This is a genomic window from Stenotrophomonas sp. 2619 (genome assembly GCF_040548725.1).
GTDB classification, from domain to species: domain Bacteria; phylum Pseudomonadota; class Gammaproteobacteria; order Xanthomonadales; family Xanthomonadaceae; genus Stenotrophomonas; species Stenotrophomonas maltophilia_AP.
Genome location: NZ_JBEPSF010000022.1, coordinates 1 through 56720, shown reverse-complemented (window position 1 = coordinate 56720; position 56720 = coordinate 1). Strand labels below are relative to the sequence as shown.

At 66.9% G+C, this 56720-nt stretch carries 52 protein-coding genes (1 of these 52 running past the window's edge); 21 read left to right on the top strand and 31 right to left on the bottom strand.

Features of this window, described 5'->3' with window-relative positions; genetic code table 11:
- A protein-coding gene (locus tag ABIA71_RS18930) for a cation diffusion facilitator family transporter (protein ID WP_354287301.1) crosses the window boundary here: on the bottom strand, positions 1-446 show its beginning. 586 nt of this gene lie to the left of the window's left edge; the window shows 446 of its 1032 coding nt (coding positions 1-446); it begins with the start codon at positions 444-446; its stop codon lies off the left edge, out of view.
- Positions 447-594: 148 nt separating this feature from the next.
- On the opposite strand from ABIA71_RS18930, the gene ABIA71_RS18925 reads away from it, so the two are divergent.
- The 5 genes from ABIA71_RS18925 (at position 595) to ABIA71_RS18905 (ending at position 7512) form a co-directional block, all read left to right on the top strand.
- Positions 595-2019 carry a GGDEF domain-containing protein gene (locus tag ABIA71_RS18925; RefSeq protein ID WP_354287299.1) on the top strand — a complete coding sequence of 475 codons (1425 nt, stop codon included), beginning with the start codon at positions 595-597 and terminating at the stop codon, positions 2017-2019.
- Positions 2020-2142: 123 nt separating this feature from the next.
- Positions 2143-3273 (top strand): metallophosphoesterase, encoded by a 1131-nt coding sequence (locus ABIA71_RS18920; protein ID WP_502961282.1) that lies wholly within the window; start codon positions 2143-2145, stop codon positions 3271-3273.
- Between the two features lie 66 nt (positions 3274-3339).
- Positions 3340-3732 (top strand): BlaI/MecI/CopY family transcriptional regulator, encoded by a 393-nt coding sequence (locus ABIA71_RS18915; RefSeq protein WP_128095897.1) that lies wholly within the window; start codon positions 3340-3342, stop codon positions 3730-3732.
- Complete coding sequence (locus tag ABIA71_RS18910) at positions 3729-5222, top strand: peptidoglycan DD-metalloendopeptidase family protein (RefSeq protein WP_354287297.1); 1494 nt, start codon at positions 3729-3731, stop codon at positions 5220-5222. Before ABIA71_RS18915 ends, ABIA71_RS18910 begins: the two co-directional genes overlap by 4 nt.
- 112 nt (positions 5223-5334) lie before the next feature.
- Positions 5335-7512 (top strand): TonB-dependent receptor plug domain-containing protein, encoded by a 2178-nt coding sequence (locus tag ABIA71_RS18905; protein WP_354287295.1) that lies wholly within the window; start codon positions 5335-5337, stop codon positions 7510-7512.
- Positions 7513-7533: 21 nt separating this feature from the next.
- Here the strand turns inward: ABIA71_RS18905 and ABIA71_RS18900 are convergent, their stop codons facing one another.
- On the bottom strand, positions 7534-8667 hold the full coding sequence (locus ABIA71_RS18900) for a fatty acid desaturase family protein (protein ID WP_354287293.1): 1134 nt from the start codon (positions 8665-8667) through the stop codon (positions 7534-7536).
- Between the two features lie 2 nt (positions 8668-8669).
- The gene (locus ABIA71_RS18895; protein WP_354287291.1) at positions 8670-9746 is read right to left on the bottom strand and encodes a ferredoxin reductase; all 1077 of its coding nucleotides are present in this window, start codon (positions 9744-9746) and stop codon (positions 8670-8672) included.
- A 92-nt stretch (positions 9747-9838) separates the two neighbouring features.
- Between ABIA71_RS18895 and fabR the strand changes: the two genes are divergently transcribed.
- The gene (fabR, locus tag ABIA71_RS18890; RefSeq protein ID WP_159499238.1) at positions 9839-10504 is read left to right on the top strand and encodes an HTH-type transcriptional repressor FabR; all 666 of its coding nucleotides are present in this window, start codon (positions 9839-9841) and stop codon (positions 10502-10504) included.
- Between the two features lie 32 nt (positions 10505-10536).
- On the opposite strand, the gene ABIA71_RS18885 is transcribed toward fabR, so the two are convergent.
- Entirely contained in the window at positions 10537-12519 is a 1983-nt protein-coding gene (locus tag ABIA71_RS18885; RefSeq protein WP_354287289.1) for an oleate hydratase, read from the bottom strand.
- Positions 12520-12831: 312 nt separating this feature from the next.
- Here ABIA71_RS18885 and ABIA71_RS18880 point away from each other — a divergent pair, with 312 nt between their 5' ends.
- From ABIA71_RS18880 to ABIA71_RS18865, 4 genes are read left to right on the top strand one after another with little or no spacing between them, the layout of a single operon-like run.
- Positions 12832-14160 carry a TolC family protein gene (locus ABIA71_RS18880; protein WP_354287287.1) on the top strand — a complete coding sequence of 443 codons (1329 nt, stop codon included), beginning with the start codon at positions 12832-12834 and terminating at the stop codon, positions 14158-14160.
- Positions 14153-15169, top strand: coding sequence for an HlyD family secretion protein (locus ABIA71_RS18875; RefSeq protein WP_354287285.1), 1017 nt, complete (start codon positions 14153-14155; stop codon positions 15167-15169). Before ABIA71_RS18880 ends, ABIA71_RS18875 begins: the two co-directional genes overlap by 8 nt.
- Entirely contained in the window at positions 15166-16350 is a 1185-nt protein-coding gene (locus ABIA71_RS18870; protein WP_354287283.1) for an ABC transporter permease, read from the top strand. The genes ABIA71_RS18875 and ABIA71_RS18870 overlap by 4 nt, the downstream gene beginning before the upstream one ends.
- Positions 16347-17462, top strand: a complete 1116-nt coding sequence (locus ABIA71_RS18865) for an ABC transporter permease (RefSeq protein WP_354287281.1) — start codon at positions 16347-16349, stop codon at positions 17460-17462. The genes ABIA71_RS18870 and ABIA71_RS18865 overlap by 4 nt, the downstream gene beginning before the upstream one ends.
- Before the next feature lie 5 nt (positions 17463-17467).
- Here ABIA71_RS18865 and ABIA71_RS18860 read toward each other — a convergent pair whose 3' ends face one another.
- Both ABIA71_RS18860 and ABIA71_RS18855 read right to left on the bottom strand, forming a co-directional pair.
- On the bottom strand, positions 17468-18844 hold the full coding sequence (locus ABIA71_RS18860) for a hypothetical protein (protein ID WP_354287279.1): 1377 nt from the start codon (positions 18842-18844) through the stop codon (positions 17468-17470).
- 123 nt (positions 18845-18967) lie between these two features.
- Positions 18968-19330 (bottom strand): glycine zipper 2TM domain-containing protein, encoded by a 363-nt coding sequence (locus tag ABIA71_RS18855; RefSeq protein ID WP_038689601.1) that lies wholly within the window; start codon positions 19328-19330, stop codon positions 18968-18970.
- Positions 19331-19615: 285 nt separating this feature from the next.
- Here ABIA71_RS18855 and ABIA71_RS18850 point away from each other — a divergent pair, with 285 nt between their 5' ends.
- The 5 genes from ABIA71_RS18850 (at position 19616) to katG (ending at position 26983) form a co-directional block, all read left to right on the top strand.
- On the top strand, positions 19616-20290 hold the full coding sequence (locus tag ABIA71_RS18850; RefSeq protein WP_354287277.1) for a carboxypeptidase-like regulatory domain-containing protein: 675 nt from the start codon (positions 19616-19618) through the stop codon (positions 20288-20290).
- Positions 20291-20378: 88 nt separating this feature from the next.
- Entirely contained in the window at positions 20379-20774 is a 396-nt protein-coding gene (locus tag ABIA71_RS18845; protein ID WP_354287338.1) for a barstar family protein, read from the top strand.
- 171 nt (positions 20775-20945) lie between these two features.
- Positions 20946-23501, top strand: coding sequence for a DNA mismatch repair protein MutS (gene mutS / locus ABIA71_RS18840; RefSeq protein WP_354287336.1), 2556 nt, complete (start codon positions 20946-20948; stop codon positions 23499-23501).
- Positions 23502-23794: 293 nt separating this feature from the next.
- Positions 23795-24436, top strand: coding sequence for a DUF937 domain-containing protein (locus ABIA71_RS18835; RefSeq protein WP_354287275.1), 642 nt, complete (start codon positions 23795-23797; stop codon positions 24434-24436).
- 321 nt (positions 24437-24757) lie between these two features.
- Positions 24758-26983, top strand: coding sequence for a catalase/peroxidase HPI (gene katG / locus ABIA71_RS18830; RefSeq protein ID WP_354287273.1), 2226 nt, complete (start codon positions 24758-24760; stop codon positions 26981-26983).
- 84 nt (positions 26984-27067) lie between these two features.
- Here katG and ABIA71_RS18825 read toward each other — a convergent pair whose 3' ends face one another.
- The 3 genes from ABIA71_RS18825 to ABIA71_RS18815 form a co-directional block, all read right to left on the bottom strand.
- The gene (locus tag ABIA71_RS18825; protein ID WP_354287271.1) at positions 27068-28264 is read right to left on the bottom strand and encodes a glycoside hydrolase family 5 protein; all 1197 of its coding nucleotides are present in this window, start codon (positions 28262-28264) and stop codon (positions 27068-27070) included.
- 112 nt (positions 28265-28376) lie between these two features.
- Complete coding sequence (locus tag ABIA71_RS18820) at positions 28377-28781, bottom strand: RNA-binding S4 domain-containing protein (protein WP_128096305.1); 405 nt, start codon at positions 28779-28781, stop codon at positions 28377-28379.
- 9 nt (positions 28782-28790) lie between these two features.
- A complete protein-coding gene (locus tag ABIA71_RS18815; RefSeq protein ID WP_354287269.1) occupies positions 28791-29078 on the bottom strand; it encodes a hypothetical protein in 288 nt (95 codons plus the stop codon).
- 64 nt (positions 29079-29142) lie between these two features.
- On the opposite strand from ABIA71_RS18815, the gene ABIA71_RS18810 reads away from it, so the two are divergent.
- The gene (locus ABIA71_RS18810) at positions 29143-30633 is read left to right on the top strand and encodes an MATE family efflux transporter (protein ID WP_354287267.1); all 1491 of its coding nucleotides are present in this window, start codon (positions 29143-29145) and stop codon (positions 30631-30633) included.
- Here ABIA71_RS18810 and ABIA71_RS18805 read toward each other — a convergent pair.
- The 9 genes from ABIA71_RS18805 to ffh all read right to left on the bottom strand — a co-directional run bounded on the left by ABIA71_RS18805 (position 30630) and on the right by ffh (position 37346).
- Complete coding sequence (locus ABIA71_RS18805; RefSeq protein WP_354287266.1) at positions 30630-30998, bottom strand: DUF6404 family protein; 369 nt, start codon at positions 30996-30998, stop codon at positions 30630-30632. The two genes, ABIA71_RS18810 and ABIA71_RS18805, sit on opposite strands and share 4 nt — an antisense overlap.
- A gap of 170 nt (positions 30999-31168) precedes the next feature.
- Positions 31169-31579, bottom strand: coding sequence for a 50S ribosomal protein L19 (gene rplS, locus ABIA71_RS18800; protein WP_038689625.1), 411 nt, complete (start codon positions 31577-31579; stop codon positions 31169-31171).
- A gap of 154 nt (positions 31580-31733) precedes the next feature.
- Positions 31734-32492 carry a tRNA (guanosine(37)-N1)-methyltransferase TrmD gene (gene trmD, locus ABIA71_RS18795; RefSeq protein WP_038689627.1) on the bottom strand — a complete coding sequence of 253 codons (759 nt, stop codon included), beginning with the start codon at positions 32490-32492 and terminating at the stop codon, positions 31734-31736.
- 4 nt (positions 32493-32496) lie between these two features.
- The gene (gene rimM, locus ABIA71_RS18790; RefSeq protein WP_128096302.1) at positions 32497-33009 is read right to left on the bottom strand and encodes a ribosome maturation factor RimM; all 513 of its coding nucleotides are present in this window, start codon (positions 33007-33009) and stop codon (positions 32497-32499) included.
- A 43-nt stretch (positions 33010-33052) separates the two neighbouring features.
- Positions 33053-33313: a 30S ribosomal protein S16 gene (rpsP, locus tag ABIA71_RS18785; protein WP_017356068.1), complete on the bottom strand. Its 261-nt coding sequence runs from the start codon at positions 33311-33313 to the stop codon at positions 33053-33055.
- Between the two features lie 112 nt (positions 33314-33425).
- On the bottom strand, positions 33426-34232 hold the full coding sequence (locus ABIA71_RS18780; RefSeq protein ID WP_354287263.1) for an aminotransferase class IV family protein: 807 nt from the start codon (positions 34230-34232) through the stop codon (positions 33426-33428).
- A complete protein-coding gene (locus ABIA71_RS18775; protein WP_354287261.1) occupies positions 34229-35305 on the bottom strand; it encodes an NAD(P)H-dependent flavin oxidoreductase in 1077 nt (358 codons plus the stop codon). The genes ABIA71_RS18780 and ABIA71_RS18775 overlap by 4 nt, the downstream gene beginning before the upstream one ends.
- 75 nt (positions 35306-35380) lie before the next feature.
- Positions 35381-35815: a hypothetical protein gene (locus ABIA71_RS18770; RefSeq protein WP_141057214.1), complete on the bottom strand. Its 435-nt coding sequence runs from the start codon at positions 35813-35815 to the stop codon at positions 35381-35383.
- 151 nt (positions 35816-35966) lie between these two features.
- Positions 35967-37346, bottom strand: coding sequence for a signal recognition particle protein (gene ffh, locus ABIA71_RS18765; RefSeq protein WP_038689636.1), 1380 nt, complete (start codon positions 37344-37346; stop codon positions 35967-35969).
- A gap of 131 nt (positions 37347-37477) precedes the next feature.
- Between ffh and ABIA71_RS18760 the strand changes: the two genes are divergently transcribed.
- Positions 37478-38272 carry a cytochrome C assembly family protein gene (locus ABIA71_RS18760; RefSeq protein WP_141057215.1) on the top strand — a complete coding sequence of 265 codons (795 nt, stop codon included), beginning with the start codon at positions 37478-37480 and terminating at the stop codon, positions 38270-38272.
- Between the two features lie 181 nt (positions 38273-38453).
- Here the strand turns inward: ABIA71_RS18760 and ABIA71_RS18755 are convergent, their stop codons facing one another.
- Both ABIA71_RS18755 and radA read right to left on the bottom strand, forming a co-directional pair.
- Entirely contained in the window at positions 38454-38915 is a 462-nt protein-coding gene (locus ABIA71_RS18755; RefSeq protein WP_354287257.1) for a YqhG/Tai3 family protein, read from the bottom strand.
- A gap of 43 nt (positions 38916-38958) precedes the next feature.
- Positions 38959-40341: a DNA repair protein RadA gene (gene radA, locus ABIA71_RS18750; protein ID WP_354287255.1), complete on the bottom strand. Its 1383-nt coding sequence runs from the start codon at positions 40339-40341 to the stop codon at positions 38959-38961.
- Positions 40342-40491: 150 nt separating this feature from the next.
- On the opposite strand from radA, the gene ABIA71_RS18745 reads away from it, so the two are divergent.
- Positions 40492-42555 carry a putative bifunctional diguanylate cyclase/phosphodiesterase gene (locus ABIA71_RS18745; protein WP_354287253.1) on the top strand — a complete coding sequence of 688 codons (2064 nt, stop codon included), beginning with the start codon at positions 40492-40494 and terminating at the stop codon, positions 42553-42555.
- Positions 42556-43058: 503 nt separating this feature from the next.
- Here ABIA71_RS18745 and cyoD read toward each other — a convergent pair.
- The 6 genes from cyoD to ABIA71_RS18715 form a co-directional block, all read right to left on the bottom strand.
- Positions 43059-43403 (bottom strand): cytochrome o ubiquinol oxidase subunit IV, encoded by a 345-nt coding sequence (gene cyoD / locus ABIA71_RS18740; RefSeq protein ID WP_128096296.1) that lies wholly within the window; start codon positions 43401-43403, stop codon positions 43059-43061.
- Positions 43403-44044, bottom strand: coding sequence for a cytochrome o ubiquinol oxidase subunit III (cyoC, locus tag ABIA71_RS18735; protein ID WP_038689650.1), 642 nt, complete (start codon positions 44042-44044; stop codon positions 43403-43405). The genes cyoD and cyoC overlap by 1 nt, the downstream gene beginning before the upstream one ends.
- On the bottom strand, positions 44041-46038 hold the full coding sequence (gene cyoB / locus ABIA71_RS18730; RefSeq protein WP_038692409.1) for a cytochrome o ubiquinol oxidase subunit I: 1998 nt from the start codon (positions 46036-46038) through the stop codon (positions 44041-44043). The genes cyoC and cyoB overlap by 4 nt, the downstream gene beginning before the upstream one ends.
- Before the next feature lie 8 nt (positions 46039-46046).
- Entirely contained in the window at positions 46047-47135 is a 1089-nt protein-coding gene (gene cyoA, locus ABIA71_RS18725; protein ID WP_354287251.1) for a ubiquinol oxidase subunit II, read from the bottom strand.
- A gap of 265 nt (positions 47136-47400) precedes the next feature.
- Positions 47401-49023 (bottom strand): lactate permease LctP family transporter, encoded by a 1623-nt coding sequence (locus tag ABIA71_RS18720; protein WP_354287249.1) that lies wholly within the window; start codon positions 49021-49023, stop codon positions 47401-47403.
- A 48-nt stretch (positions 49024-49071) separates the two neighbouring features.
- Entirely contained in the window at positions 49072-50076 is a 1005-nt protein-coding gene (locus ABIA71_RS18715; protein WP_354287247.1) for a 2-hydroxyacid dehydrogenase, read from the bottom strand.
- 145 nt (positions 50077-50221) lie between these two features.
- Here ABIA71_RS18715 and ABIA71_RS18710 point away from each other — a divergent pair, with 145 nt between their 5' ends.
- Positions 50222-51022, top strand: a complete 801-nt coding sequence (locus tag ABIA71_RS18710; RefSeq protein WP_354287246.1) for an alpha/beta fold hydrolase — start codon at positions 50222-50224, stop codon at positions 51020-51022.
- Positions 51019-52329 (top strand): GGDEF domain-containing protein, encoded by a 1311-nt coding sequence (locus ABIA71_RS18705; protein WP_354287244.1) that lies wholly within the window; start codon positions 51019-51021, stop codon positions 52327-52329. Before ABIA71_RS18710 ends, ABIA71_RS18705 begins: the two co-directional genes overlap by 4 nt.
- 42 nt (positions 52330-52371) lie before the next feature.
- On the opposite strand, the gene ABIA71_RS18700 is transcribed toward ABIA71_RS18705, so the two are convergent.
- On the bottom strand, positions 52372-52668 hold the full coding sequence (locus ABIA71_RS18700) for a hypothetical protein (protein ID WP_354287242.1): 297 nt from the start codon (positions 52666-52668) through the stop codon (positions 52372-52374).
- A 758-nt stretch (positions 52669-53426) separates the two neighbouring features.
- Here ABIA71_RS18700 and ABIA71_RS18695 point away from each other — a divergent pair.
- Complete coding sequence (locus ABIA71_RS18695) at positions 53427-53879, top strand: DUF695 domain-containing protein (RefSeq protein ID WP_354287240.1); 453 nt, start codon at positions 53427-53429, stop codon at positions 53877-53879.
- A gap of 203 nt (positions 53880-54082) precedes the next feature.
- Here ABIA71_RS18695 and ABIA71_RS18690 read toward each other — a convergent pair whose 3' ends face one another.
- The 4 genes from ABIA71_RS18690 to ABIA71_RS18675 form a co-directional block, all read right to left on the bottom strand.
- Entirely contained in the window at positions 54083-54340 is a 258-nt protein-coding gene (locus tag ABIA71_RS18690) for a hypothetical protein (protein ID WP_354287238.1), read from the bottom strand.
- Between the two features lie 280 nt (positions 54341-54620).
- A complete protein-coding gene (locus tag ABIA71_RS18685) occupies positions 54621-54884 on the bottom strand; it encodes a hypothetical protein (RefSeq protein WP_354287236.1) in 264 nt (87 codons plus the stop codon).
- Between the two features lie 252 nt (positions 54885-55136).
- Complete coding sequence (locus tag ABIA71_RS18680; RefSeq protein WP_354287234.1) at positions 55137-55469, bottom strand: hypothetical protein; 333 nt, start codon at positions 55467-55469, stop codon at positions 55137-55139.
- Between the two features lie 519 nt (positions 55470-55988).
- Positions 55989-56420 (bottom strand): hypothetical protein, encoded by a 432-nt coding sequence (locus ABIA71_RS18675; protein ID WP_354287232.1) that lies wholly within the window; start codon positions 56418-56420, stop codon positions 55989-55991.
- Between the last annotated feature and the right edge of the window lie 300 nt (positions 56421-56720).

Below are 56720 nucleotides of genomic sequence, written 5' to 3'. Positions count from 1 at the left end.
ACGTTGAGGCTTTCGCCGCTGCCGGCGCGCAGCAGGCGCATCGAGATCAGGTTGATGCCCAGGCCGACGGCTGCGATCACCAGCATGCCGGTGGAGGCGATCTCCTGCGGCTGGCGGAACCGCTCGATGGCTTCCCAGAGAATGTAGCCGGCCACCACGAACAGCATGCCGCCGTTGACCATCGCGCCGAGCGCTTCCAGACGTGCGTAGCCGTAGGTGCGCTTGGCATCCGGCGGGCGGCGGCTGAGCCGCACCGCCACCAGCGCGATCATCAATGCGAGGGTATCGGTGGCCATGTGCGCCGCGTCGGACAGCAGCGCCAGGCTGTTGGTCCAGAACGCGCCCGCCACTTCCACCAGCAGGAAGGTCGTGGTCAGGCCCAGCGCCCACCACAAGGGTTTTTCGTGGCGGATTTCGCTGGGCAGGTGATCGTGGTCGTGACCCATGAAGGTATCTCCGTTGCAATGCGCGCAGAGTAAGCAGGCGATGCGCCGGAGACTATTACACTTGGGCTCGCGTTCATTCTGTAACTTCATTACAGCCACGCGCGGCCGTTAACCTTCGACGGCCTGTGTGGCGGGAAGAGCAACCATCGTGGATATCGTTCCAAACCTGGATGAGGCCAGCCGGCCACTGGCCGATGCATGGCAGCAGACCCTGCAGGCCACCAGCCCCGACGCGGCCGCGCTGCTGGCCGACCTGGCAGCCCGGTCGCCGCCCGACCTGGCCCATCACTTCTATGACGTGCTGCTGGAGGACCCGCGTGCCAGCCGCTTCCTGTCCCACGACCAGGTGCGCCTGCGCTTGAAGCCGGCCATGCAGCGCTGGCTGACCCAGCTGCTGACGGCCACGCCCGACAGCATCGCCGCACTGGTGGCGGCGCAGCGGGTGATCGGCGACGTGCATGCGCGCGTGGGCATCCCGGTGGATCTGGTCACGCGCGGCACGCGCGTGCTCAAGCAGCGCCTGTTCGCGCAGATTGTCGCCGACGCGCCGAACAGCCACGTGGCCTTCGAGGCCATCAGCTGCCTGAGTGCGTCGGTGGACATCGCCCTGGAGGGCATGACCCTGGCCTACACGCATGCACGCGAGCGCTCCTCGCGCACCGATGCGGCGTACCGGCTGTTTTCGCTGGTGCAGAACGTGAGCACCGAACGCGAACGCCAGCGCGCGTTGCTGCTGGATTGGGAAAACGCGCTGTTGTACGCCATTGCCAGCCAGGCCACCGACGCCGACACCGTCGACCTGGCGCATTCCGACTTCGGCCTGTGGTTCACCCACAAGGGCATTCCCAGTTTTGGCGAAAGCAGCGAAACCGCACAGGTGGGCGCGCTGGTGGCGCAGGTGGACGCACAACTGCACGCCGCCCTGGCCCATGCCGATGTTGGCGCGCGCTTCGGCGCACTGCAGGGCATCCGCGAGCAGCTGGCGCGCATCCGCACGCTGATGGGCATGCTGTTCGAGCGGATCGGCGAACTCGACGCAGGCAGTGATGCCCTGACCAACCTGCTCAACCGGCGCTTCCTGCCCACCGTGCTGCGCCGTGAGATCGAACTGGCCACCTCGGCCAGTACGCCGTTCTCGATCCTGCTTCTGGACCTGGATCATTTCAAGGCGATCAACGATGCGCACGGCCACGACGGCGGCGACCGCGCCCTGCAGCACGTGGCAGCCCTGCTCGGCCAACTGACGCGCGGCAGCGACTACCTGTTCCGCTATGGCGGCGAGGAGTTCGTGGTGGTGCTGGTGGCGGCCACTGCGGCGCAGGCCGAGGTGATTGCCGAGAACCTGCGCCGGCAGATCGCACAGACCCCGGCGCAGCTGGCCGATGGCACCGCGTTGGCGTTGACCGCCAGCATCGGCGTGGCAGCGCACGATGGCCACCCGGACTATGAGCGGTTGATGGCGCGTGCCGATGCGGCGATGTACCAGGCCAAAAAGCGCGGCCGCAATCGTGTGGTGCTGGCCGACGATGCGATGCCGGAGGCGCCCGGCCGCCAGGCCCTGCAGCGCGGCTGAGTGACCCGCCAACCGCCTGTTCCTGCACATCCATCGGTACCAACGGCGCATGCCCGACGCATGCGCCGCGGCGTAGGATCATCCCGTGCGCCTGCGCACGCCTTCTTTACCCGGACGCCGCCGATGCCTGCCTGTCGTACCCTGCGCGCGATGCACGCGCTGTTTCCCTGCCTGCTGTTGCTGGCCGCTTTCACCACCAGCGCGCGCGAGGTGGCCGCACCGGCCGAGCACGTCGATGCGGATGGTCCGTACGTGTTCGTTACCGCCAAGGGCCACGAGGCCACGTGGATCTGCAACGACCACATTGTGCACCGTACGCTGCCGGCCCGCGGCGATACCACGCAGGTGGTGCCCGAGTGCGGCTACCCGCACCCTGTGACCGTGCTGCCGCCGCGCACCGCCGAGGTGGCGCAGTATCCGGCCACGCCGCGCATCGTCGCGGTGTCGGACATCCACGGCCAGTACGACCTGCTGGTCCGGCTACTGCGCGCCCACCATGTGATCGATGCGCGCGACCAGTGGTCGCTCGGCGATGCCACCCTGGTGGTGGCCGGGGACGTGTTCGACCGCGGCCCGCAGGTGACCGAAGCGTTCTGGCTGCTGTACGGCCTGCAGCAGCAGGCCCGCGCGGCCGGCGGCGCGGTGCACTTCGTGCTGGGCAACCACGAAACGATGGTGCTCTACGACGACCTGCGCTACGTGAATCCAAAATACCTCAGGAGCGCGCAGCTGCTGGGCCGCAGCTACCCCGCGCTGTACGGGCCGGATTCGGTGATCGGACAATGGCTGCGCACCCGCCCGGTCATGCTGAAGATCGGCGACACGCTGTTCCTGCACGGTGGCATCGCACCGGAGAACCTGGACCTGGTGCGCGGCATGGACGCCACCAACACCATGTACCAGGCAGCCGTGGGGCTGCCGCGCGATCAGGTCAAGGCAGCGCCGGACACGGCGCGCCTGTTCGACGGCAAGACCAGCCCGATCTGGTACCGCGGCTACTTCGACGGGCAGCTGGACACCGCCCAGGTCGATGCGCTGCTCACCCAGCTGGAGCTCAAGCGCATCGTGGTGGGGCATACCTCGATGCCGCACGTGAGCACGTTCCACGGCGACCGCATCATCGCCATCGACAGCAGCATCAAGAACGGCGAGAACGGCGAACTGCTGTTCATCGAGGACGGGGTGCTCAGCCGCGGCCTGCTTGACGGCAGCCGGGTGCCGCTGGCCGAGGGGAAGATGGGACTCGAGGACTGACCCTCTTGCGGGGCATGCGACACTTGTCGCACACTTGCGACACCACTCCTTGATGCTGGTGTCGCCATGGCGCGTGTGCCCACCCCTTCGAACGCCGAGCTGGAACTGCTCAAATGCCTCTGGCGCAACAGCGCCTGCAGTGCGCGCGAGTTGCACAACGGCGTTGCCGCCACGCTGGATTGGTCGTACTCGTCCACGCGCAAGACCTTGGAGCGCATGGTCGACAAGGGGCTGGTCGATGAGAGCGCCGAGCACGGTCTGAACGTGTACCGGGCCAAGGTGGGCAAGGTGGCCACCCTGGCCGCCCTGAGCGCGGACTTCGCCCGCCGCGTGCTGGAAATCGACGGTGGCCTGCCGATGCAGGCCTTCGCCGACAGCCGCCTGTTGAGCGAGACCGAACTGCAGCAACTGGACGCCCTGCTCCGTGATCCCGACCCCGACCAGGAGCCGCAGCCATGAGCCTGCCGTTGCCGGATCCGGCGCTGGTGCACCTGCTGGGCAGCCTGCTCTGCGCTGGCCTGGCATGGGGCGTAGGCAACGCGTTGCACCGATGGCTGCAGCTTTCCGCGGCCGCCACGCGCTACTGGCTGTGTCTCTGGCTGCTGGCCGTGCTGCCCCCGTTGCTGGCGATGGCGCTGGCGGTGGCGGCACCGTCGCAGGTCGCCGCGCTGCCCTCGCCGTTGGCGCTCCCCATCGCACTGGATCTGGACGCCGGCGGCCCGGCCATTACGACAGGCATCACCGCGGCCCCCCGGCTGGGCTGGCCAACGCTCGCGCAGGTGCTGTGGGCGGCCTATCTGACCGGTGCCGGCATCGCGCTGCTAAGCCTGCTGCGCGGCACCCTGGCGGTGGCGCGGATCGCACGCGCCGCGCCGTCTGTGCCGCCGGCTGCGTGGCGTGGCGCAGCCAGCCGCGACTACGCCGGCCAGCTTGCCCGGCAGGGCATCCGCATACGCCTCACCCAACACGCCGTGAGCCCGTTCGCCGTGCGCTGGCCACGCCCGACCATCGTGCTGCCTGCCACCGCGCTGCAGGTGTTCAGCGATCGCCAACTGCGGTTGGTACTGGGCCATGAAGCGGCCCACCTTGCCCGTCGCGATCCGCAGCGGGCCGGCGCGATGGCGGTGGTGGACGCAGTGCTGTGGTTCAACCCGTTCGTGCGCCGCATCACCGCGCGCGTGCAGATGGCCGTCGAACTGCGGTGCGACGCGCTGGCGCTGGGGAGCGACGACACCGCGCGGCGTGACTTTGCCGCCGCCTACCTGCAGGCGTTGCGCATGGCCGGCCATGGCGCAACGCCGGCATCGCCCAGCGCATTGACCCATCGCGACGCCGCCGGCCACCGGCTGCGCATCCAGCACATGCTCGGCGGCGATGCCGGACGCACGCTGCCACTGGCTGCGCGCACCCTGCTCGGCGCCGGTGCACTGGGGATTGGCGCGATGCTGGTGCTGGTCCAGGCAGGTACCGCCGCCACGCCGCTTCCATTGGGCATCGTGGCCATCGCCGCTTCGCCTGCGCGTGCAACCCCTGAAGCGTCGCTGCTGGCCGCGGCCACCATGCGTTTTGCCGCCCCGCTGGCGCAATCGCGTATCACCGGGCACTACGGCGATGCAGGCGGCATCCGCCAGCGCGCGCACCGCGGCACCGATTTCGGCGCACGCGTCGGTACGCCGGTACTGGCCCCGGCCGACGCCACCGTGGTGGCCGCCACGCCGGATTATCCGGGCGGCGCGCAGTACGGCACCGTGGTGGTGCTGGACCACGGCAATGGCTGGCAGACCCTGTTCGCCCACCTGGACGGCACCGATGTGCAGGTGGGCCAGCAGGTGCGTAGCGGGGATCCGATCGCCCGCACCGGCCGCAGCGGCCGGGTGACCGGCCCGCACCTGCACATGGAGATGCTGTTCAACGGCGAACGCATCGACCCGCAGCGTCGCCTGCCATGAGCCGCTGACCCGCTCCACCGCGTTGCTTCCCGTTGCATCTGGTCTTCCTGGTCGCAGGAGGGACAGCTGTTGCCTGACCCACGGCCGCCACGGCCCCTCCTGGATCGCCCGCATGCCCCTGCCCGCCACCTGCCGTCCGTTCCTGCTGCTGCCGCTGTGCATCGCCCCGGCTGCCTGGGCCCAATCGACCGCCCACGACGACGGCACCGCGCCCCCCACCGAACTGGACACCGTGCAGGTACAGGCGGCGCACTACCAGGCGCGTCGCGATGACACCGCCACGCGGATCGTGATCGATGCCACGCAGTTGCGTCAGTACGGCGATCCGGCCCTGCTGGATGCGCTCAAACGGCTGCCGGGAATCAGCGTCGGCCAGGGCGCGCCTGGCCGCAGCGGCACACTGTCGCTGCGCGGACTGGGCGCCGGCTATACGCAGATCCTGATCAACGGGCAGAAGGCACCGCTGGGGTTCGACCTGGACGCACTGAGCCCGGAGATGGTCGAACGGGTCGAAATCCTGCGCGCGCCCACCGCCGACCAGCGCACCGAAGCAATCGCCGGCACGCTCAACATCGTGCTGGTCGCCGGTGCACGCAAGGAGGCCGAATCGTTGGCGCTGGCGTGGGGGCTGTCCAACGCGCGCAGCGCACCGTCGCTGACCTGGCAGCGCAGCCGTCGCCAGGCACACCGCAGCCAGTCGGTGGCTGTCAGCGCGTCGCGCCGCGCGTTCCTGGTGGAGCAGCAGGCCCTGGAAACAGCGTATGGCCCTGACGGGCAGCCGGACGTGCTGCGCAGCAGCCGGTTGCGGGCGACGGGATCTCGCCAGGCGGTGTCGCTTGCGCCCAGCGTGGAGCTCAGCCTCGACAATGGCGACACCCTGACGTTGCAGGCGCTGGCCGACGCCAGCCGCTTCCAGCGCAGCACCGACATCGCCTGGGACACCTGGCTGGGGCCGCCGCTGGCGCAGGTCCGCTACCGGCAACGCACGCGCATCGCGGTGGGACAACTCAGCGGCAGCGCAGGCTGGACCCATCCCTTCGCTGTCGGCGGCAGCTTCACCACGCGGCTTGCCGCAGGCGGCAACCGTGAAGACTACCGCTACCGCGAGCAAGGCGTCGGTACCGATGGCCAGCAGAACCTGGACGACCATACCGACGCGCGCCTGCGCGTGCACAACGTCAACAGCACCGGGAAATACGCGCTGCCCACGCACGGCCGACATACGCTGGAAGTTGGCTGGGAAGGCAGCCTCGACGGTCGCGATGAAGCCCGCCTGCAGCAGTTGCGGCCCATCGCGGGCGATGCCGGCAGCATCAGCGATCTCGCCTTCGATGCGCGCATCCGGCGCATGGCCGTGTATGGGCAGGACGACCTGCAGCTCGGCCCACGCTGGTCGATGTACCTGGGGCTGCGCTGGGAAACCATCGACATCCGCAGCGCCGGTAGTGGCTTTGCCGCCATCCGGCAGCGCGACAGCGTGCTGTCGCCGGTGCTGCAGTCCCTGTGGAAGCTGCCGGGTACCCGCGACGACCAGCTGCGCGTGGCGCTGAGCCGCACGTACAAGTCCCCGACGCTGGCCTCGCTGATCCCGCGCCCGTACACCTCGACCAACAACCGGCCGCTGAACCCTGACGAGCAGGGCAACCCGGCATTGCGCCCGGAGCTGGCCACCGGCGTGGATATCGCCTACGAAACCCACGGCAAGGACGGCACCGAACTCAGCCTGGGGGCCTACGCACGGCGCATCCAGGACGTGGTGCGCACCGAAACCACCGCGCAGGACGGGCGCTGGGTCGCAACACCGCGCAACGCAGGCGATGCTACCAGCTGGGGAGTGGAAATGGACGCGCGAGTGGCATTGGCGCGGTTCCTGGCCAACGCACCGGACGTGTCGTTCCGCCTCAATGCCACGCGCAACTGGTCGCGCGTGGCGGATGTGCCCGGACCCGACAACCGCCTGGACGGGCAGCTGCGTTTCACCGGTTCGCTGGGCGCCGACTACCGGATCAACCCGCGTTGGACGACGGGGCTGAACTACAGCTACCGCAGTGGCGGTCCGGTGCGTATCAGCAGCGGACAGATCGACATCGATGCCTACCAGCGCGAGCTGGACCTGTATGCGTTGTGGACGCTGGGGCCGCGCACCAAGCTCCGGCTCAGCGCCAACAATCTGCTGCGGCAGGACCTGGTGTCCGGCCAGGTCCTGTGGGATGCGCAGGGGCGGCAGCAACTGCAGCAGCGCAGATCGGGCGCGCCGCTGTGGCGGCTGCAGTGGGAGCAGCAGCTCTGACCGGTGCCCCGGCCTTCCGGCTCAGCCCTGCTGCGGCAGTGGCTGAGCGTTGACGGCAACGGCCTTGGTGCGCACCGGGCGGCTCGGGAAGGCATGCCGCACGATGCGCCACATTACCTGGCCAAACTGCTTCGGCAACGAGCCGGTGTTGTAGTGCTGGCCGTAGCGTGCGCAGATCGCTTTCACTTCCACCGCGATGGCAGCGTAGCGGTTGGCCGGGATGTCCGGGAAGAAATGGTGTTCGATCTGGTGGCTGAGGTTGCCCGACATGACGTTCATCAGCTTGCCGCCGGTCAGGTTGGACGAGCCGCGCAGCTGGCGCAGGTACCAGTGGCCCCGGCTTTCGTCGCGCACGCATTCCTTGGGGAAGGTCTCGGCGTCGGCGGTGAAGTGGCCGCAGAAGATGATCACGTAGGTCCACACGTTGCGGATCAGGTTGGCCACCACGTTGCCCAGCAGCACCGGCAGGAAGAACGGGCCGGCCAGCGCCGGGAACAGCAGGTAGTCCTTGAACATCTGCTTGCCCATCTTGCGGCCCACCGGGCGCGCCTGCGCCAGCAGCTGGCGGAAGGTGATCTTGCCGGCGAACCAGCGGCCCAGGCGCAGGTCCTGGATGGCGATGCCCCATTCGAACAGCAACGCGAACACCACCGCCACCACCGGCTGGGTGAGGTAGAACGGGCGCCAGCGCTGTTCCGGGAAAATGCGCAGCAGGCCGTAGCCGATGTCGTCGTCCAGCCCGCGCACGTTGGTGTAGGTGTGGTGGCGGAAATTGTGGGTCTTGCGCCAGTTGTCGGCGGTGCCGACGATGTCCCACTCGTAGGTGCTGCCCTGCAGCTGCGGGTCGCCCATCCAGTCGTACTGGCCGTGGATGACGTTGTGCGCCAGCTCCATGTTTTCCAGGATCTTGGACAACGCCAGCAGCACCACGCCGGCGATCCACGCCGGAATCAGCACGCTGTGCACGAAAGCACCCAGGAACAGCAGCGCGCGGCCGGCCACGCCGGTCCAGCGCACGCCGGCCACCACGCGGCGGATGTAACGCGCGTCGGCCGCCCCCAGCGTGGCCAGCTGGCGCGCACGCACTGCATCGAGTTCATTGCCGAACGCATCCAGTTCGGTAGGCGACAACGCGCGGTTATGCACGGAAGACATGCTTAGAGCTCCAGGATCAGGTCGGTGCTGGCGCTGTTGACGCACAGCTTCACTTGCGTGGCCGGTTCATCGGCGTAGTCGCCGGTCAGGGTGTGCCGGGTGACACCGGACGCCTTGCCGCACACGCAGGTATTGCAGATGCCCATGCGGCAGCCGCTGGCCGGGCGCAGCCCTTCGGCTTCCAGCGCCTGCAGCAGCGAGGTGCCGCGCGGCAGGGTCAGGGTGCGGCCGGTGCGGCGCAGTTCAACCTGCACCGTGCCGGTTTCCGCGTCGGGCAGCAGCGGCGGGGTGAAGGCTTCGAACTGCAGACCGGCCACGGCGCCCTGCAGGCGTTCACGGGCGGCATCGACGAAGCCGCCTGGGCCGCACACCAGCACCTGGGCCGCACGGATATCGCCCAGTGCGTCAAACGCGTAGGCATCCACGCGCGGCGACGCAGCGTGCGGGTCGCGGGTCAGGGCCAGGTGCACGCGCAGGTTCGGATGGCGCGCGGCCAGGGCCGCCAGCTCATCGGCAAAGCACAGTTCCTCGCGGCGGCGGGCCCAGTACACCAGGTCCACCGTGCCGGGCATGCCGGCGGCATCGAGCTGGCGCAGCAGTGCGCGCATCGGGGTGATCCCGCTGCCGGCGGCCAACAGCAGCAGGCGCTGGACCTGGTGGGGGTCGACGGTCATCGCACCGAAGGCCTGGCCCAGCTCGAACGCCTCGCCGATCACGGCGTGGTGGGCCAGGTGCTGGCTGACCTTGCCGCCCTCGATCGCCTTGACGGTGATCGCCAGGCTGCCATCGGCCAGCCGCGTGGGGCTGTAGCTGCGCGACAGGCGACGGCCGTCCACGTCCACGCCGAGGGTGACGTGCTGGCCCGGCTGCAGCCCGCGGAAATGCCGGTTCGGGCGCAGCACCAGGGTCACCGCATCGGCGCTGGCCTGCTCGCGCGCTACCAGCCGCGCCCGCGCCCGGCGCAGGGTCCACAGCGGGTGCAGGCGCCCGGCCCAGAAGTCGAACAGCTCCTCGGACACCCAGTGACGGGGCGAGATCGGGTTGCGGCGGCGGATCGGGGGGCGGGGATGAGCGCTCATGGAACCACTATACGCACGCGCATACAGCCGTGTATACACTTGTATATTGAATGGACGGGCTATGATTCAGGGACTTGACCGCCCTGCCCCCGATGACCTCCCCAGACCTGCCCCTGTCCGCTGCCGATGATGCCCATCCGGCGCGCAAAGCCTCGATCTCGCGCGACGACCTGCTGGCCGCCGCGCTGGCCCTGATCGGCCCGCACCGCAGCGTCTCCACGCTGAGCCTGCGCGAGGTGGCCCGCGAGGCCGGGATCGCGCCGAATTCGTTCTATCGCCAGTTCCGCGACATGGACGAGTTGACCGTGGCGCTGATCGACCTGGCCGGCCGTTCGCTGCGCACGATCATCGGCGAGGCCCGCCAGCGCGCGGCGTCGTCCGAACGCAGCGTGATCCGGCTGTCGGTGGAGACCTTCTTCGAACAGCTGCGCGCCGACCACAAGCTGCTACACGTGCTGCTGCGCGAAGGCAGCGCCGGCTCGGACGCATTCAAGCAGGCGGTGGACCGTGAGCTGGGCTACTTCGAAGACGAACTGCGGGTCGACCTGATCCGGCTGGCCGCCGCCGATGGCGGCGCGGTGCTGCACGAACCGGCGCTGGCGTCCAAGGCGATCACCCGGCTGGTGTTCGCCATGGGCGCCACCGCCGTGGACCAGCCGCAGGAAAAGGACGCCGAGCTGATCGAGCAGCTGTCGCAGATGCTGCGCATGATCATCACCGGCGCGCGCACCATCGCCGGCAACCCGCCGACGCGTTGATCGGCGAGAGACGTACCACCGACGGTCGTTACCTACCGCTTGCCGAGCTTGTCGCCGAGGCGGTCCAGGCGGGCCGAGACTTCCTTCAATGCCAGGCTGCCCTTGCTGGACAGCCACGACAGTTCGTCCTCCATGAAACCGCGCTTGTCCTGCGCCTTCTCCGCATCCGGTAGCGGCGGCAGGATGTGCGCGAAGTAGCTCTTGCCGAGCAACCGGTGCAGCACGCGCTCACCGGGGAACGGTTCGCCGTTGTTCAATGCACGCGCCGCCTTGAGCAGGTTGCGCACGTCGTACTGCACCGGGCTGATATCGGGCACCTGCTTGGGCAGCCCCAGCAGCGTGTATACCGCCACCCGCGCGGTGCGGATCGAACTTTCCATGGTGAAGATCACATCGTTGCGGGTTTCCACGAACTGGCCGAGCAGGCCCAGGTTGGTGCAGCCGGCCGGTACCACGTGCGGGCGATCGCCGGCGGCACGCGGCATGAACTGCGCGGTGATGTACGGCATCAGCGCCAGCCTGACCTTGGTGGCGGCCGCCACCACATCCAGCTGGTCGCCGATGCCCAGGTGATGGCACAGTTCGGCCAGGATCTCGCGGCCGGTACAGGCCGGCATCGGCTTCTTGATGTGGTTGCCGTCCTGGTCCATCAGCAGCGCATACACCCAGACCACCAGCACATCGCGTGGCTGGTCGACGAAATGCGGCTGGCGGTTCACGGTGAAGCTGATCACCCAGTTCGAGTCGGTGATGGTGATCACCCCGCCGGTAACGGTACGGCCCGAATACGGGTCGTTGACCGACAGTGAGGCGATCTTGTCCACCAACGGCGACGGACGGCAGGTGAGCGTGGCCGATTCCCACATCGAGCGGTCGATGTCACCGTAGAACTTCTCCGGCTTGCCGAAGATCGGCGACTGCCGCGCCAGGTTGCGCCACAGCGCCCAGTCACTGTCCTCGCCCGGTTCGTGGCGATCGCGCTGCAGCACCGGCGCGGTATCCATGTCGCCGTAGGCGGTGCCTTCGGTCATCGAGCCGGTCAGCGCGAACACCAGGTCGCCCTCACCCACTGCGATGCGGTCCTCGCGCCCGCCCACCTTGCAGCGGATCGCGGTGACGGTGCGCGCGTCACCGGCGACGGCCATTTCCAGGTCATGCGCACGTGTGTCGAACTGGATCTGCACGCCCTGCGCGCGCAGCATGCGTGCCAGCGGCACCACGAAACTCTCGTACTGGTTGTACTTGGGGAACACCAGCGCGGACATGTCGTTCAGGCCGTCGATCGCGTCCAGGAAGCGGTGCATGTACAGCTTCATCTCCAGCAGGCTCTGCCAGTTCTCGAAGGCGAACATCGACCGCCAGAAGAACCAGAAGTTGCTTTGCAGGAAGCCTTCGCTGAAATAGTCCTCGATGGTCACATCGTCCAGCTCTTCCTTGCGCTTGAGCAGCAGCTTGACCAGTTCCCACTGCTGGGCACGGCTCAACCCGAACGTGGAAAAATCCTTGACCCTGCCCTGCTGGTGCAGCAGCCGCGCCTTGGACCAGTTCGGGTCGTGGTCGTTCACCGCGCGGTATTCGTCCAGCACGCTGAAGCCCTCGGGCAGCTCCAGCGCGGGCACGTCCTGGAACAGGTCCCAGAAGTTGTCGTAGTTCCAGTTCATCTCGCGCCCGCCGCGCACCAGGTAACCCTGCTCCGGGTTGCCGGCGCCATCGAGCGAGCCGCCTTCGATGTCCAGGCTGTCGATCAGGGTGATGTTGGCCGCCGGCATGCCACCATCGCGGATCAGGTAGAACGCCGCGGCGAGCCCGGCAATGCCGGTGCCGATGATGTACGCGTGGCGCTGCGCGATGCCTTCCGGCGGCAGCGGCCGATTGCGCATGTAGGCGCCCATCGTGTCCGGCGGCGGCAGCGTGTTGAGCGGCTGGTTGGACCAGTAGGTGCCGCTGCCATCGGGCTCGTGCTCGAACGAGGGCGAAGTGGCGGGCGTGGCGGACTGCGCCGGCAGCTGGGTCATTGCACCTATCCTTATGGTCTTCAGGGGTATCGCAGGGCCGCTCGCGGCCGTGCGGCGACGGTAGCACCACCGTCCTTTCCATCAGGTTACGCCGCCGATCCCGGCGCGCCTTGATCGACATCAATCGGCGCGGTACGCAGCGCGCCCTCATCGCACTGCACCCGCGTGAAGACCCCGGCTTCACGTCACCCGCACCATACTTTGCCGAATGCTTTACATACGGAACGCCCATTCGTGAGCCGGCACACGGCGCTTGCGCGCGCAAAGAAAGGACTTCACTGCACCGCCCTGCTCCTGTGCAGTGGCGCGGCCATGGCTCAATCGCCCAGCGGCAACGCAGCCGTTCCGGCGCTGGACTGGCAGCAGTCGCAGCAGCGCCTGGAACAGGTGTCCGACGCGCTGGCCGCCGCCGATGCCTCGGTGCGCAACAAACAGGACCTGCAGGACGCCACCCGGCTGCTGCGCCTGCCGGAGATCACCGGTGAAGTGCGCCGCCTGCAGTTCCAGAAAACGCTCACCCTGCCCTTGGGCTCGCTGGCCCCGGTGGCCGAGGCGTTCGGCATCGACTCGCCGTTGCAGTTCACCGAGCGCGACTGGCGCACCCGCCCGGTCGTCACCGCGGTGCTGCCGCTGTACACCGGTGGCCTGATCCCGGCCGCGCAGCAGGCGGCCGCCGGCGCCACCGCGCAGGCCAGCGCCGAACGCGAATCGCAGCGCCAGTCGTTGAGTGTGCAGCTGGCCCAGGCCTACTTCGGGCAGCGCCTGGCCGAACAGGCCGTCGACGTGCGCCGTGACGTGCGCGACGGACTGCAGCGCCACCTCGACGACGCGTTGAAGCTGGAACGCGAAGGCTTCGCCACCCGCGCCCAGCGCCTGCAGGCCAACGTGGCCCGCGACAAGGCCGAGCGCGACTATCAGAAGTCACTCAATGACCTGCAGACCCTGAAGGCCGCGCTGGCCACCCTGCTGCGCAGCGGAGGCGAAGTGCGCCCGCTGTCGCCGTTGTTCGTGCACCGCACGCCGATTGGCGCACTGCCCACCTTCGAACGCGACGCGCAGGCCCGGCAGCCGCAGATCGCACGGCTGCGCGCCCTGGTGGCGCAGGCCGAACAAGGCGTGCGCGTGCAGCAGGCCAAGCTCAAGCCCACCGTGTACCTGTTTGGCCAGTACGACTTCCTGCGCCGCGATGAAATGCTGACCGACCCGGACTGGGCGTTCGGCATCGGCCTGAAGTACACCTTCCTTTCCCCGAGTTCACGTCCGGCGCAGATCAGCGCCGCGCGTGCGCAGCAGGAACAAGCCGAAGCCGGCCTGCGCGAAGCCGAAAATCAGGTCACCCTGGGCGTACGCAAGGCGTGGTACGAACTCGATACCGCGCGCCAGCAGTTCCTCCTGCTGGACAGCAGCATCGAGCAGAACCGCGAAAACCTGCGCCTGCAGGAGCTGGCGTTCCGCGAAGGCCAGGCCACCTCGCTGGACGTGATCGATGCGCGGCTGGGGCTGGGCGGTGCGCAGGTGGAACGCGCACAGGCGGCCTACCAGTACGACGTGGCGTTGGCACAGTTGCTGGAGATCAGTGGACAGATGGACCGTTATGAAGAATTCCGCCGCCAGGCCGACGAGGTGATCGCGCATGAATGACACACTGCAGGCGCCGGCCGACGCGCCGCCGCCGAACAAGCGCAAGCTCGGTATTGCCCTCGCGCTGGTGCTGGCGATCGTGGTGGTGGTCGGCCTGTGGCTGGCCTGGCGCAGCCCGGCCGAACAGCTGCAGGGCATGGCCGACGCCGACACCGTCAACGTGGCTGCCAAGATCACTGCACGCCTGTCCACGCTGAAGGTGCGCGAAGGCGACCGGGTCCAGGCCGGCCAGGTGCTGTTCGTGCTGGACAGCCCGGAAGTGGCCGCCAAGGAAGAACAGGCGCAGGGCGCGCTGGAGGCGGCCAGCGCCGTGGCCGACAAGGCCGACGAAGGCGCACGCAGTGAAGACATCCGCGCCGCGCAGGCCAACTGGAAACGCGCCGAAGCCGGCGCCACGCTGGCCGACGCCACCTACCAGCGCGTGCAGAACCTGTTCAACGAAGGGGTGATGACCCGGCAGAAGCGCGATGAGGCGCTGGCCCAGGCACGCAGCTCGCGCGAGCTGTCCAACGCCGCCCGCGCACAGTACGACCAGGCACTGGCCGGTGCGCGCGAGCAGGACAAGCGCGCCGCACAGGGCCAGGTCCGCCAGGCGCGTGGCGCGGTGGCCGAAGTGGATGCCGCGCGCGAGGAAGTCAACGGCCGCGCGCCGCTGGCCGGCGAGATCAACAAGCGCATGGCCGATGTCGGCGAACTGGTCCCGGCGGGCTACCCGGTGTTCACCCTGGTCGACATCGACCGCATGTGGGTGTCGGTCAACCTGCGCGAATCGCAGATGCGCGGCCTGAAGATCGGCAACCGGCTGCGCGGTCAGGTACCCGCGCTGGATCGCGAGGTCGAGTTCGAGGTGTACTTCATCAACCCGGCCGGCGATTACGCCACCTGGCGTGCCACCCGCCAGTCGTCCGGCTATGACGTGCGCAGCTTCGAGATCCGGCTGCGCCCAGTGGCGCGCGTGGAGGGCTTCCGCCCCGGCATGAGCGTGCTGTTCGCGTGGCCGCAGGGATGAACCGGTCGCGGTGGGCGGGCTTTGGCGCCGCCTTCCAGCGCGAGCTGCAGCACCTGCGCACCGACCGCGCCGACCTGCTGCTGGTGACGCTGTTGCCGCTGCTGATGCTGGCGGTGCTGGCCTGGTTGTTCGCCGCATCGGTGATGCGCGACATTCCCATTGCCATTGTCGACCTGGACCACAGTGCCGAAAGCCGCCTGCTGGCCCGCATGCTGGATGCAAGCCCGGGCATCGCCGTGGCCAGCCAACCGGCCAGCCTGGCCGATGCGCAGGCGCAGCTGCGGCGGCTGGATGTGTTTGCCGTGGTGCTGGTCCCGCGCGATGCCACCCGCCAGGCGCTGCGTGGCAGCCAGGGCACGGTGTTCGCCTACTACAACGCCACCTACCTCACCACCGGGCAGTCGGCGGTGCGCGACATCGTGGAAGCGGTCGGCGCGTGGAATGCGCGCCTGCTGAGCGGCGGCATCGGCAAGCAGGTGGGCCCGGCCAAGCTGCGCGCCCCGCCCATCGCGGTGCAGTCGGACATCCTGCACAACCCGGCGCGCAGCTACGAACTGTTCCTGCTGCCGCTGCTGTTTCCGGCGGTGTTGTCGCTGGGCCTGGCGCTGGCCGTGGCCGCCAGCTTGGGCCGCGAAGTGCGCGACGGACAGCTGGGCGTGTGGCTGGGCAGCGCACCTTGGGCAGCCATCGCCGGCAAGATCTGCCCCTATGTCGCGCTGTTTTCGGTGTATGGCGCGCTTGGCGTGCTGTATCTGGCGCTGCTGCGCGGCGACGGCGTCGCCGGCAGCCTGGGGTTGCTGATGCTGGGCCAGCCGCTGTTCTACCTGGCCTGCGCGGCGGTGGCGCTGCTGTTCGTGGGGCTCACCCGCGACATGGGCACCGCGCTGTCGGCGATCGGCTTGAGCATCGGCACCGCGCTGGCGTTCTCCGGTGCCACCTTCCCGGTGGTGGATGCGCCGCTGTTCACCCGCATCTGGAACCTGCTGCTGCCGCTCACCGCCTACGTCAAGCTGCAGACCCAGCAGCAGTTCGTCGGCGCACCGTGGACGGTCTCGCTGTGGCCGTTGGCCACGCTGCTGGTGATGGTGCTGGTGGCCGGCGGCATCGGCGGCTGGCGCCTGATCGTCGCAGCGCGCGCCCTGCCCACGCCGGCAACCTCATCCAACGGAGCGGCCGCATGAGCCGCTTCACCCGCAGCCTGCGCCAGACCCTGCGCGCGGTGCTGACCGACCGCTATGCGGTGGTGTTGATGATCGGCGCGGTGGTGCTGTATTCGTTCTTCTACCCCGCCGCATATCGCCACCAGGTGGCCAGCAACCTGCCCATCGTGGTGGTCGACCACGACCAGAGCGCCACCAGCCGCGAACTGCTGCGCCGGGTGGATGCCTTGCGCACCGTGCGCATCGTGGCCCAGCCCGCCACCCTCGACCAGGCCCGCCACGCACTGGAGCGTGGCGAGGCCGAAGGCATCCTGCTGATTCCTGCCCAACTGGAGCGCGACATCCTGCGCGGTGGCGCCGGTCACCTGGTGCTGATGGGCAACGGTGCCTACCTCGGCCGCGCCAGCTGGGTACTGGGTGGCGTGGCCGACGCCCTGACCGCGTTCGCGCGCGAGACGGCCGTTTCGCAGGCCGCCTTCATGGGCGCCCCGCAGCCACCGCCGATCACCCTGGTGCAGCGGCCGCTGTTCAACACGCTGGAAGGCTACGGCAGCGCCATCGTGCCTGGCGTGGCCGAACTGATCGTGCACCAGACGCTGTTGATGGGCATTGGCGTGCTGCTGGGTACGCGGCGCCTGGCACTCGGCCGGCGCCTGCGTTTCGACCTGCCCACCCTGGCCGGCATGGCGCTTGGCTTCGGCATCATCGGCCTGCTGGGCCTGCTCTACTACGCCGGCTTCACCGCGTGGGTGCAGGACTATCCGCGCGGGGGGAATCCGCTCGGCCAGCTGCTTGGCGGCACCTTGTTCATTGCCGCCACGGTGGCGTTCGGCCTGTTTGTCGGCAGCTTCTTCGCCACCCGCGAGCGCGCCTTCCAGGTGGTCATCGCCTGCTCGATCCCGCTGTTCTTCCTGGCCAACCTGTCCTGGCCGGCGGTCACCTCACCGCCGGCACTGGTGGCCCTGGCGCACCTGCTGCCCACCACCACCGGGATCAACCTGATGGTGCGCCTGAACCAGATGGATGCCCGCCTGGGCGAGGTCAGCCACGAGCTGTGGACGCTGGCCGCGTTGCTGCTGCTGTATGGCGGCTTGGCAGTGTGGCGCCTCGGCGCACGCACGCGTACGCCCTGACCCGCTCAGCGCGACGGGTCGGGCGCGTACCAGAACGGAATGCGGTAGTCGCGGTGACGCGCCGTGCCACGGTCGGGCCCGTCCGGGTTCCAGACCAGCCGCAGGTCGTGCCGTCCCGGCGGCAACGCCGACAACGGCAGGTAGCCCACCAGCCCGCGCATTTCCAGGTCGCGCCGCTCCATGGCCACGAACTGCTCCAGCGCAACCGGCTTGCCATCCAGGGTGACCTTCCACAACCGCCCCACACACCGCACCGCCGCCGTCTCGGCCGCCGCGCCGCGCAGCCGGTTCTCGCCGTCGGGCAGCGCACATAGACGCCGGGCCAGGCCGTTGTCGCGCTGCGGCTGGTGCGGAATGAACACCCGCAGCAACGGGCCACTGACCACGTCACTGGGAATCATCGGATAGCGCAGCAGGCGGTCGCGCTCCACGCGCAGCGACTCGTAGTGCGCACTGACCATGCCCTCTTCCACCGCTTCGGTGGTGACGACGTCATAGCGGTTGAACAGCGAGAACTTGGCCGAACCGACCGCCTGCAAGCCGCCGATGGACATGGCCACCATCACTGCCACGAAGTACGCCACCATGAAATTGCGGGCGTAGCGGTTGCTCTGCAGGGTGAGCTGTACCGGCAGCAGCAGACGCATCGGAATCAGCCACTGGTTGATCGTCAGCACGCCGCGCATGGTGCGCGCGATGCGCGCACTGGGCAGCCCGCGCGCGGTGCGCCGTGCGATCCACTTTTCCAGGGTCAACGGCACCAGATTCACGACAATGAAAAGGCCGAAGAAGCTGCTCACGATGATCAGCGCGATACGATCGGTGTTGCCCACCAACGCGCCCACTGCGCCGGCAAGGGCCAGCAGCAGCACCGAACCGGCCCCGATCAGCACCATGGTCAGGGCGAACAGCAGGGTGGCCGAAAACAGCGTGGACGCCGCGCGGTCGGCGTTGGCGATGGACTGCTCGAGCGTACCCACCCGGGCCTGGTAGAACGCGCGCGACACCGGCCCCAGCAGCGGGATGCGGTCCCAGCGGATGCCCTCGGGGAAGTGGATCTTCAAGCCGACCAGCCCCACCCAGTAGCCGCGGATGGCGAGGTGGACGATCAATGCAACGGCGACCACGTAGCACAGGCCGACACTGGTACTGAAGCCAAACCAGAGCGCATACGCGTAGACGCCCTCGGTATGCACGGTGCTGGTGGCCCACGCGTCGAAGATGCGGCCGGGCACGGCCAGAAGCGCGAAGGCCAGCAGGCCGGAAATGAACAATTCCAGTTCATCGGTGCGTTCGCGCAACCGCGCGAAGCGTCCCGCCGCATCCGGATGATCGGTCGACCCCGGGTCGGGGGTACTGCCAGGCTCCAGCGCTTCGCTCACGGGCGGCTCGTCCTTGGGTGTCGGCGGAGTATACGGCGCGCCGCGCGACTTCCCAGCCCCTCCCCTACGCAGACGCCGGCCCTGGGGCCGGCGTCGAGGCAGTCAGGGCGATGTCCGCCCGGCTCAGCGGTACTGGCGCTCGCAGCGCCGCTCGACCACGCGGTCGCCGTTCTTCTGCTGGCTGCGGCCCTGGATGTTGCGGCCTGCGGCGCCGCCTGCGACGGCACCGGCCACGGTCGCCAGCTTCTTGCCGTTGCCACCGCCCACCTGGTTGCCCAGCAGGCCACCCACCACCGCACCGGTGGCGGTGCCGGCGATACGATTGGGGTCCTTCGCGTTGCGCTGCACTTCCACGTTCTTGCAGACCACCTTGCTGCCGTCGTTGAAGCGGCGGCCTTCGTCCTTGGGACCGTAGGTCTGCGCAGCGGCGCCGAACGAAGCGGCCACCAGCGCGCCCATGCACATCACACGTTGAATCGTCTTCATGTTCGTCTCCTCATTCGCAGGACATGGAGCGAGCCTGCGCCCATTGGATGCAACCGGCAGTGAAAACATGTCGAGGCCACGTCAATGCCCGGATTGCGTTCAGGCAGCGGACACCTGCGAAGCGCGACCACGGCGTGCATCGCAGGATTGCAGTGGCCAGATGAAGTTGGTAACTTCGCCGCCGCAGGCGTACCGCTACGCCATGCCACCTTGCGCGCTCCGCCACCTGGCGAGCCGAACAAGGCATCCACGGATCCGGATACACAACAAGGGACTGACACCACGATGAAGAAGATCACGATGGCGCTGCTTGCGTCGATGATTGCGTTTTCCGCCGCCACGCAGGCCAACGAGGTCATGCCGGAGCGGGATCCGATCAACCGCATTCTGCCCACTGCCACACCCGATCCGGCGCAGTTCAAGAGCGCCATGGCGGCGGGCACGGGGTCTATCGAGGGGATGGTCACCACGCGGTATCGCATCAAGGGAGGTGTCGCGCCCAGCGGGATCATCTACTTCGGCGGCTCGAAGGAACGCGACCCGGTCAAAGCGCAGCCGGTGCACCTGGTGCCGCACAACGCCTACACCCAGGCATGGCTCGACCTGTACATGAAACAGGGCGGCACCAAGGAAGTGCGTGGCGCTCCGGTGCGCACCGTGGCCGCCATGGACCCGTCCGTGCTGCCCTTCCGCCGCACCATGACCACCAACTCCACAGGTGACTTCGCCTTTGCCAATGTCCAGCCCGGCCGCTATGTGGTCTATGCCGAGCCCGAATGGAAGTGGGAAGGCGACCTCAAGGGCCGCGGTGCGCACAGCGGCATCACCGTGGGCTATGCGACGATCACCCGGGTGGATTTCGCCTACCGTATCGTCGATGTCCCGCCGGGACGAGGCGCGGTGAATGGCGACATCGTGTCCGAGAAGATCATCTACGAAAAGCGCGTCGAAACGGACTGACCCCCGATGGATCAACCGACCCTGCCCATGCCCTCCACGCCCCCCCCGCTGCCTGGCAGCGCAGGGTAGGCGGCCGGCCGGCATGAGCATGGCCGGTACCATCCTGGTCGTGGACGGCAGCGCGGTTCACGACATCGCCAGCTTCTATGCCGAGATCAACCGCGTGTTCATGGCCGCCGAAGACTGGCAGCTCGGCCCCAGCCTGGATGCGCTGGATGACCTGCTGTACGGCGGCTACGGCGCACTGGCCGGGCACGCGGCCGTCAGCGTGCACTGGGCAGACATCGCGCACAGCCGTGCAGCACTCGGCGTGGCAGCAACACGTGCCTGGTTGCAGGCCAAACGCGCGCGCCCCGGCACGTTCAATCCGGGTGCCATCGACGCCCAGCTCGACGCACTGGCGCGCGGCCACGGCCAGACCTACTTCGACATCGTGATGGACATCTTCGCCGCGCATCCCAACGTGCGGCTGACCACGGACTGATCGGCAGCGCCCACTGTCCCGGGTGCCGAGTGTGTTCTGCACCCGGCAGCCCGCCCGCGCTTCGCCCTCCCCGCCCCCTCCCCTACAATGGTCGTTCTGGTGGCCTTCCGGCCCGCCCCCGACGTTGATGGACCCCGCGTGACCGAAAAGCAGCCCGAACACACCCCCCTGATGAAGCAGTTCTTCGCCGCAAAGTCCGAGTACCCGGACCTGCTGCTGTTCTTCCGCATGGGCGATTTCTACGAGCTGTTCTACGACGACGCGCGCAAGGCCGCGCGGCTGCTGGACATCACCCTCACCCAGCGCGGCAGCTCCGGCGGCGCGCCGATCCCGATGGCCGGCGTGCCGGTGCATGCCTATGAAGGCTACCTGGCCCGGCTGGTGGCGCTGGGCGAATCGGTCGCGATCTGCGAGCAGATCGGCGATCCGGCGCTGGCCAAGGGCCTGGTGGAACGCAAGGTGGTGCGCATCGTCACCCCCGGCACCGTCACCGACGAAGCACTGCTGGACGAGCGCCGCGACACCCTGCTGATGGCGCTGTCGCGCGGCAAGCACGGCTATGGCCTGGCCTGGGCCGATCTGGCCGGTGGCCGTTTCCTGGTCAACGAGGTCGATTCGGAAGACGCGCTGGAAGCCGAGCTGGCCCGGCTGGAGCCGGCCGAGCTGCTGGTCCCCGACGAAGAAAACTGGCCGGAGTTCCTCAAGCACCGCAACGGCATCCGGCGCCGTGCGCCGTGGCTGTTCGATGCCGACAGCGGCCGCCGCCAGTTGCTGGCCTTCTTCAAGCTGCACGACCTGACCGGCTTCGGCATCGACGACAAGCCGCGCGCCACCGCCGCGGCCGGCGCACTGCTGGGCTATGTCGAAGAGACCCAGAAGCAGCGCCTGCCCCACCTCACCGCGATCGCCACCGAGACCGCCAGCGAGGCCATCGCGATGAACGCGGCCACGCGCCGCCACCTGGAACTGGACACGCGGGTGGACGGGGATACCCGCAACACCCTGCTCGGCGTGCTCGACACCACGGTGACGCCGATGGGCGGGCGCCTGCTGCGGCGCTGGCTGCACCGCCCGCTGCGGCTGCGCGATGTGCTGGTACACCGCCACGATGCGGTGGCGACGCTGATCGACCGCGGTGCCGAGGGCGACATCCGCGATGCCTTCCGTGCGCTTGGCGACCTGGAACGCATCCTCACCCGCGTGGCGCTGCGTTCGGCGCGCCCGCGCGATTTTTCCACCCTGCGCGATGGCCTGGGCCTGCTGCCCGAGGTCCGCGCGGTGCTGGCGCCGCTGGATTCGCCGCGCCTGGTGGCGCTGCATGCGGCGCTGGGTGAGCACGACGAATGCGCGCACCTGCTGGCCAGTGCGATCGCGCCGACGCCTCCGATGAAACTGAGCGATGGCGGCGTGATCGCCGAAGGCTTCGATGCCGAGCTGGACGAACTGCGCCGCCTGTCCACCCATGCCGACCAGTTCCTGATCGACCTGGAGCAGCGCGAGCGCATCAGCAGCGGCATCGCCACGCTGAAGGTCGGCTACAACCGCGTGCACGGCTACTACATTGAAATCAGCAAGGGCCAGAGCGACAAGGCGCCGGTGCATTACACCCGCCGCCAGACCCTGACCAATGCCGAGCGGTACATCACCGAGGAGCTGAAGTCGTTCGAGGACAAGGTGCTGTCCGCGCGCGAACGTTCGCTGTCGCGCGAGAAGGTGTTGTACGAGCAGTTGCTGGACACGCTGGGCGGCCAGCTGGAGCCGCTCAAGCAGTGCGCCGGTGCCTTGAGCGAGCTGGACGTGCTGGCCGGTTTCGCCGAGCGCGCCCAGGCGCTGGACTGGGCGCGCCCGGAACTGGAGACCGCGCCGTGCCTGCGCATCGAACGTGGCCGCCATCCGGTGGTGGAAGCAGTGCGCGAACAGCCGTTCGAACCCAACGACCTGGACCTGCACCCGGACCGTCGCATGCTGGTGATCACCGGCCCGAACATGGGCGGTAAATCCACCTACATGCGCCAGAACGCGCTGATCGTGCTGCTGGCCCACATCGGCAGCTTCGTGCCGGCCAGCCGCGCGGTGATAGGCCCGATTGACCGCATCCTGACCCGCATCGGTGCCGGCGACGACCTTGCGCGCGGGCAGTCGACCTTCATGGTCGAAATGGCCGAAACCAGCTACATCCTGCACCACGCCAGCGCCCACTCGCTGGTGCTGATGGACGAGATCGGCCGCGGTACGTCGACCTACGACGGCCTGGCCCTGGCCGATGCGGTGGCGCGCCACCTCGCCTACCAGAACCGCTGCTACACGCTGTTTGCCACCCACTACTTCGAGTTGACCGCACTGGCCGACGAGCAGCACGAAGGCGGCCCCAGCGGTATCGCCAACGTGCACCTGGATGCGGTCGAGCACGGCGACGCCCTGGTGTTCATGCACGCTGTGAAGGACGGCCCGGCCAACCGCAGCTTCGGCCTGCAGGTGGCCGCACTGGCTGGCCTGCCCAAATCCACGGTCGCCCAGGCCCGCCGTCGCCTGGCCGAACTGGAGCAACGTGGCGGGGAAAGCCAGGTCGCCACGGTCACCCCGCAGGCGCTGGATGCACCGCAGCAGTTCGGCCTGTTCAACGCCCCCAACACCGCCGCCCAGGACGCCCTGGCCGCCATCGACCCCGACGAGCTCACGCCCAAGCAGGCGCTGGAAGCGCTGTACCGGTTGAAGGCACTGGTCTGAACGGCGCCCGACACGACCAACGGTCGTGCCCTACCGGGTGATGCTCGGCATCCCCCGCCCGGTCGCACCCGATCGACCGTCGGTTGGCCCCGTACCCCGCCCAACGCGCTCTGGTCGGATGGCCCCGTACCCGGGCGACCCCGGTAGTGCCGGCCGCTGGCCGGCTCCACGCACACCCACCGCGGCACGACCAACGGTCGTGCCCTACCGGGTGATGCTCGGCATCCCCCGCCCGGTCGCACCCGACCGTCGGTCGGTTGGCCCCTTCGCATCGCCGTAGTAAATCCGGCGGTATGCTCGGGCGGTCCGTCACCTGCCTGGAGTCCGTCGTGAACAACGCATCGCTTGCTGCCTCCCTCTTCCAACAATTGCAGCAGGGCCAAGGCCTGCAGCAGGTGTCCCAGCAACTGGGTATCGAACCAGCCCAAGCCAGCAATGCCGTCGGCGCGGCCCTGCCGCTGCTGCTCGGCGCGATGGGCCGCAACGCCCAGCAACCGCAAGGCGCCGACGCCCTGCTCGGTGCACTGCAGCGCGATCACGCGCCGGCTGCCGGGGGCGGCTTCGATCTGGGCGGCCTGCTGGGCAGCGTGCTGGGCGGCGGCGGTGGCAACGCCACCAACGGGGCCGGCATCCTCGGCCATGTGTTTGGCGGCAACAGCGACCGTGCCGCGCAGGGTCTGAGTCAGGCCACCGGCCTGGACAGCAGCAAGACCAGCCAACTGCTGGCCATCCTCGCCCCGATCGTCATGTCCTACCTGGCACAGCGCTTCGCCAACGGCGGCAACGCCGGCCAGCTCAGCCAGGCACTCGGCCAGGAAGCGCAAGCAGCCAGCAGCGGCGGCCTGCTCACCTCGGTGCTGGACCAGGACGGCGATGGCCAGCTGGGCATCGGCGACCTGCTCAAGCTGGGGGGCGGGTTGCTCGGCAAGCGCTGATCTCGGGGCGTGCCTTGGGGGTGTGCCGCTGGCAGGGGTGCGGGGAGCCGGCCAGCGGCCGGCACTACCTGCGCCTTGCTATAGGCCGTACCTATCACTTTGGTTGATTCGTTCGAATTTACCGAATGTCTGAACGTGCTTAACGTAGAGGCATTCCTGCAGGAGATCGTCGGATGCATCGATTGACCCCATCGCGCACGCGCGTCCAATCCCTGCCCATCGACCGTGCCGGATGCTCCTCGCCCTGAGCGAAGTGCCCTTTCCGATCGCCCTGCCAACCGCGGCAGGTGCCCACATTCGCAAGTACACAGGTAGCGACCCATGAAAAGCGAAGCCAAGTGCCCGTTCAACCACGCCCTCGTCGGCGATGCCACCACCAACCGCGACTGGTGGCCCAAGCAGCTGCGCGTGGACCTGCTCAACCAGCATTCCAACCGTTCCACTCCGCTCGATGACGGCTTCGACTACGCCACCGCGTTCAAGGGGTTGGACTACGCCGCACTCAAGGCCGACCTCACCGCACTGATGACCGACTCGCAGGAGTGGTGGCCGGCCGACTTCGGTCATTACGGCGGCCTGTTCGTGCGCATGGCCTGGCACAGCGCCGGCACCTACCGTATCGGCGACGGGCGCGGCGGCGGTGGCCGGGGTCAGCAACGCTTCGCCCCGCTCAACAGCTGGCCGGACAACGTCAGCCTGGACAAGGCACGCCGCCTGCTGTGGCCGATCAAGCAGAAATACGGCCAGGCCATTTCCTGGGCCGACCTGCTCATCCTCACCGGCAACGTCGCGCTGGAATCGATGGGCTTCAAGACGCTGGGCTTCGCCGGCGGACGGCCCGATACCTGGGAACCGGACCAGGACGTGTACTGGGGCCGCGAAACCACCTGGCTCGGCGGCGATGTGCGCTATGCGCATGGCTCGGAGGGCGTGCAGGAAGACCACGGCGTGCTGGTGTCCGATGACGATGCCGACGGCGACATCCACTCGCGCGACCTGGAGAATCCGCTGGCGGCCGTGCAGATGGGCCTGATCTACGTGAACCCGGAAGGCCCGGACGGCAACCCGGATCCGCTCAAGGCGGCCTTCGACATCCGCGACACATTCGGCCGCATGGCCATGGACGACGAGGAAACCGTTGCCCTGATCGCCGGCGGCCACAGCTTCGGCAAGACCCACGGCGCCGGCCCGGCCGACAACGTGGGTGCCGAGCCGGAAGCGGCCGGGCTGGAAAGCCAGGGCCTGGGCTGGTCGAACGCGTTCGGCAGCGGCAAGGGCGGCGACACCATCACCAGCGGCCTGGAAGTGACCTGGACGCGCACCCCGGCGCAGTGGAGCCACGACTTCTTCGAGATCCTGTTCGGCCACGAGTGGGAACTGACCAAGAGCCCGGCCGGTGCCCATCAGTGGGTGGCCAAGGACAGCGAGGCGATCATTCCCGACGCGCACGATCCGTCGAAGAAGCATCGCCCCACCATGCTCACCACCGACCTGTCGCTGCGCGTGGACCCGGCCTACGAAAAGATCTCGCGCCGCTTCCTGGCCGAGCCGCAGGCCTTCGCCGATGCCTTCGCACGCGCCTGGTTCAAGCTGACCCACCGCGACATGGGCCCGCGCACGCGCTACCTGGGCCCGGAGATCCCGGCCGAGGAGTTCATCTGGCAGGATCCGGTACCCGAAGCGACCCGGCCGTTGATCGACGCCCAGGACATCGCCGGCCTGAAGCAGCAGATCGCCAATGCCGGTTTGAGCGTGGCCGAGCTGGTGTCCACCGCGTGGGCGTCGGCATCGACCTTCCGCGGCTCGGACAAGCGCGGCGGTGCCAACGGGGCGCGCATCCGTCTGGCCCCGCAGAAGGACTGGGCGGTGAACCAGCCGCAGCAGCTGGCCAAGGTGCTGGCCGCGCTGGAAAAGATCCAGTCGGACTTCAACGGCAGCGGCAGCAAGCAGGTGTCGCTGGCCGACCTGATCGTGCTGGCCGGCGGCGTGGGTGTTGAACAGGCCGCCAAGGCCGGTGGCCACGACATCAGCGTGCCGTTCACGCACGGGCGCACCGATGCCAGCCAGGAACAGACCGATGTGGACTCGTTCGCGGTGCTGGAACCGTACGCCGACGGCTTCCGCAATTACCTCAAGGGCCGCTACAGCGTGCCGGCCGAGGTGCTGCTGATCGACAAGGCGCAGCTGCTCACGCTGACCGCCCCGGAGCTGACCGCGCTGGTCGGCGGGCTGCGCGTGCTGGGCGCCAACGTCGATGGCAATGCGCAGGGCGTACTGACCGATCGCCCGGGCACGTTGAGCAACGACTTCTTCGTGAACCTGCTGGACATGCGCACGCAGTGGAAGGCCGCTGGCAATGGTTACGAAAGCAGCGGCGCCAAGCGTTGGACCGGCAGCCGGGCCGATCTGGTGTTCGGTTCAAACTCGGTGTTGCGTGCGCTGGCCGAGGTGTACGCCAGTGCCGACGGCGAGAAGAAGCTGGTCCGGGATTTCGTCGCCGCCTGGACACGGGTGATGGAACTGGATCGCTACGACCTGCACGCCTGAGCCATCCAGGGGACCGACCTGCGGGTCGGTCCCTTGCGGCGTCCGTCGACATGCACTCCCCTGGCAGGCCGCCGCACGCCGGCGTCAACGGTCGGCGGCGCGCAGGCGTTTGAGGATCGGAGCGAACTGCGGGCTGTCAGTGCGCTTGGGCGTGGGTACCTTGCCCGCGTCCACATCCTGCCAGTAGGTCCAGGGCAGCGCGGCATCGCCCAGTTCGTAGTCCATGCCATCCCACGCATCCTCGCGGAACGCGTAGAAGGCCCAATGCACCTTGTGCGCCTCCAGCACGCGCAGGACGTCCTCCAGGTAGGCCGGGCAATCCGCCCAACGGCGCATGCAGCCGAACTCGCCGACCACCATCTGGCTCCGCGCCACGCCATGCTGGTCGGCCCACGCCAAGGGCTGCTGCAGATAGCTGGCCACACGGGCGGCGTTCCACTGTTCCTTCCCGGACCCGAACGGCACCACCGCCGGATAGCGATACGGCGGGCTCCGCTTCTGGTTGGGGGCACTGGTGGCCGCGTACGGCTCATACATGTGCACGCTGTACAGCAGATGGGGATCTTTGAGCGCCGCAGGCCAGTAGGCCAACGCGTCGGCCGCGGCATACCAGCCCGGGTCCAGCATCAGCGGCATATCGGCGTCGACCTCGCGCACGGCCGCGATCAGGCCGGTGTAGAAGCGTGGCAAATCGCGCGGTCCGTCCTTCACCGTGGCGTACCAGGCACGCATCGCGGCCGGGTCGGCGTGTTCGCGCAGCGTGGTGCCGTACTCCGGCGCGGGCTCGTTGATCAGGTTGTAGGCCACCAGCGCCGGGTGCCCGTGCAGCGCGCGCGCGAGGTCGCGCCAGAACGCCTGCGCCGGCACGTGGTTGTCGAACGACTGCCAGAGCCGCTGGTCGACCACGCCGTCATTCTTCTGCTTCCAGCGCAGCAGCGGTAGCGACAGCGGCACCAGCACCACCTTCATGCCGGCAGCATCGGCATCGTCGAGCACGCGCCGCAGGGTGGCGACGTCGGCCGGCACCAGCCCCTGGTAGTGATCGGCGTTGCCCATCAGGAAATCGCGGCCGCCCGCCGACCGCCACTTGTCCGGGGTCAACCGTACCCAGGTGGCACCGGTGGCGCGCAGCGCATCGAAGTACGCGCGGTCCGGGGGTTGTTCGTTGAAGCTGTTGCCGCCGCGTTGCGGCTGGCTCCAGAAGGCATCGGTGGCCGCCTGCACGCCGAAGGCGAACAGGCACAGAAACAGACAACACAGGCGGATCAACGGCGGGCGCATGGGTGCGACTCCTTGAACGAAGCAGCAGCCTGAAGCATGCCTCTGGAGCGCACCGTGACTGCGCGCGTGTTTCCACCATCCATAGCAACAATGCACGGAAACCCGGCATCCGCTAGAGCGAATCGATATCCCCGAGCGCACGGATCAACCGGCGCGCGCGCTTGTCAGGGCGATGCTCGGGCGGCAGGTAGCCATTGCGCGCGGCCTGGCGCTGGGCATGCGCCTCGGCCCGCCGCGCCCGCGACGCCTCGCTTTCCTCATACAACTGCTGGGCCACCGGCGCCGGCCCGCGCAGCTCGCTCAGGCCACGCACCTGCACTTCGTAGATATCGTCGCCCCGGCTGATCTGCAGCTGCTCACCCACGCGCACCGCGCGCGAGGATTTGGGGCGCTGCCCGGCCACGTCCACCTTGCCCGTCTCCACGGCCTGCTTGGCCAGGCTGCGGGTCTTGAAGAAGCGTGCGGCCCACAGCCACACATCCAGCCGCACGGCGGCCAACGGCGTTGCTTCGATCATGCGGGTTGTTCAGCTCCCCGGCTCTGCCGGTCGTCGGTTCAGGGGTTGCGGCGCCGCCGGATTGCCGCGGCAGCCGGTACCGCCGATCAGCACGGGCACACCCGCATCAAGATCCCGGCGCTCGCTGCCGACCTGGCATTCCGGTCGGTCCATGGGCCGCACCTGCGCATCGCCGAGGCGGTCCATACCCGAAGAACATGCGGGCAGCACCGCGGTAATCAAGAGCAGCGCCAACGCGGGCATGAACCGGTCAGCCACTGCGCCGCGCCGGCACCGGCTGCGGTTGATCATCTGCATCGCGATACCTCCCTGACGGGCTTGATGCTAGTGTGCCTCTCCCCGAGCCCGATCTCCATCGCACATGGCCAAGGCGCCGCTTGACCTGACTACCGGCCCCATCGGGCGCAACCTGTTCCTGTTCGCGCTGCCGATCCTGGCCGGCAACATCGCCCAGTCGCTGAACGGGTCGGTGAATGCGATCTGGGTGGGGCGCTTCCTCGGCGAAGCGGCGCTGACCGCCACGGCCAACGCCAACAACATCATGTTCTTCCTGATCGGCTCGGTGTTCGGCATCGGCATGGCCGCCACCATCCTGATCGGCCAGGCCATGGGCGCGCGCGACATTCCCCAGGCACGCCGGGTGATGGGCACCAGTGCCACCTTCTTCATCGGCCTGTCGGTGGTGATCGCCATCGCCGGCTGGTGGCTGTCGCACCCGCTGCTGGCCGCGATGGGCACCCCGGCCGAGTCGCTGCCGCTGGCCGAGGCCTACCTGCGCATCATTTTCCTGGCGATGCCCACGCTGTACGCGTTCGCGTTCCTGAGCTCGGCGTTGCGCGGTGTCGGCGATTCGCGCACGCCATTCCGCTTTCTGCTGCTGTCGGTGGTGCTGGACATCGGCTTCAACCCGCTGCTGATCTTCGGCATCGGCCCGTTCCCGCAGCTGGGCATTGCCGGCGCGGCGTGGGCCACGCTGATTGCACAGACCCTGTCGTTGATCGGCCTGCTCTGGTACATGCGCAACAAGCGGCACGTGCTGTGGCTGGGCCGCAAGGACATGGCGATGTTCCGCATCGACACCACCATCCTGCGTGCGCTGGTGGTCAAGGGCGTGCCGATGGGCCTGCAGATGGTGCTGATCTCGCTGTCGATGATCCTGATGATGAGCATGGTCAACGGCTACGGCACCGACACTGCCGCCGCCTATGGCGCATCGCTGCAGCTGTGGACCTACGTGCAGATGCCGGCGATGGCGATCGGCGCGGCCTGTTCGTCGATGGCCGCGCAGAACGTCGGCGCCGGCAATTGGGATCGCGTGCGCGGCACCGCGCGCAGTGGCGTGCTGTACAACTTCCTGCTGACCGGCGTGCTGATCCTGCCGCTGATACTGCTGGACCGCTACACGCTGGCGCTGTTCCTGCCCGACGCCAGCCAGTCGCTGGAGGTGGCCCGCCACCTCAACCACATCGCGGTGTGGTCGTTCCTGTTCTTCGGCGTGAACTTCGTCATTTCCGGCGTGGTGCGCTCCACCGGCGCGGTGATTCCGCCGCTGCTGATCCTGGCCGTTTCGCTGTGGGGCATCCGCGTGCCGTTCGCCGAACTGCTGCAGGACAGCTGGGGCGCCGACGCGGTGTGGTGGAGTTTCCCGGTCAGCTCGTTCTGCGCGATGCTGCTGTCGCTGGCGTACTACCGCTGGGGTGGCTGGCGCAAGGCGCACATGCTGCCGACCCATCGCGAAGAGATGGCGGCCCCGGCCGAGGTGCCGGCCATGCCGCCGTCACCGGTGGCCGACCTCAACCCGGAAGCGCCGCCCACGGCCGCCCCGCAACCGGTGCCACACCGCACCGGTTAAGCGGCGCGCCCATCCGGCAGGCTGCGCCACGCCGGCAGCCGGTAGCGCTGCTGCTGGGCGCGCATGATCAGCCCCATGATCACGCCGAACAGTGCGCCGGCCAAGCAGGCGCTAGCCGCGATCCCCCACGTCTTCAGGGGTACCAGCAGCCCGAACAGCGGCAGCATCAACACGCCCCAGGTCACGCCGAAGAACACGCCCATCAGCAGCGCGTTGGCGGTGAAACCGGCCAGCAGCGGCGGCGACACCGCAATGCCCAACCGCCACAGCAGCCGGTGCAACGGCGGCGCGCGCAGCGTCTGCGGAACACCGGCGTCGTGCATGAGCTGCAGCGCGGTGCGGACCTTGGCGGGGTAATGGGGCATCGTCGTCCTGACCTGAGCGTAGGGGGCTACCGTAATCGGTGCGTGGCCGGTAGGGCAACTCCAACGGACACCTGCGGATCATGCCCCCGCCGTTGGCATGCGCCACAAACGAAAACGGCCACCCGAAGGTGGCCGTTCGTTGCGCGACAACCGGGGTTGTCGGCGCGGTATTACTGGGCAGCCTTGGCAGCAGCCAGGCGGGCCTGCTTGGCCTGCGCAGCGGCAGCCAGATCTTCCTTGATGCGGGCAGCCTTGCCTTCCAGGCCACGCAGGTAGTACAGCTTACCGGCGCGGACCTTACCACGACGCTTCACTTCGACCGAGTCGATGATGGCGCTGTGGGTCTGGAAGACGCGCTCGACGCCGTAGCCGTGCGAGATCTTGCGGACGGTGAACGCGGAGTTCAGGCCGGCGTTCTTGGTGCCGATCACGACGCCTTCGTAAGCCTGGACGCGCTCACGGTTGCCTTCCTTGACCTTCACGTTGACGACGACGGTGTCACCCTGGCTGAACTTCGGCAGCTCGCGGGTGATCTGGGCGGATTCGAAATCCGCAAGGATGGTTTTGTTCAGCTTGCTCATGGGTGCACCGATAGTGTTCGGGTGGTCGTGTCGTTCGACAACGTGGGCTCATGCAGTCACCGGACTGTGCTGCACGTTTTTTGTAGGGTTTCCACCACCGGGCACAGAGGCCTGATGGGAATCGCCAATGATAACCGAAGATTCCTGCCCCGCGCTAGGGGGAAGGGTCGTCGGCCAGGGCCTGCCGGGCCTGCGCGAGCAGAATCCGGTCGGCCTTGGACAGCTGGGCCTCGTCAAGCAGGTCCGGCCGCCGGGTTGCGGTCCGCAGCAGCGACTGCTGGCGGCGCCAGCGGGCGATGGCGGCATGGTTGCCCGAGCGCAGCACGTCCGGGACAGTGCCCCATTCATGCTGGGCCGGGTGGCTGAAATGCGGGCAGTCCAGCAGCCCCTGCGGGCCTTCGAAACTGTCCTGGGCGGCCGATTCGGCATCGCCCAGGGCGCCCTCCTGCAACCGGGTGACAGCATCGACGATCACCGCCGCGCCCAGCTCACCGCCGGACAGGACGTAATCGCCGATCGAGATTTCCTCGCTGACCTCCGCATCGAGGAAGCGCTCATCGATGCCTTCATAACGCCCGCACAGCAGGATCATGCGCGGCAACGCGGCCAGTTCACGCACCTTGGCCTGGGTCAGCGGCGCGCCCTGAGGGCTGAGGTAGATCACCGGCGCAGGCGCCGGGTCGGCCGCCTTGGCCGCGGCCAGGCAGGCGCGCAGCGGCTCGATCAGCATGACCATGCCGGGGCCGCCGCCGAACGGACGGTCGTCCACCCGGCGGTAATTGCCTTCGGCATAGTCACGCGGATTCCAGCCATGCAGGTCGAGCAGGCCGCGCTCGGCGGCACGGCCGACCACGCCCAGCGCGGCCGACTGTGCCATGAACTCGGGAAACAACGTGATGACGTCGATTCTCACCGGATCAGAACTCCGGATCCCAGTCGACCACGATCAGGTTGGCCTCGAAATCCACCGAGACAACGAATTCGGGCTGCACGAACGGAATCATCCGCTCACGGTCGCCCTGCACCACCAGCACGTCGTTGGAGCCGGTCGAGAACAGGTGCGACGCCCGCCCCAGTTCAACGCCGTCCACGGTACGCACCTGCAAGCCTTCGAGGTCGACCCAGTAATACTCGTCGGCCTTCGGCGGCGGCAGCGCGCTGCGTGATACATAGACTTCGGTTCCGTACATCGACTCGACCACATCGCGGTCGGTGATGCCCGGAAACACCGCGACCAGATGCTTGCCGGACTGACGTCCGCGTGCCCCGGTCAGGGTGCTCTCCTGGCCGGCGGGCGTGCGCAGGATCCAGGGCTGATAGTTGAAAATGGCGGTACGCGGCTCGGTCCAGGACTCGAGCTTGATCTCGCCTCGCACACCAAAAGCGCCGACAATCCTGCCCAGCAGGATCCGGCGCTCGGTATCTTTCATCTGAATAGACCGAATGGGCCGCGGCAGGCGCGGCCCGTCAGGATCAGGCCGCCGAGGCCTGGGCCTTGGTCGCTTCCTTGTACAGGTTGCGAACCTTGTCGGTCATCTGGGCGCCGTTGGCAACCCACTTGTCGACCAGCGGCAGGTCCAGCACGATGCGGGATTCCGCACCCTGGGCCACCGGGTTGTAGTAACCGACGCGCTCGATGTTGCGGCCATCACGGGCGCTGCGCGAGTCGGTCACGATGATGTGGTAGAAGGGACGCTTCTTGGCGCCGCCGCGGGTCAGTCGAATCTTGACCATGGTGTTGTTTCCTCAATTGCCCAGTCGCCAGGATGGCGCGGTAAGCCGGCGATTATAGCGGCGGCCTGCGGTCATTCCAAGCCTGTGAAGACCGGCCAAGCTGAATAGCGCGCTAACCGGCGCCACGGAGGGTCCCCAGCGGCTGCCAGGGCGCGGCCTCCAGGCTGCCCCGGGCCCACTGGCAGAACATCTCGGACCGGGCGAAGGTCACCGCATCGATTGCTTCGATCGGCCAGACCCCGGCCGAATTGCAGGCGATGGCGCCGCTGAACCGGTCCAGCTCGGCCAGCGCCACCGGACGCACCTGCTGCTGCGCCGGCGCGAACCCGGCCTGCAGCAGCCGTTCGTGGGTGCCACGCAGGGCCGGCGCCTGCGGCCACACGATCTGGTCGCCCTGCAGGAAGGCGACGTTCCAGGTGCTGCCCTCGCTGACCTCGCCGTCGTCGGTGACAAACAGCGCATCATCGAACCCGTCCTGCACCGCCCGCCGACGCTGTTCGAACAGCGCGAAGGTGCCCACGTGCTTGAGGTGCGGCAGCTCGCGCTGGTACACCACCGAACGCACGCGCCGCGCCGTGGCCGGCATCGTCACCGGCGGCGCGACCGCCACCAGCACGTCCACCGCGACCGGGCGCAGCGGCTGGCGGAAATCGAACGCACGCGAGAACACCGTCACCCGCAACGCGGCATCGCGCATCTCTTCGGCGTGCAGCGCGTGCTGCATCCAGGCCTGTACCTGCGTCGCATCCAGCGCGGTGCCGAACAAGGCTTCGGTGCCCTGCTGCAACCGCTGCAGATGCAGGTCCAGGCCCTGCACCGCGCCACCGCGCACCTGCAGCGAGGTGAAGTGGCCGTAGTTGGTCAACGCGCCGGCAAGATCCTCGACGCTGGCGCGCTGGCCGTTGCAGTAGAGCGTCATTCCAGCAGCGCCCGCGCGTCGGACCACATCTGCTGCAGCACCTCGGTGGCCGGGCGCGCCGGTGCCATCCAGGCCGATTGCCCGGCCCAGGCCTGCATGGCATCAATGCGGTGCTCGCGGTTGGCCTGCGCGCGCATCGGCGCACTGAGCCCGCGCTGCACCGGATACGGCCGCGGCGGCGGCGCGTCGGGACCGGCGGCGGCGCGCACGTAGGGGGTGGCCAGCCCGCGACCAAGCCGGCCACTGAATGCCCGCGTCGGCCAGGTGTCTTCGGGTTCGGCCGCGGCGAGTGCGTGCGACCAGGCCGGATCGATCGCGCATTCGGGCGTGCGCAGGAACGCGGTGCCTACCTGCACCGCGCTGGCACCCAGCGTCAGCGCCGCGGCGATGCCGCGACCATCGGCAATGCCACCGGCCGCGATGACGGGGATGTCCAGATGATCGGCCAGCCGCGGCAGCAGCGCGAACAACCCCACCAACTGACGCTCGGCCGCATCCGGATCGAACGCGCCACGATGCCCGCCGGCTTCAAACCCCTGCGCCACCACTGCGTCGGCACCGTTGGCCTGGGCGGCGCGCGCTTCGGCCAGGGTCGTCGCGCAGGCGATCCAGGCAATGCCAGCGTCTTTCAGGCGCTGTACCTGCGCTGCGGAGAACACGCCCATGATGGTCGAGGCCACCGCCGGACGCGCGGTGATCAGCGCATCGAACTGCGCATCGAAATCGGCCGGGCCGGCATCGGCGGCACTGACCGGCACCTCCGGCCCCCACTGCGCCAGGAACGCGCGCGTGGCCGCTTCGGCCTCGGCATCGCGCTGCGGCGGCGCGTCGGGCACCCACACATTGACCTGGGCCGGCCCGCTGGACTGCGCGCGGAAATCATCCATCCACGCCACGATGTCCGCTGGCTGGGACAGCACCGCGCCCATCGCGCCCATGCTGCCGGCCGTGGCCAGCGCGGCCGACAGCGGCACCGGGCAGGCGCCGGCCATCGGGGCAAGCAGGATCGGGGCCTGCAAGGCAAAACGCCGACAGAAACTGTCGGCGCGTTCGAGGATCGGCAAACGACTCACGCGCGGCGCACCTGTAGGGTCAGACCCGGCCAGCATACGCCGCACCGCTCTGCCCGGCATGCACGCCGGCAGGATTCAGCGCGCCGACACCGCGTAGGTGCGGACCAGCTGGCTGTCCATTTCTTCGTTGAACGTGAAGGTCACATAGCGCGCGTCGTCGGCGGCGAATTCTTCTTCGACCACGGCCCGACCGATCTCGGTGCCCTCGGCATCCAGCGCACGTGCCACCAGCTTGCCCTTGAACGGCTTGTCGGCCACCACGTACACCGCCGCGTCCTTGGAGCCCATGCCACGGCTCTTGCCCTGGGTCACGGTCAGGCCGCGTGCGGCCAGGCCGGGGTCGGTCTGCAGCGTCACGCTCATGCGCTTGTCCACGCCCTCGCCCAGGCCGGCGACGAAATCGGCGGCGGTGCCGCTGATCGCACTGCCTGCCTTCTGCGACATCGACGTGTCGTCCTTGCAGGCGGCCAGCGCCAGGACCAGCGCCACCACCACGATCGACTTGTTCACGGGCATTCCTTTGAGAGAGTCATACAGCGGGCTAGTCAATCACCCGGCCAAGGCGCTGGCAAGACGCACCGGCGCAGGCCGGTGACGCGTGCGGACATTACGGTGGAGCGGAGGGTGCGCGGGGCCCGCAGGCCGGCCGCGCACGGGGTACTCAGCGGAACGGCAGGCCGCCGCGGCCGCCCATGGCCCCCATCATGCCCTTCATGCTGCGCATCATGCCCTTCATGCCGCCGCCGGCCATCTTGCTCATCATCTTTTCCATCTGCTGGAACTGCTTCATGAGCTTGTTGACGTCGGCCGGGGTCAGGCCGGAACCACGCGCGATGCGGGCACGGCGCGAGCCGTTGAGCAGGCCCGGGTTGCGGCGTTCCTTCTTGGTCATCGAGTTGATGATGGCGATCATGCGCGGCACTTCCTTGCCCTGGCTGACCTGCTGCTTGAGGTGCTCGGGAATGTTGCCCAGGCCCGGCAGCTTGTCCATCAGGCCGCCGATGCCGCCCATGTTCTGCATCTGCTCGAGCTGGTCGCGCATGTCGTTCAGATCGAACTTCTTGCCCTTGGCAACCTTCTCGGCCAGCTTCTGGGCCTTGTCCTTGTCGACCTGCTGCTCGACCTGCTCCACCAGCGACAGCACGTCGCCCATGTCCAGGATGCGGCTGGCGATACGGTCGGGGTGGAACACGTCCAGGCCGTCGGGCTTTTCGCTGACGCCGACGAACTTGATCGGCTTGCCGGTGATGTAGCGCACGCTCAGTGCGGCACCGCCGCGGGCGTCACCGTCGGTCTTGGTCAGCACCACGCCGGTCAGCGGCAGTGCTTCGCCGAAGGCCTTGGCGGTGTTGGCCGCGTCCTGGCCGGTCATGGCGTCGACCACGAACAGGGTTTCGGCCGGGTTGACCGCTGCGTGCAGCGCCTTGATCTCGGCCATCATGGCGTCGTCGATGGCCAGGCGGCCGGCGGTATCGACGATCAGCACATCGGCGAACGACTTGCGTGCGTCATCGATGGCCGCGCGGACGATCGCTTCGGGCTTCTGGTCGGCACTGGAGGCAAAGAACAGCACGCCCACCTGGTCGGCCAGGGTCTTGAGCTGCTCGATCGCGGCCGGACGGTAGACGTCGGCCGACACCACCATCACCTTCTTCTTGCGCTTTTCCTTCAGGTGCTTGGCAAGCTTGGCCACCGTGGTGGTCTTGCCCGCACCCTGCAGGCCGGCCATCAGGATGATCGCCGGGGCCGGCACGTTGAGGTTGAGGTCCGACGCCGCCGAGCCCATGACCGTGGTCAGCTCGTCGCGCACGACCTTGATCAGCGCCTGGCCGGGGGTCAGCGACTTGAGCACTTCCTGGCCGACGGCGCGCACCTTGATGCGCTCGACCAGCGCCTGCACGACCGGCAGGGCGACGTCGGCCTCAAGCAGCGCGATGCGCACTTCGCGGGTGGCCTCGCGGATGTTTTCCTCGGTGAGGCGACCGCGGCCACGCAGCCGCTCGATGGTGCCGGAGAGGCGCTGGGTCAGGGACTCGAACATGGAGGCAACCTGTTCAGAACGAAAGACAGAGAGACGCACAGTATAGCGGGTCCGCCAAGCACCCCGGACCGCACCTGCGCCCCGTGGCCGCAGGCATCGCCAGCACCCCGGGGGTATGCGAAACTGCCACGATGACAATCGTTCTCATCGCGACCCTGCTGTACCTGACCGCCACCGCCCTGCTGGTGCGCGCCGTCAGCCGCGATGACGCGATCCGCTCACCCGCCTGGCTGTGGCCGGCGCTGCCGGCCATGCTGCTGCACGGCGGTTACCACGTGCTGGTGGCAATGCGCACCACCGGTGGCCCGGACATGCACTTCTTCGCCGCGCTGTCGCTGGTGGGCCTGGGCATGGCCTGGCTGACCTCGCTGGTGGCTGCGCGCGGGCGCATGGCCGCGCTGGGCGTGCTGGTGTTCCCGATGGCCGCTGCGGTGCTGTGCATCTACCACGGGTATGGCCATGAGCCGAGCAAGCCGCTGGGCTGGCAGCTGGCCACGCATGCCTGGCTGGCGCTGCTGGCCTACGCCACGCTGAGCGTGGCCGCGCTGCTGGCGATCATGCTGTGGCTGCAGGAACGGGCGCTGCGCCGCCGCGATTTCCGCCCCTGGCTGCGGGCACTGCCGCCGCTGGCCGACCTGGAGGCCCTGCTGTTCCGGGTGATCACAGTCGGCTTCGCACTGCTCACCCTGACCCTGGTCACCGGCGTGCTGTTCGTCGATGACCTGCTGGCCCAGAAGCTGGTGCACAAGACCGTGCTCAGTGTGCTGTCGTGGATCGTGTTCGGCACGCTGCTGATCGGCCGCCGCCGCTACGGCTGGCGGGGCGCCAAGGCCGTGCATTGGACCCTCACCGCGATGGCGCTGCTGCTGCTGGCGTTCTTCGGCAGCCAGTTCGTGATCGAACTGGTGTTCGGACACTCACGGTAGCGCCGGGCTCTGCCCGGCTACGTGATCCGGGGTTGCCTCGTAGAGCCGGGCTCTGCCCGGCTACGTGATCCGGGGTTGTCTCGTAGAGCCGGGCTCTGCCCGGCTACGTGATCCTGGGTTGCCTCGTAGAGCCGGGCTCTGCCCGGCTGCGTGATCCGGGATTGCCGGGCAGAGCCCGGCGCTACGGGTATTCCACGGGCGCCGACAGCAGGGCGCGCTGCGATTGCCCGCTGTCGGTGACCATGTCATCCACCCGCCAGCAGCCATCGGCCGCGCGCACCAGCGTCAGGCGGGCCAACCGCGCGGCCTTCCACACCCGGTAGCGCGCTTCCACGGTGACGCGTGTGGGGTCTTTCGTTGGTTTGACGGCGAACACCGGCGGTGCGTCGATCTCGCCGTCCTGGCCATCCAGCCACGGATCGCTGTCGAACCGGCAGATGCCCTCCTCCACCCGCTGGCACTCGCGCTCGGCCGCCAGCAACGTGGCCAAACCGGGGGTCAGCACGCTCGGCGAGGTGGCGAGGAAATCGTCCGCACTCGCCTTCAGGAACGCCTGCCCCACCGTTACCGGATCGCCGCACGCCGGCGCCGCCTGTACCGTCGGCGCGAGCACCAACGCCATCCACACGATCCCTCTGCGCATGCACTACTCCATTGAATTGATGATGCCGCCAACAGTGTAAGGCTCAGGCCGCTTCAATCGCCTCGGACAGCCGCTCCACCGCGATCACCTCCATGCCCTTCACGCTGCCGGTCTTGGGCGCGTTGGCCTTGGGCACGATCGCGCGCTTGAAGCCGTGGGTGGCTGCTTCGCGCAGACGATCTTCGCCGTTGGGCACCGGGCGGATCTCGCCGGACAGACCGACTTCGCCGAAGGCAATGGTCTTCTCGGCCAGCGGCCGGTCCTGCAGCGAGGACAGCACCGCCAGCAGCACAGGCAGATCCACCGCGGTTTCCTGCACCCGGATGCCGCCCACCACGTTCACGAACACGTCCTGGTCGCCGGTGAGCACGCCGCCGTGGCGGTGCAGCACCGCCAGCAGCATCGCCAGCCGGTTCTGCTCCAGCCCCACCGCGACACGGCGCGGGTTGGACAGCGGCGAGGTGTCCACCAGCGCCTGCACTTCCACCAGCAGTGGCCGAGTGCCCTCGCGGGTGACCATCACGCAGCTGCCAGGCTGCTGGGTGCTGCCGCCGGAGAGGAAGATCGCCGACGGGTTGGAGACTTCCTTCAGGCCCTTTTCGCCCATCGCGAATACGCCCAGTTCGTTCACCGCCCCGAAGCGGTTCTTGAACGCGCGCAGCAGGCGGAAGCGGCTGCCACTCTCGCCTTCGAAGTACAGCACCGCATCGACCATGTGCTCGAGCACGCGCGGCCCGGCGATACCACCTTCCTTGGTGACGTGGCCGACCAGGAACACGGCGGTGCCGGTTTCCTTGGCGAAGCGCACCAGCCGCGCGGCACTCTCGCGGACCTGGCTGACCGAGCCCGGCGCCGCGGTCAGCGATTCGGTCCAGAGGGTCTGGATGGAGTCGGCCACGATCAGCTTGGGCCGGGCCACGCTGGCATGCTGCAGGATCGCTTCCACCTGGGTTTCGGCCAGGGCGTTGACGTTGTCCAGCGGCAGGTCCAGCCGCACCGCGCGGCCGGCGACCTGCGACAGCGACTCCTCACCGGTGATGTACAGCACCGGCAGGGTCGCGGCCATCTTCGCCACCGCCTGCAGCAGCAGCGTGGACTTGCCGATGCCGGGATCGCCGCCGACCAGGATCACCGCGCCCTCGACCAGGCCACCACCGAGCACGCGATCGAACTCGCCGATGCAGGTGCTCACCCGCAGGTGCTCGGTCTGCTGCACGTCCTTGAGCGCCATGATCTTGGGCGCATCGACCTTGCCCGCCCACCCCGAGCGGCGCGACGCCGGCGAGGACTTGCTGGCGGGGGTCGCGCTTTCCAGGGTGATCTCGGTCAGCACGTTCCAGACGCCGCATTCGGTGCACTGGCCCTGCCACTTGCTGTATTCGGCGCCACATTCACTGCAGACGTACGCGGTGAGTCGCTTGGCCATGTCCACTTCCACTTCATCGGTTGTCGGGCAGGATAGCCGAGCCGCGTCGCAGCAACCGAGACGCGCCGTGCGGACCGCCCTCAAGTTCCCCTTGGCGATGCCGATACCACCGCGGGCGACTGCCCCTTCCATTCTTTTCCAGGCTTTTCCATGACCGGCACCTACAGCCAGAGTCTTGTCGTGTTCTCGCTGCTGGTCGCCATCCTCGCCTCGTACACCGCGCTGGACATGGCCGGCCGGCTGGCCAGCACCCAGGGGCGGGTCGCCCGCTGGTGGCTGGCCGGCGGCGCCGGGGCGATGGGGCTGGGTATCTGGTCGATGCACTTCATCGGCATGCTGGCCTTCCACCTGCCGATCCCGGTGGGTTACGACCTGGGCATCACCCTGTTCTCGCTGGCGGTATCGGTGGGCGCCTCGGCCTACGCGCTGTGGCTGGTCTCGCGCCCGGCACTGCCGTGGACGCGGCTGGGCGCCGGCGCGGTCCTGATGGGCCTGGGCATCGCGGCGATGCATTACCTGGGCATGGCCGCGCTGCAGATGCAGCCGGGCATCGAGTACGACCCGTTCTGGTTCGCGCTGTCGCTGCTGATTGCCGTGGTTGCCGCCGGTGCAGCCCTTTGGATCGCCTTCCGGCTGCGGCTGGAACAACGGCGTGCGCTGCTGCTGCGTGGCATGGCGTCGGTGGTGATGGGCCTGGCCATCGTGGGCATGCACTACACCGGCATGGCCGCGGCGAACTTCCCCGCCGGCAGCATCTGCGGCGCGGTGATGGACGCCGGGCTGGACAGCAAGTGGCTGGCGGTGCTGGTCATCGTGACCACCCTGGCCACGCTCGGCATTGCCCTGCTGGCCTCGGTGTTCGACCGCCAGATGCGGACCCGCACCGGCCTGCTGGCCGATTCACTGGCCCACGCCAACGAGAAGCTGCTGCAGGCGGCCCTGCACGACCCCCTGACCCAGCTGCCCAACCGCATGCTGCTGCAGGACCGCATTGAACAGGCCATCGAAAAAGCGCAGCGGCGGCAGTTCAGCTTCGCGGTGATGTTCTGCGACCTGGATGGCTTCAAGGCCATCAACGACGCCTACGGCCACCAGCTCGGCGACAAGCTGCTGATCCAGATGAGCGAGCGCGTGAGCGCCCTGCTGCGCAGCCACGACACCTTCGCGCGACTGGGCGGCGATGAGTTCGTGATCGTGTTCCAGGTCGACGATCCCGAAGATGCCGCCGTGGTCGCCGAACGGATCATCGCCTGCGTGGCCGAGCCGTTCGTCATCGACACGTTGGAACTGCAGGTCACCGCCAGCCTGGGCATCGCGCTGTACCCGGCCGATGCCACCGACGAGCGGGCACTGATGGCGCACGCCGACGCCGCCATGTACCACACCAAGGAGTCGGGCCGGAACGGCTATACCTTCTTCACCGAATCGATGCATGTCAGCGCCAACCGCCAGCTCAAGCTGCTGCAGGAACTGCGCCGTGCCATCCAGCGCGACGAACTGGTGCTGCACTACCAGCCCAAGTTCCCGGCCAATGGCCAGGCGCTGATCGGCGCCGAAGCCCTGGTGCGCTGGCAGCACCCCGAGCTGGGCCTGCTCAGCCCGGACAACTTCATTCCCGTGGCCGAACGCAGCGGCCTTATCCTGCCGCTGGGCGAGTGGGTCCTGGACCGGGCCTGCGCGCAGCTGCGGCAGTGGCACGACGCGGGCCACCCGGAGTGGTCCATGGCGGTGAATCTGTCGCCGCTGCAGTTCGGCTCGAGCACCCTGCTGGAGACGGTGCGGCGCACGCTGGAAAAGCACGCGTTGGACCCGCGCCACCTGACCCTGGAAGTCACCGAAACCACCGCCATGAAGGACGTGGAAGCCAGCCTGCAGATCCTGCACGGCCTGACCGACATGGGCGTGAACATTTCCATCGACGATTTCGGCACCGGCTATTCCAGCCTGCTCTACCTCAAGCGCATGCCGGCCACCGAGCTGAAGATCGACCGTGCGTTCGTGCGCGACCTGGAAGACAACGCCGAAGACGCGGCGATCGTGTCGTCGATCATCGCGCTGGGGCGGTCGCTGCAGCTGCAGATCGTCGCCGAAGGCGTGGAGACGGACGGGCAGCGCCAGTACCTGAGCGACCTCGGTTGCGACCTGTTGCAGGGGTACCACCTGGGCCGGCCGGTGGCCGCCGACGCGTTCCTGCGTCTGGCACAGGCGGCCTAGGACGCCGCACGCGTTGCATTCGCCGGTGGGGTCGAACCTTTGGTCGACTGCCGGTAACGGTGCAACGCGCGGTGGCGACCTGACCGTTGCACGGCGCGGGCTCTGCCGTGCCATTGGACGACGCAGGCCCTGCCGTTGCCACGCGCGGCCGCGATGATTGTCATGCGTTCGCCGGGTGTGGACGGGATATCGGCAGTCGTTTGGGAACCGACCCTACCTCGGCAGGTGCCAGATTGCCGGTAGGGTCGAACCTTTGGTCGACTGCCGGTAACGGTGCAACGTGCGGTGGCGACATGACCGTTGAACGACGCGGACCCTTCCGTGCCATTGAACGACGCAGGCCCTGCCCTTGCCTCGCGCGGCCGCGATGATCGTCATGCGTTCGCCGGGTGTGGACAGGATATCGGCAGTCGTTTGGGAACCGCCCCTGCTGTGCTGAACTACCAGACGCAGAAAGGCCGCCCGAGGGCGGCCTTTCTGCGTGCAGCAACGTCGGGAAGACGTCAGTGCATCATGTGCACGTTCATGTTGTGCATGACCCACAGCGAGCCGGCGACGATGATGCCGATCACCACCACGGTGAAGGCCGCCGCGCTGACGTTCCAGCGCTGTTCCGAGGAACGGTTCAGGTGCAGGAAGAACACCAGGTGCACCAGGATCTGCAGCACCGCGGCGATCACGATGATCACGCCGGTGGTGAAGGTCGGCAGGTTGCCGTGCATCACCAGCCAGAACGGGATGATCGTCAGGATCGCGGCCAGCGCGAAGCCGACCAGGTACGACTTGACGCTGCCGTGGCTTTCGCCGCCGGCACCATGGTCGTGTGCGTGATTGTCATGTGCGGCCATTACAGCGCTCCCTTCAGGTAGACGACGGAGAACACGCCGATCCAGATCAGGTCCAGGAAGTGCCAGAACAGGCTCAGGCACGCCATGCGGGTCTTGTTGGTCGGGGTCAGGCCGTTCTGCTTGATCTGGATGAACATGATCAGCAGCCACAGCAGGCCGGCACTGACGTGCAGGCCGTGGGTGCCCACCAGCGCGAAGAACGCCGACAGGAACGCACTGTGGTCCGGACCGAAGCCCTCATGGATGAGGTGGTTGAACTCCCACACTTCCATGACCATGAAGCCGAAGCCCAGCAGCCAGGTCAGGCCCAGCCAGAGGTACATCTGGCCGACCTTGTGCTTGTGCAGGGCAATCATGCCCAGGCCGAAGGTCAGCGAAGAGACCAGCAGCAGCGTGGTTTCCCAGGCAACGAAGGTCAGGTCGAACAGATCCTTCGGACCCGGGCCACCGTTGGTGCCACCGGACAACACGATGTAGGTGGCAAACAGGCTGGCGAAGATGAGGCAGTCGCTCATCAGGTACACCCAGAAACCGAAGACGGTGTTGCCGCCGGTGTCGTGGTGCTCGTGGTCATCATGGCCGTGGGCCGCCGCGTGCGCGGCGTGCCCATGGTTCATGGCGTTGGAGGTAGTGCTGCTCATGCCTTCAGCTCCGCTTTCACCAGGCCCTGCGCCACCAGGTGGCGACGGTGCTCGTTTTCGATGCGCTCCACTTCGGCGGCGGGCACGTAGTAATCCGTGTCCTTGTCGAAGGTGCGCCAGATGAAGGTACCGATCATGCCGACGATGCCGACGATGGCCAGCCACCAGATGTGCCAGATCATCGCAAAGCCCAGGACCAGGCTGAAGGCACCGATCACCACGCCCGTGCCGGTGTTGCGCGGCATGTGGATGTCGGTGTACTTGGCCGGGCGCTCCCACGCTTCACCACGCTGCTTGCGCTCCCAGAACTCGTCCAGTTCGGTGACGCGCGGCAGCGAGCCGAAGTTGTAGAACGACGGCGGCGAAGAGGTTTCCCACTCCAGCGTACGGGCGTCCCACGGGTCGCCGGTGAGGTCGGCGGTCTTCTTGCGGTCGCGGATCGACACGGCGATCTGGATCACCTGGCACAGGATGCCGGCGCCGATGATGAACGCACCGAACATCGCAATCACCAGCAGCGGCTGGTATTCCGGGTTCGGGTAGCTCTGCATGCGGCGGGTCATGCCCATGAAGCCCAGGATGTACAGCGGCATGAACGCCACGTAGAAGCCGATGAACCAGCACCAGAACGCGCGCTTGCCCCAGGTTTCGTTGAGGCGGAAGCCGAACATCTTCGGCCACCAATAGGTGATGCCGGCAAACATGCCGAACACCACGCCGCCGATGATGACGTTGTGGAAGTGGGCGATCAGGAACAGGCTGTTGTGCAGCACGAAGTCGATGGCCGGGATCGCCAGCATCACGCCGGTCATGCCGCCGATGGTGAAGGTGACCATGAAGCCGATGGTCCACAGCACGGGCGTGGTGAACTGCACGCGACCGCGGAACATGGTGAACAGCCAGTTGAAGATCTTCACGCCAGTGGGGATGGAGATGATCATCGTCGTTATGCCGAAGAAGGCATTGACGTTGGCACCCGAGCCCATGGTGAAGAAGTGGTGCAGCCACACGATGAACGACAGCACGCCGATGCAGGCGGTGGCGTAGACCATGCCCTTGTAGCCGAACAGCGCCTTGCGCGAGAACGTGGCGATGACCTCGGAGAACACGCCGAAGGCCGGCAGCACCAGGATATAGACTTCCGGGTGACCCCAGATCCAGATCAGGTTGATGTACAGCATGGCGTTGCCGCCACCGTCATTGGTGAAGAAGTGCGTGCCCAGGTAACGGTCCAGGGTCAGCAGCACCAGGGTGACGGTCAGCACCGGGAAGGCGGCGATGATCAGTACGTTGGTGACCAGCGCGGTCCAGGTGAACACCGGCATGTGCATCAGCTTCATGCCCGGGGTACGCATCTTCAAGATGGTGATGAAGAAGTTGATGCCGCTCAGCGTGGTACCCAGGCCTGCTACCTGCAGGCCCCAGATGTAGTAGTCGACACCTACCCCTGGACTGTATTCCTTGCCCGACAACGGCGGGAAGGCCAGCCAACCGGTCTGCGCGAACTCACCGACGCCCAGCGAGATCATCACCAGGCCCGCGCCCGCCACGAACAGCCAGAAGCTGAGCGAGTTGACGAACGGGAAGGCCACGTCGCGGGCGCCGATCTGCAGCGGCACCACGACGTTCATCAGGCCGGTGATCAGCGGCATCGCCACGAAGAAGATCATGATCACGCCATGGGCGGTGAAGATCTGGTCGTAGTGGTGCGGGGGCAGGATGCCCTCGTTGCCGCCGGCCGCCATGGCCTGCTGTACACGCATCATGATCGCGTCGGCGAAGCCGCGCAGCAGCATGACGAAGGCGATGACCAGGTACATCACGCCGATCTTCTTGTGATCCACCGAGGTGAACCACTCTTTCCAGAGATAGCCCCACAGCTTGAACTTGGTGATCAGGGCCAGCACCAGCAGGCCACCGATCCCAGCACCGATCAACGTGGTGATGATGATCGGATCGTGCGGGATGTCGGCAAATGTCAGTTTACCCAACAGATTCATGCTTATTCTCCCGAGCCTGCGTGGCCGGTGTGACCGGCGGCGGCATGCTCGTCTGCAGTGTGTTCGGCGTGCTCGGCGGCAGCACCCGCGGCGTGGGCCGCGTGCGTGTCGTCGGCGTGCACGTCCGCCGGGGCAGGACCTGCAGCGGCAGGCATGTCGTGGCCGGCGTGGCTTTCGCCCGCGGCGCCGTCATGACCCATCGCGTTGTGGTCGTGCTTCATGCCGTAGTGCTGGTTGTCGCCCATGTGCTTGGCGATGACCCAGTCGAACAGGCCGGCTTCGGCGGTACCGAAGTAGGTCACCGGGTGCCAGTCGTGGTTCTTTTCGGCCACCAGGGCATTGAACGCGGTCTTGTCCAGGGTCGCCGCGTCGGCGCGGACCTTGGCCAGCCACTCCTGGTACTGCGCATCCGTCACCGAATGAGCGCTGAAATGCATCTTGCTGAAGCCCGCGCCACTGTAGTGCGAGGACATGCCCGGGAATTCACCGGTCTCGTTGGCGATCAGGTGGAGTTTGGTCTCCATGGCCGTCATCGAGTAGATCATGCTGCCCAGGTGCGGGATGAAGAAGGCATTCATCACCGAATCGGACGTGATCTTGAAGTTCAGCGGGGTATCGACCGGGAACGTGATCTCGTTGACCGTGGCGATCTTCTCTTCCGGATAGATGAACAGCCACTTCCAGTCGAGCGAGATGGCTTCGATCACCACCGGCTTCTTGTCCGACTCCAGCGGACGGTACGGATCCAGCGCGTGCGAGGAACGCCAGGTCAGCACGGCCAGCACCAGCACGATCATGCACGGGATCGACCACACCACCACTTCGATCGCGGTGGAGTGCGACCACTTCGGCTCATAACGGGCCTTGGTGTTGGTCGCGCGGTACTTCCAGGCGAAGGTCAGGGTCATGATGATGACCGGCACGACGACCAGCAGCATCAGCACGGTAGCCGTGATCAGCAGCGTCTTCTCATCGTGGCCGATCTGGCCCTTGGGGTTGAGGATGGCCGAGTTGCAGCCCGTCAGGAACACGGACAACGCGAACAGCAGGCCCGGACGCAAATAGCGTCCAAGGGGTTTCAACGGAATCATCGGTCGATCCAATTGCGTAGGGAATGCCAGCTCAAGCGCGCCCCGTCCCGGCCAAAGGCCGGTTGTGCCGGTCCAGGGGGACAGGCACAGGGGACGATCATGTCAGCCCTCTAATTTTAGGCCGTCATGCATCATTTAAGAAAGGCATTGACAATGATCCAGCGCAGGAAAGCCCCGTTTTAGCTGCGACACGTTGTCGCAGTGCGGGCAATACGCCCGATTCGGCACGCCAACACGTTCATGTATAGACATGAATACCCTGCCCTCACCCGACCAGCCACGACAGCAGCAGGGTACACAGGCAGACATAGCCCAGCAGGGCCAGGCTCACCGCCAGGGTGGTGCGCATGATCGCCGATTCCTGGCCCACCAGCTTTACCGCGGCCGCCGCAATGGCGATCGACTGCGGCGACACCAGCTTGGCCATCACCCCGCCGGCGGTGTTGGCGGCCACCAGCAGCGCTGGGCTGACCCCGATCTGGGCGGCAGTGACCGCCTGCAGGTGGGCGAACAGGGTGTTGCTGTTGACCACCGAGCCGGTGATGAACACGCCCGTCCAGCCGATCACCGGGGCCAGCGCCGGGAACACCCCGCCGGCCTGGGCCAGCGCCAGCCCGATCGTGGACGACGCGCCCGAGTAATTGGTGATGTAGGCCACGGCCATCACCAGCGCCACGGTGGCCAGCGGCTTCCACATCTCCCGGCTGGTTTGGGCCAGCTCCTCGCCGGCCGCGCGCAGACCCAGCTTCGGCGACAGCACCACCGTGAGCAGCGCGGCGATCAGGATCGCGGTGCCCGAGGCGTTGAGCCAGCCCACGGTCCACACCGCCGGCAGTGTGTGCGCGACGGCCACCAGCGGGGGCAGTTCCTGGATACGCTGGTCGAGCAGGCTCACCGGCAGGTGCAGCACCGTGGCCCCGAGCGCGCCATCGGCGGCGAACAGCGCCTTGAACGCCGGCAGGCTCCAGACCAGGATGGTGGCGGTGAGGATGTAGAACGGCGACCAGGCCAGCAGCACCTGCTTCAGCGACCAGCGTTGGCTGGACACCGGCGGCGCCTGCGCCTCGCGGTAGATGCGGCGCGGTCGCCACACCTGCATGAAGGCGGCCAGGCTGCCCATCGCGGCAAGCGGGCCGATGATGTCCACCAGTTCCGGCCCCAGCAGGTAAAGCACCAGTGTCTGGGTTCCACTGAACACCCCGCCGACCACCAGCAGCACCGGCCAGGTCTCGCGCACCCCGCGCCAGCCGTCCAGCAGCAGCACCAGCACCGCCGGCAGCAACAGCGCGCAGAGCTGAACCAGCGGGATCAGCATCTGCGACATCTCGCCCAGCCCCACCCCACCCTGCTGCGCACCCACCAGCACCGGAATGCCGATCGCACCGTAGGCCCCGGCCGCGCCGTTGGCGACCAGGCACAGCATCGCCGCCTTCAAGGGGCGGAAGCCGAGCTCAACCAGCAGCGCGGCGCAGATCGCGATGGGCACGCCGAAACCGGCGGCACCTTCAAGGAAACCGCCAAAGCAGAAGGCGATCAGCAGCACCTGGATGCGCTGGTCCTCGGAAATGGTCGCGATGCTGCCGCGGATCACCTCGAACTTGCCGCTGCGGATGGCCAGCTTGTACAGCCAGACCGCCATCAGCACGATGAAGCTGATCGGGAATACGCCGTTGGCGATGCCGAGCAACGCCGCCCCCACTAGCATGTCCAGTGGCATGCCAAACACCAGCGAAGACACCAGGGCCGAGACCAGCACCGCCAGCAGCGCGGCGGTGAGGCCCTTGAGGCGAAGCACGGTGAGCGCCAGCAGGAACACCAGCACCGGCAGCGCGGCCAGCAGCGCCGAGAGGTTCGCATTGCCGAGCGGATCGTAGTTCTGATGCCACATGGTCAGGCCCTGCGCTGGAGAAGGACGGGGAACAGCATCACGCGTGGATCAGGGTAGCGGCACCGCGTTCGGACACGCCCGGCCAGCGGCGAAATCCCCCAGGTTGCGCAGGGTGATCTCGGAGATCTCCTGCAGCGCCTCCACGGTGAAGAAGCCCTGGTGGCCGGTGACCAGCACGTTGGGGAAGGTCATCAGGCGCTGGAAGGCGTCGTCATCGATGATTTCCCCGGAGCGGTCCTGGAAGAACAACGCGCTTTCCTGCTCGTACACGTCGATGGCCAGGTGCCCCAGGTGCCGCGCCTTGAGCGCGCCGATCACCGCGTGGGTATCGACCAGCCCGCCGCGCGAGGTGTTGACCAGCATCGCGCCGGGCTTCATCCGCGCCAGCGAGGTGGTGTTGATGAGGTGATGGGTGTCCGGGGTCAGTGGGCAATGCAGCGACACGATGTCCGCGCGCGCCAGCAGCTCGTCAAGCGCGACGAACGTGCCGATCGCATCGAACGCGGAGGATGGGTACGGATCGTGGCCGAGCACGGTGCAGCCCATGCCCTTGAAGATGCGGGCCGTGGCCAGGCCGATCTTGCCGGTGCCCACGATGCCCACCGTCTTGCCGTAGAGGGTGCGCCCGAGCAGTCCGTCGAGCATGAAGTTGCCCTCGCGCACCCGGTTGTAGGCGCGGTGGGTGTGCCGGTTGAGCGTCATGACCAGCGCCAGGGCGTGCTCGGCCACCGCCTCGGGCGAATACGCCGGCACCCGCGCCACGAAGAAGCCCAGCTGCCCGGCCATGCCCAGGTCCACGTTGTTGAAGCCGGCGCAGCGCAGCAGGATCGCGCGCACGCCCAAGGCGTGGAGGGCCTGCAGCACTGGCGCGTCGAGACGGTCGTTGACGAACACGCAGACCGCCTCGCAGTCCTGCGCCAGCGCTGCGGTATGCACGTCGAGGGTGGCGTCGAAGTAAAGCAACTCCACCGGCCGGGCCGCATCGGCACGCTGGGTAGCCTCCTCGAGGAAGCGGCGGTCGTAGGGCCGGGCGCTGAAGACGGCAGTTCGCATGACGGGCTCTCCGGAAATTCCAGCCCCACCATACCGCGCCGCGATGACGCACGGAAACACGCGGCGAATGCCGGCCCCCACCATGGACCCGGCTGCCCACCTGCCCTAGTATTCGCCCCTTGGGAAACGCCATGGGTAAACGTACTTGGGCAGTTTTGAGCGCTTCAACGGCCGCCGCAGCGGTCAGGGCAAAGAGGTCGTCATTCTTTCCCACGGCTTCGGCACCGACCAGACAGCGTGGACTGCATTGCGGCCCTGGTTCGACCAACGGTTCGACGTGGTCTCGTTTGATCTCGCCGGCTGCGGCCCCAACGGTGCGGACACCTACGATTTCGACCGGCATGGCGCGATGTTCGGCTATGCCGACGATCTGCTCGATATCGTCGACGAGCTCGACCTGCACCGGTTTACGTATGTCGGGCACTCGATGAGCGGCATGATCGGGGCGGCCGCCGCGGTTGCACGCCCGGAGCTGTTCGAACGCGTCGTGACCATAGGCGCTTCGCCGCGCTACCTCGACGATGACGGCTACACCGGCGGCTTCAAGCCGGCAGACCTGGACAACCTGTTCGAGAGCATGCGCGCCAACTACCAGGCCTGGGTGGCCGGATTCGCGCCCATGGTGGTGGGCGTGGAGGACAACCGCGTGCTCGCGGACTTCTCGCGTACGCTGTTCCAGATGCAGCCGGACATCGCGCTCAACACCTCGCGCACCATTTTTACCTCGGACATGCGCACGCTGGCGCCGCAGTTGTCCATGCCGGTGCACGTGATCCAGACCGCGGTGGACATGGCGGTTCCGGTCGAGGTGGCCCAGTGGCTGGCCGATACGATCGACGGGGCAACGCTGGACATCATCGATGCGTCCGGGCACCTGCCGCATATGACCGCCGCCGACGAGGTGACCCGAATCCTGGAACGGCGATTGCTCGGGACGGTGTCTTGAGCGCGCCCGGCAGCGAGGCACTCGCCGCCCTGTGCAGCTTCGCCCGGCTCACCACCCACGCAGACCTGGCCCTGGCCGTTGAACTGGATGCGCAGGGCCGCTCGACGTGGTCGACCGGATCGCCCGCGTTGCCCTTGTCCGGGTTCAGTCTGGCGCGCAGCGGCATTCTCGAGCGCGCCTGGCAGGGAAAACCCGTGGACGCGACCGGCTTCCGCCTGCCGACGGCCATCCTGCACGCCTTGCAGGGTGCGCCCGCCCAGCTGCTGTACGTGCCGGCCCCGTCGGTGGGCAGCCCGCACAGCGGCCTGTTGCTGCTCTGGAAACACCAGGCCCCTGCCGAAGGGATCACAACCCAGCTGCCGTTGCTGTCCAGCAGCGTGGCCGGACTTCTCGCCGCGCGGCGTGAGGCCACCCGCCAGCTCATCGCGCACAACCAGTTCATCGACCTGGTGGAAAGCGTGCCGGCCGGCATCGTGCTGATCGACGGCGATGGCGTGGGCGCGGTGATCAATGAACACGCTGCCGCGCTGCTGGGCTGTGCCGCAGGCAACCACCGCGCCGCCGACCTGGCTGGCCCGATGCGGGCGCTGCGCCTGCGCAGCGACAACCACGCCGAACTGGAGCAGGCGTATGCCGCGCAGATGGGCAACGTCAACTTCGCCGCGACGCTGAACTGGACGTTTGGCGAACGCACCTTCGAGGTGGACACCCACCCGGTGCGCGGCAACGGCGAGCATGGCCGCATCTGGCTGTTCACCGACGTCACCGCCGACCTGCTGATGGCCGCCGAACTGCGCCGCCTGGCGTCGTCGGACCCGTTGACCGGCGTACCCAACCGACGTCATTTCGAGGAGCGCTCCGCGCAGATCATCGCCGCCCGCGAAGCCAGCGGACATGCGGTGGCGGTGCTCATGGTCGACGTGGATCATTTCAAGGCGATCAACGACACGCACGGCCACCCGGTAGGCGATGAAGTGCTCAAGATCGTGGCCCGGCGCTGCCGCGATGCGCTGCGCGACCGCGACCTGTTCGCGCGGTTCGGCGGTGAGGAGTTCATTGCGCTGCTGTCGGCACCGGTCATCGACGAAGTGCCGGCCGCCGCCGAGCGCCTGCGCCATGCGATTGCCGCCGAGCCGATCACCGTGGGCGGCACCCGCATTGCCGTGTCAGTAAGCGTGGGCGGCGCGGTGGGCGAAGCGCTGCCGGGCTGCGACCCGACGCTGCTGGAGGATCTGGTGGCGCGTGCGGATGAGGCGTTGTACCAGGCGAAGACGGCCGGGCGTAACCGGGTGAGCATGGCGGCGTAGGCTGATCAGCCCCGACCATCAACGGCACTGGTGGCGCAGGCCTCAGTTCCCGGGCGGATCGATCTCGACCTTTCCGTCATCCCCCACCCACACCATGCACAACCGGCCATCGCCTTCGTACTCGTACGACCAGGCCGTGTCCGAACGCGCGTCGCTGATGAAGGTCATGCCCGTTTCGCTGCCGGTCTTGGCAAGCGCGCAGGCACGGACTTTTTCATCCGCAATGCGGCGCGCCGCCGCCCTGGCAGCGGCCGAGTCCGGCGCGGGTTTGCCGCAGGCGGTGAGCAGAATCATCGCGGCGGTGGCGGTGGCGAGGGTGATGCGGGTGGTTTGGCGCACGCGGGTGATTGATGCAGGGCTTGAGAAGCAGGATCGTCGCATGCGGGGTGGGGGAACGGAAGGACGGCCTCTGCGAACCGTTTCCATGCGGCATCGGTAGTGCCACACATCTGAAGCGTTCGTCACCAAGCCTCAGGAATCGGAGAAAACAGCGCTCCGCCATCGGACGTTGAATAGACGGCTATTAAAGACCTTCCGCCGGTCACCTCAGTGCCTCGATGGTCTGAACATACAGAACGTCGTCGGAGCAACCACCGCCTTCAATCCGTCTGTCTCTGATGTCGTACCACAGAAAATTCAGAGACCGCGGTCGAAAATCCATGGTCCCGGTGAGCACCACGGACTTTCCATCCCAGGCACCGGATCTGCGTAGGACATTCTTGGGTAGAGCGAGATCGACGCACTCGCCCGACGGGGTCTGGAGTGAGCCCAATCCATGCCCACCGACGTACACCGCCATGACCCCACGCAGCGTTGTTTCGCCCTGAACAGCGGGGACGTGGGTTCTGCATGATGTGGCAAGTATCACCAGCACAGTCACGGCCAACAGCTTTATGACGCCCATGGGACGTGCTCCGTTTCTCTGCAGCATTCTTTTGGTGGCTGGAGCTGGATTGGACAGTCTGGGGGAGAACATCCGGGACGGTGGTATGGCCCTCTCAACAAAACCAACGTTAAGTGCTTACAGGGCGCGACCTAACCATCGACCGATACCATCAGAGTGCTAGAGTTTGCATCTATGCCAGCTGGAAAGACGGATGAACGATGTCCCTGATCCCTGCTATAGCTTGTTTGAAACTTCCATCGGTGGCAATCCAGCTATCGTAGTTGTCAATTCCACGCTACTGACTTTTACTGGACGTGATGCTTTTCCGTGGCACTTGAGGGTTGGGGTTCATTGCAAGCTACAAGGTGCCAATGGCATGCCAACCCACGAAGAGGTGGAAGCTCTTTCCCGCTTGGAGGAGGAGATTGCACCCGCGATTGAGACCGACCAGAACGCAATTTTTCTCGCTCGAATTACGGCTCGCGGGGAACGCGTGCTCCTGTACCGAGTGCATGATCCCGAAAGAGCGAATGAGACATTGCAACTGCTGATCTCCAATTCAGATGGACAGCGTGAATGGGAATATCAGCTGGAACACGACCTCGGCTGGATCTTGGCGAAACCGGAGCTGGACTTGCTGGTTCCGCCTTCTCATTTCAACTAGCCATGTCCGCTCATTGCACCAAGTGACAGTGCAAGCATCCGGGCGCAATTCTCAGTGCACACACCCGCTTCCGGCCATAAGAGCGTAGCTGTCACTGTCAACTAAAAACGCCCTCCTTTGGCAGGTTCCGGACGGAAATTGACTGACCTGTCCTTTGAGCCTGGCTCTTGCCTCACCCAATCAGCAGGGAGCATCTCCCTGCCTCACAAACAACGGGTACTCATTAATGCCCCCTCCTCCCAAGGACCATCCACTATTCTCCCGCGCCATATGCCTTCTATTCTAGGTGCGACAACGATGATCTTAGCGGTGAGATCACCATCTGATCCTGTCACGGGCATCCCTTCTTCGATAACCAGATGCCCTCTTCTCAGGTCCTCCAGCGTCCCCGCGAGGTTGAGCCTCAGGAAACCATCAGGATCTCTATTATTGAAATCGACAAATATTCTGATCTCAGACATCTATGGCCTCTGCAACGATCTTGGCTGGGTCGGCGACGTTATCTGCCCCGCGAATTGCCTCAACAGGGGCTCACTGGCGTACCAGCTTATCTCCGAACTCCTGAGCTACCGCCTTTTCACTTCGGGCGCCTATCACTGCGCTCCCGCCGGGAATAGGAGTCGAACCTGCCGCTTGGCCGCCTGCATCTAAGTTTTGCTCGACGCGCACCCTAATAACGCCCCATGCAAGGCTTGAACATACCCATCTGCAGGCCGCAAAACCGAAGCAAATGTTATCGAATCACCTCCTCAGCCGACATTGGTCCTGGAGCTTCTCAATAATCTCCACCACACACTTATCGAAACCCAGAAAGCACCGCTCATCCACATTGCTCACGTCGGGCGAGATCACTTCGAAGTCGACCCATTCCTTGGCGAGCACATTTTCCATACGTGCCGCTCTAGTTTCGCTGATCACAATCCGCCATGCTTGCCTGCTATCACCACCGGCATCTTTTGCCAGATTAACCTTAGCCATCCATTCCACAAAGTAGCGCTGCGCCAACCCCAAACTCGGCGGCTATTAGTCAGACAAGACACGCGAGCAGTGCAAGTTTTTTTCTGGTGGCCAACAACCAAACTCGCTTGTAGCAGCTCACGGTCACGGTCAATGAAATTTCCGAGGCCGCGCACGGGCAAGTTGCACTTATTTTTTGATGCAATTTCAACCAACACCGCATGCAACTTGGATGAGTTAACCCCTACCATTTCATTATCTTCAGACTGGCGCTATTCATCATTATAGGGACAGGCAGGCTCAGTTCCAGATGACAATGCTTCCGTCGGGCCCGTTCAGCTGCATGGCTTCTGGACCGGAGTGTCCGTCGTCCGTCAAGTCGACGGTGAGAACTTTATCGCCCGAAAACATCATGGTCATTTTGACGTCATCGATCAGGCAATCGACCAACTTCAATCGGAGCGACGCATGTGTCAGTGCGCCCACCCACTCGCCGCAGGACAGCGTGTATCTGTTATAAATATGAAGCGACCATCCATCATCAGTTCCAACCAGAAGCTGCGCATCCTCGACGGTCAACGTTACATACTTGCCTTTGAGATGTTGAAGAGTGTCTGATCGATGCTGGTTCATGTGACGTACTTGGCCCTACTTGAGTGGAAAATGCGACTTGAATTGGGCAAAAGCGTGAAGCTCTGGGATCGGTGATTTCGAACAACCCTGAAGGGATAGGAATCAATCGTCCGAACTCATCTTCGACTCCGTAGGGAGTCAAACCATGGTATTCGCCCTTCTCGAAGATGCAGGCAACCGTGTACACAAGGTACTCATGCCCAACGTTGATCGGGAACTCCCTCCGCGATCTGTACCCAACGAAGGCGACACATCCATGCCGATTCTCAACGCCCGCACTTTCATACGACACTCACCTATGGATTGATCACAGTTTTTGGCTCGATGATCTGACCAGTCTCAGAATTGCGGGATGTTGTAGAACCACCATCGGCGTGTCGCTCGACATGATGCCTCGTTGCGCTCTCATCCAATCAACGTGATCATTGAGCGGCGCTTCATCCGCCTTACGAACGCTCGCATGGATGCCGATGACTTTGCCACCGGAATTGTTTATCTCAACGCCATTGAGGAGTAAAACTACCGTTCGCAGTAGTAGGGGTAGACAGGAAATGATAGCGAGCGAGCTGCGTCAGCTGCGATGACTTCCGCATCGCCAAATGCTGCATAGGCAATGCTGGCCCGCAAGGTTTGACCTGGCTCCAAGCGAACCTCGCCACATCCTCCGGGGCAGTATGCGGTCATAGCTGCTTTCGGATGCAGAGGGCCGTTGGTCGTGGTCAAGACAGCTCCTTCGTAACCCATCGGAAACGATCCATTTTCGATAGGCCAGCTTTCCATTGACAGGCAAAGAGGCCCGTCAGCGGCAGAATCCAAGACTACAACGTATCGCTTTTCCGTCGCGCGGTCAGTCACAGAAACGCTGAAATCCTTGGAGTCCGCACGCCGAAGCTGAGTTGCACAGGCCGGTATCAACATGCACAACAAGGCAGCCACCAATAACTTTTTCATCGAGCCTGATCCATGATGTGGTCCGGATTGATAAGGCGCTGCTCACTGGACAACGTCTTGAAGATACTTTGCTGCTGAGGGGTTCCAAACTTGTATGCCGTGTCTCCATTGAAGAACTGGTCCTTATAGCCCAGCACAGCATGTCCGGTTTCGTGGGGGGGGGGGGGGGGGGGGGGGGGGGGGGGGGGGGGGGGGGGGGGGGGGGGGGGGGGGGGGGGGGGGGGGGGGGGGGGGGGGGGGGGGGGCGGCGGCGGGGGCGGGGCGGCCCCCCGCCCCCCCCCCCCCCCCCCCCCCCCCCCG

What these genes read in the sequence shown, in the direction of transcription:
- cyoD (WP_128096296.1), bottom strand. Translation starts at nt 43,403, where the DNA reads ATGGCCGCACATGACAATCACGCACACGACCATGGTGCCGGCGGCGAA.
- ABIA71_RS18755 (WP_354287257.1), bottom strand. Translation starts at nt 38,915, where the DNA reads ATGCGCAGAGGGATCGTGTGGATGGCGTTGGTGCTCGCGCCGACGGTA.
- ABIA71_RS18815 (WP_354287269.1), bottom strand. Translation starts at nt 29,078, where the DNA reads ATGCAGATGATCAACCGCAGCCGGTGCCGGCGCGGCGCAGTGGCTGAC.
- ABIA71_RS18780 (WP_354287263.1), bottom strand. Translation starts at nt 34,232, where the DNA reads ATGACGCTCTACTGCAACGGCCAGCGCGCCAGCGTCGAGGATCTTGCC.
- radA (WP_354287255.1), bottom strand. Translation starts at nt 40,341, where the DNA reads ATGGCCAAGCGACTCACCGCGTACGTCTGCAGTGAATGTGGCGCCGAA.
- ABIA71_RS18720 (WP_354287249.1), bottom strand. Translation starts at nt 49,023, where the DNA reads ATGTGGCATCAGAACTACGATCCGCTCGGCAATGCGAACCTCTCGGCG.
- ABIA71_RS18835 (WP_354287275.1), top strand. Translation starts at nt 23,795, where the DNA reads ATGCTCGGGCGGTCCGTCACCTGCCTGGAGTCCGTCGTGAACAACGCA.
- ABIA71_RS18850 (WP_354287277.1), top strand. Translation starts at nt 19,616, where the DNA reads ATGAAGAAGATCACGATGGCGCTGCTTGCGTCGATGATTGCGTTTTCC.
- ABIA71_RS18690 (WP_354287238.1), bottom strand. Translation starts at nt 54,340, where the DNA reads ATGTCTGAGATCAGAATATTTGTCGATTTCAATAATAGAGATCCTGAT.
- ABIA71_RS18715 (WP_354287247.1), bottom strand. Translation starts at nt 50,076, where the DNA reads ATGCGAACTGCCGTCTTCAGCGCCCGGCCCTACGACCGCCGCTTCCTC.
- ABIA71_RS18675 (WP_354287232.1), bottom strand. Translation starts at nt 56,420, where the DNA reads ATGAAAAAGTTATTGGTGGCTGCCTTGTTGTGCATGTTGATACCGGCC.
- ABIA71_RS18695 (WP_354287240.1), top strand. Translation starts at nt 53,427, where the DNA reads ATGAACGATGTCCCTGATCCCTGCTATAGCTTGTTTGAAACTTCCATC.
- ABIA71_RS18810 (WP_354287267.1), top strand. Translation starts at nt 29,143, where the DNA reads ATGGCCAAGGCGCCGCTTGACCTGACTACCGGCCCCATCGGGCGCAAC.
- ABIA71_RS18885 (WP_354287289.1), bottom strand. Translation starts at nt 12,519, where the DNA reads ATGACCCAGCTGCCGGCGCAGTCCGCCACGCCCGCCACTTCGCCCTCG.
- ABIA71_RS18745 (WP_354287253.1), top strand. Translation starts at nt 40,492, where the DNA reads ATGACCGGCACCTACAGCCAGAGTCTTGTCGTGTTCTCGCTGCTGGTC.
- ffh (WP_038689636.1), bottom strand. Translation starts at nt 37,346, where the DNA reads ATGTTCGAGTCCCTGACCCAGCGCCTCTCCGGCACCATCGAGCGGCTG.
- rplS (WP_038689625.1), bottom strand. Translation starts at nt 31,579, where the DNA reads ATGAGCAAGCTGAACAAAACCATCCTTGCGGATTTCGAATCCGCCCAG.
- ABIA71_RS18895 (WP_354287291.1), bottom strand. Translation starts at nt 9,746, where the DNA reads ATGAGCGCTCATCCCCGCCCCCCGATCCGCCGCCGCAACCCGATCTCG.
- ABIA71_RS18820 (WP_128096305.1), bottom strand. Translation starts at nt 28,781, where the DNA reads ATGATCGAAGCAACGCCGTTGGCCGCCGTGCGGCTGGATGTGTGGCTG.
- cyoC (WP_038689650.1), bottom strand. Translation starts at nt 44,044, where the DNA reads ATGAGCAGCACTACCTCCAACGCCATGAACCATGGGCACGCCGCGCAC.
- ABIA71_RS18855 (WP_038689601.1), bottom strand. Translation starts at nt 19,330, where the DNA reads ATGAAGACGATTCAACGTGTGATGTGCATGGGCGCGCTGGTGGCCGCT.
- katG (WP_354287273.1), top strand. Translation starts at nt 24,758, where the DNA reads ATGAAAAGCGAAGCCAAGTGCCCGTTCAACCACGCCCTCGTCGGCGAT.
- ABIA71_RS18875 (WP_354287285.1), top strand. Translation starts at nt 14,153, where the DNA reads ATGAATGACACACTGCAGGCGCCGGCCGACGCGCCGCCGCCGAACAAG.
- ABIA71_RS18760 (WP_141057215.1), top strand. Translation starts at nt 37,478, where the DNA reads ATGACAATCGTTCTCATCGCGACCCTGCTGTACCTGACCGCCACCGCC.
- ABIA71_RS18910 (WP_354287297.1), top strand. Translation starts at nt 3,729, where the DNA reads ATGAGCCTGCCGTTGCCGGATCCGGCGCTGGTGCACCTGCTGGGCAGC.
- ABIA71_RS18805 (WP_354287266.1), bottom strand. Translation starts at nt 30,998, where the DNA reads ATGCCCCATTACCCCGCCAAGGTCCGCACCGCGCTGCAGCTCATGCAC.
- cyoA (WP_354287251.1), bottom strand. Translation starts at nt 47,135, where the DNA reads ATGATTCCGTTGAAACCCCTTGGACGCTATTTGCGTCCGGGCCTGCTG.
- ABIA71_RS18870 (WP_354287283.1), top strand. Translation starts at nt 15,166, where the DNA reads ATGAACCGGTCGCGGTGGGCGGGCTTTGGCGCCGCCTTCCAGCGCGAG.
- ABIA71_RS18845 (WP_354287338.1), top strand. Translation starts at nt 20,379, where the DNA reads ATGGCCGGTACCATCCTGGTCGTGGACGGCAGCGCGGTTCACGACATC.
- mutS (WP_354287336.1), top strand. Translation starts at nt 20,946, where the DNA reads ATGAAGCAGTTCTTCGCCGCAAAGTCCGAGTACCCGGACCTGCTGCTG.
- ABIA71_RS18920 (WP_502961282.1), top strand. Translation starts at nt 2,143, where the DNA reads ATGCCTGCCTGTCGTACCCTGCGCGCGATGCACGCGCTGTTTCCCTGC.
- ABIA71_RS18680 (WP_354287234.1), bottom strand. Translation starts at nt 55,469, where the DNA reads ATGAACCAGCATCGATCAGACACTCTTCAACATCTCAAAGGCAAGTAT.
- ABIA71_RS18905 (WP_354287295.1), top strand. Translation starts at nt 5,335, where the DNA reads ATGCCCCTGCCCGCCACCTGCCGTCCGTTCCTGCTGCTGCCGCTGTGC.
- ABIA71_RS18865 (WP_354287281.1), top strand. Translation starts at nt 16,347, where the DNA reads ATGAGCCGCTTCACCCGCAGCCTGCGCCAGACCCTGCGCGCGGTGCTG.
- fabR (WP_159499238.1), top strand. Translation starts at nt 9,839, where the DNA reads ATGACCTCCCCAGACCTGCCCCTGTCCGCTGCCGATGATGCCCATCCG.
- rpsP (WP_017356068.1), bottom strand. Translation starts at nt 33,313, where the DNA reads ATGGTCAAGATTCGACTGACCCGCGGCGGCGCCAAGAAGCGTCCCTTC.
- ABIA71_RS18880 (WP_354287287.1), top strand. Translation starts at nt 12,832, where the DNA reads ATGGCTCAATCGCCCAGCGGCAACGCAGCCGTTCCGGCGCTGGACTGG.
- ABIA71_RS18915 (WP_128095897.1), top strand. Translation starts at nt 3,340, where the DNA reads ATGGCGCGTGTGCCCACCCCTTCGAACGCCGAGCTGGAACTGCTCAAA.
- rimM (WP_128096302.1), bottom strand. Translation starts at nt 33,009, where the DNA reads ATGAAAGATACCGAGCGCCGGATCCTGCTGGGCAGGATTGTCGGCGCT.
- ABIA71_RS18900 (WP_354287293.1), bottom strand. Translation starts at nt 8,667, where the DNA reads ATGTCTTCCGTGCATAACCGCGCGTTGTCGCCTACCGAACTGGATGCG.
- ABIA71_RS18825 (WP_354287271.1), bottom strand. Translation starts at nt 28,264, where the DNA reads ATGCGCCCGCCGTTGATCCGCCTGTGTTGTCTGTTTCTGTGCCTGTTC.